50 protein-coding genes, 2 tRNA genes, 1 pseudogene and 1 riboswitch (1 of these 54 cut by a window edge) are annotated in these 56,326 nt (G+C 63.4%); of the genes and pseudogenes, 18 read left to right on the top strand and 35 right to left on the bottom strand.

Translation table 11 applies throughout. The features are described from left to right. Positions 1–1,878: the 3' portion of a mechanosensitive ion channel family protein gene (locus NPS58_RS00265; RefSeq protein WP_274112596.1), read on the top strand. It extends 279 nt beyond the left edge of the window; the window shows 1,878 of its 2,157 coding nt (coding positions 280–2,157); its start codon lies beyond the left edge, outside the window; the stop codon is at positions 1,876–1,878. Here NPS58_RS00265 and NPS58_RS00260 read toward each other — a convergent pair. Then, positions 1,875–2,588, bottom strand: coding sequence for a UTRA domain-containing protein (locus tag NPS58_RS00260; protein ID WP_274112594.1), 714 nt, complete (start codon positions 2,586–2,588; stop codon positions 1,875–1,877). The two genes, NPS58_RS00265 and NPS58_RS00260, sit on opposite strands and share 4 nt — an antisense overlap. A 292-nt stretch (positions 2,589–2,880) precedes the next feature. Between NPS58_RS00260 and NPS58_RS00255 the strand changes: the two genes are divergently transcribed. From NPS58_RS00255 to NPS58_RS00230, 6 genes are all read left to right on the top strand, one after another. Then, positions 2,881–3,945 (top strand): ABC transporter substrate-binding protein, encoded by a 1,065-nt coding sequence (locus NPS58_RS00255; protein WP_274112592.1) that lies wholly within the window; start codon positions 2,881–2,883, stop codon positions 3,943–3,945. A gap of 92 nt (positions 3,946–4,037) precedes the next feature. Further along, positions 4,038–4,844 (top strand): alkaline phosphatase family protein, encoded by an 807-nt coding sequence (locus NPS58_RS00250; RefSeq protein ID WP_274112590.1) that lies wholly within the window; start codon positions 4,038–4,040, stop codon positions 4,842–4,844. A 5-nt stretch (positions 4,845–4,849) separates the two neighbouring features. After that, a complete protein-coding gene (locus NPS58_RS00245) occupies positions 4,850–5,683 on the top strand; it encodes an ABC transporter permease (protein ID WP_274115329.1) in 834 nt (277 codons plus the stop codon). Continuing rightward, positions 5,670–6,467, top strand: a complete 798-nt coding sequence (locus NPS58_RS00240) for an ABC transporter permease (protein WP_274112588.1) — start codon at positions 5,670–5,672, stop codon at positions 6,465–6,467. Before NPS58_RS00245 ends, NPS58_RS00240 begins: the two co-directional genes overlap by 14 nt. Beyond that, positions 6,467–7,456, top strand: coding sequence for an ABC transporter ATP-binding protein (locus NPS58_RS00235; RefSeq protein WP_274112586.1), 990 nt, complete (start codon positions 6,467–6,469; stop codon positions 7,454–7,456). Before NPS58_RS00240 ends, NPS58_RS00235 begins: the two co-directional genes overlap by 1 nt. 25 nt (positions 7,457–7,481) lie before the next feature. Continuing rightward, a complete protein-coding gene (locus tag NPS58_RS00230) occupies positions 7,482–8,135 on the top strand; it encodes an HAD family hydrolase (protein WP_274112584.1) in 654 nt (217 codons plus the stop codon). A 71-nt stretch (positions 8,136–8,206) separates the two neighbouring features. Here NPS58_RS00230 and NPS58_RS00225 read toward each other — a convergent pair whose 3' ends face one another. Next, the gene (locus NPS58_RS00225) at positions 8,207–9,169 is read right to left on the bottom strand and encodes an NAD(P)H-quinone oxidoreductase (RefSeq protein WP_274112582.1); all 963 of its coding nucleotides are present in this window, start codon (positions 9,167–9,169) and stop codon (positions 8,207–8,209) included. A gap of 140 nt (positions 9,170–9,309) precedes the next feature. On the opposite strand from NPS58_RS00225, the gene NPS58_RS00220 reads away from it, so the two are divergent. Both NPS58_RS00220 and NPS58_RS00215 read left to right on the top strand, forming a co-directional pair. Next, positions 9,310–11,397 (top strand): carboxy terminal-processing peptidase, encoded by a 2,088-nt coding sequence (locus NPS58_RS00220; RefSeq protein WP_274112580.1) that lies wholly within the window; start codon positions 9,310–9,312, stop codon positions 11,395–11,397. Between the two features lie 123 nt (positions 11,398–11,520). Continuing rightward, positions 11,521–13,293 (top strand): bifunctional diguanylate cyclase/phosphodiesterase, encoded by a 1,773-nt coding sequence (locus NPS58_RS00215; protein ID WP_274112578.1) that lies wholly within the window; start codon positions 11,521–11,523, stop codon positions 13,291–13,293. Here the strand turns inward: NPS58_RS00215 and NPS58_RS00210 are convergent. From NPS58_RS00210 to NPS58_RS00165, 10 genes are all read right to left on the bottom strand, one after another. Beyond that, on the bottom strand, positions 13,275–13,658 hold the full coding sequence (locus tag NPS58_RS00210) for a hypothetical protein (protein WP_274112576.1): 384 nt from the start codon (positions 13,656–13,658) through the stop codon (positions 13,275–13,277). The two genes, NPS58_RS00215 and NPS58_RS00210, sit on opposite strands and share 19 nt — an antisense overlap. Continuing rightward, positions 13,640–13,978: a helix-turn-helix domain-containing protein gene (locus NPS58_RS00205; RefSeq protein ID WP_274112575.1), complete on the bottom strand. Its 339-nt coding sequence runs from the start codon at positions 13,976–13,978 to the stop codon at positions 13,640–13,642. Before NPS58_RS00205 ends, NPS58_RS00210 begins: the two co-directional genes overlap by 19 nt. A 99-nt stretch (positions 13,979–14,077) precedes the next feature. Next, positions 14,078–14,518, bottom strand: a complete 441-nt coding sequence (locus NPS58_RS00200) for a YkvA family protein (protein ID WP_274112573.1) — start codon at positions 14,516–14,518, stop codon at positions 14,078–14,080. 282 nt (positions 14,519–14,800) lie between these two features. Continuing rightward, on the bottom strand, positions 14,801–15,523 hold the full coding sequence (locus NPS58_RS00195) for an FKBP-type peptidyl-prolyl cis-trans isomerase (RefSeq protein WP_274112571.1): 723 nt from the start codon (positions 15,521–15,523) through the stop codon (positions 14,801–14,803). A 226-nt stretch (positions 15,524–15,749) separates the two neighbouring features. After that, a complete protein-coding gene (pcaQ, locus tag NPS58_RS00190) occupies positions 15,750–16,682 on the bottom strand; it encodes a pca operon transcription factor PcaQ (protein WP_274112569.1) in 933 nt (310 codons plus the stop codon). Positions 16,683–16,766: 84 nt separating this feature from the next. Continuing rightward, complete coding sequence (nirD, locus tag NPS58_RS00185) at positions 16,767–17,132, bottom strand: nitrite reductase small subunit NirD (RefSeq protein ID WP_274112567.1); 366 nt, start codon at positions 17,130–17,132, stop codon at positions 16,767–16,769. Further along, positions 17,132–19,690 (bottom strand): nitrite reductase large subunit NirB, encoded by a 2,559-nt coding sequence (nirB, locus tag NPS58_RS00180; protein WP_274112565.1) that lies wholly within the window; start codon positions 19,688–19,690, stop codon positions 17,132–17,134. The genes nirD and nirB overlap by 1 nt, the downstream gene beginning before the upstream one ends. Positions 19,691–19,965: 275 nt before the next feature. Then, the gene (locus NPS58_RS00175) at positions 19,966–23,754 is read right to left on the bottom strand and encodes a bifunctional nitrate reductase/sulfite reductase flavoprotein subunit alpha (protein WP_274112563.1); all 3,789 of its coding nucleotides are present in this window, start codon (positions 23,752–23,754) and stop codon (positions 19,966–19,968) included. Between the two features lie 334 nt (positions 23,755–24,088). Then, positions 24,089–24,165, bottom strand: a tRNA-Asp gene (locus NPS58_RS00170). Positions 24,166–24,181: 16 nt separating this feature from the next. After that, positions 24,182–24,257, bottom strand: a tRNA-Val gene (locus NPS58_RS00165). Positions 24,258–24,416: 159 nt separating this feature from the next. Between NPS58_RS00165 and rdgC the strand changes: the two genes are divergently transcribed. Both rdgC and sugE read left to right on the top strand, forming a co-directional pair. Next, a complete protein-coding gene (gene rdgC / locus NPS58_RS00160; protein WP_274112561.1) occupies positions 24,417–25,337 on the top strand; it encodes a recombination-associated protein RdgC in 921 nt (306 codons plus the stop codon). A 113-nt stretch (positions 25,338–25,450) separates the two neighbouring features. After that, complete coding sequence (gene sugE / locus NPS58_RS00155; protein ID WP_274112559.1) at positions 25,451–25,768, top strand: quaternary ammonium compound efflux SMR transporter SugE; 318 nt, start codon at positions 25,451–25,453, stop codon at positions 25,766–25,768. 15 nt (positions 25,769–25,783) lie between these two features. On the opposite strand, the gene NPS58_RS00150 is transcribed toward sugE, so the two are convergent. Next, complete coding sequence (locus NPS58_RS00150) at positions 25,784–27,658, bottom strand: MFS transporter (RefSeq protein ID WP_274112557.1); 1,875 nt, start codon at positions 27,656–27,658, stop codon at positions 25,784–25,786. A gap of 79 nt (positions 27,659–27,737) precedes the next feature. Beyond that, positions 27,738–28,886, bottom strand: coding sequence for a TDT family transporter (locus NPS58_RS00145; RefSeq protein WP_274112555.1), 1,149 nt, complete (start codon positions 28,884–28,886; stop codon positions 27,738–27,740). A gap of 182 nt (positions 28,887–29,068) precedes the next feature. On the opposite strand from NPS58_RS00145, the gene NPS58_RS00140 reads away from it, so the two are divergent. Together NPS58_RS00140 and NPS58_RS00135 are read left to right on the top strand one after the other, a co-directional pair. Beyond that, complete coding sequence (locus NPS58_RS00140) at positions 29,069–30,280, top strand: MFS transporter (protein WP_274112553.1); 1,212 nt, start codon at positions 29,069–29,071, stop codon at positions 30,278–30,280. Positions 30,281–30,451: 171 nt separating this feature from the next. Beyond that, positions 30,452–33,928, top strand: coding sequence for a PAS domain-containing hybrid sensor histidine kinase/response regulator (locus NPS58_RS00135; protein ID WP_274112551.1), 3,477 nt, complete (start codon positions 30,452–30,454; stop codon positions 33,926–33,928). On the opposite strand, the gene rmuC is transcribed toward NPS58_RS00135, so the two are convergent. Further along, complete coding sequence (gene rmuC, locus NPS58_RS00130) at positions 33,900–35,288, bottom strand: DNA recombination protein RmuC (protein ID WP_274115328.1); 1,389 nt, start codon at positions 35,286–35,288, stop codon at positions 33,900–33,902. The genes NPS58_RS00135 and rmuC overlap by 29 nt on opposite strands. A 179-nt stretch (positions 35,289–35,467) precedes the next feature. After that, on the bottom strand, positions 35,468–35,896 hold the full coding sequence (locus tag NPS58_RS00125) for a tetratricopeptide repeat protein (protein ID WP_274112549.1): 429 nt from the start codon (positions 35,894–35,896) through the stop codon (positions 35,468–35,470). Positions 35,897–36,855: 959 nt separating this feature from the next. On the opposite strand from NPS58_RS00125, the gene NPS58_RS00120 reads away from it, so the two are divergent. From NPS58_RS00120 to NPS58_RS00110, 3 genes are all read left to right on the top strand, one after another. Further along, positions 36,856–37,080, top strand: a complete 225-nt coding sequence (locus NPS58_RS00120; RefSeq protein WP_274112547.1) for a hypothetical protein — start codon at positions 36,856–36,858, stop codon at positions 37,078–37,080. Positions 37,081–37,405: 325 nt separating this feature from the next. Beyond that, positions 37,406–37,888 carry a hypothetical protein gene (locus tag NPS58_RS00115; protein WP_274112545.1) on the top strand — a complete coding sequence of 161 codons (483 nt, stop codon included), beginning with the start codon at positions 37,406–37,408 and terminating at the stop codon, positions 37,886–37,888. Positions 37,889–38,034: 146 nt separating this feature from the next. Continuing rightward, a complete protein-coding gene (locus NPS58_RS00110; RefSeq protein WP_274112544.1) occupies positions 38,035–39,294 on the top strand; it encodes an OmpP1/FadL family transporter in 1,260 nt (419 codons plus the stop codon). Positions 39,295–39,623: 329 nt separating this feature from the next. Here the strand turns inward: NPS58_RS00110 and NPS58_RS00105 are convergent. Beyond that, positions 39,624–39,772: pseudogene (locus NPS58_RS00105) on the bottom strand (IS110 family transposase); the annotation flags it as partial. A gap of 95 nt (positions 39,773–39,867) precedes the next feature. Next, the gene (locus NPS58_RS00100) at positions 39,868–40,800 is read right to left on the bottom strand and encodes a LysR family transcriptional regulator (RefSeq protein ID WP_274112543.1); all 933 of its coding nucleotides are present in this window, start codon (positions 40,798–40,800) and stop codon (positions 39,868–39,870) included. A 118-nt stretch (positions 40,801–40,918) separates the two neighbouring features. Between NPS58_RS00100 and NPS58_RS00095 the strand changes: the two genes are divergently transcribed. Further along, on the top strand, positions 40,919–41,182 hold the full coding sequence (locus NPS58_RS00095) for a DUF2798 domain-containing protein (RefSeq protein ID WP_274112541.1): 264 nt from the start codon (positions 40,919–40,921) through the stop codon (positions 41,180–41,182). 9 nt (positions 41,183–41,191) lie between these two features. Here NPS58_RS00095 and NPS58_RS00090 read toward each other — a convergent pair whose 3' ends face one another. From NPS58_RS00090 to cobO, 14 genes are all read right to left on the bottom strand, one after another. Then, positions 41,192–41,743, bottom strand: a complete 552-nt coding sequence (locus tag NPS58_RS00090; protein WP_274112539.1) for a glutathione peroxidase — start codon at positions 41,741–41,743, stop codon at positions 41,192–41,194. 43 nt (positions 41,744–41,786) lie between these two features. Continuing rightward, entirely contained in the window at positions 41,787–41,909 is a 123-nt protein-coding gene (locus NPS58_RS00085) for a hypothetical protein (protein WP_274112537.1), read from the bottom strand. Further along, a complete protein-coding gene (locus NPS58_RS00080; protein WP_274112535.1) occupies positions 41,906–43,108 on the bottom strand; it encodes an MFS transporter in 1,203 nt (400 codons plus the stop codon). Before NPS58_RS00080 ends, NPS58_RS00085 begins: the two co-directional genes overlap by 4 nt. 65 nt (positions 43,109–43,173) lie before the next feature. Continuing rightward, positions 43,174–43,578, bottom strand: a complete 405-nt coding sequence (locus NPS58_RS00075; RefSeq protein ID WP_274112533.1) for a MarR family winged helix-turn-helix transcriptional regulator — start codon at positions 43,576–43,578, stop codon at positions 43,174–43,176. A gap of 50 nt (positions 43,579–43,628) precedes the next feature. Further along, positions 43,629–44,357, bottom strand: a complete 729-nt coding sequence (locus NPS58_RS00070) for an adenosylcobinamide-GDP ribazoletransferase (protein WP_274112531.1) — start codon at positions 44,355–44,357, stop codon at positions 43,629–43,631. A gap of 1 nt (position 44,358) precedes the next feature. Continuing rightward, a complete protein-coding gene (gene cobC / locus NPS58_RS00065; RefSeq protein ID WP_274112530.1) occupies positions 44,359–44,928 on the bottom strand; it encodes an alpha-ribazole phosphatase family protein in 570 nt (189 codons plus the stop codon). Beyond that, the gene (cobT, locus tag NPS58_RS00060) at positions 44,925–45,980 is read right to left on the bottom strand and encodes a nicotinate-nucleotide--dimethylbenzimidazole phosphoribosyltransferase (RefSeq protein ID WP_274112528.1); all 1,056 of its coding nucleotides are present in this window, start codon (positions 45,978–45,980) and stop codon (positions 44,925–44,927) included. Before cobT ends, cobC begins: the two co-directional genes overlap by 4 nt. Next, complete coding sequence (gene cobU / locus NPS58_RS00055; protein WP_274112526.1) at positions 45,977–46,498, bottom strand: bifunctional adenosylcobinamide kinase/adenosylcobinamide-phosphate guanylyltransferase; 522 nt, start codon at positions 46,496–46,498, stop codon at positions 45,977–45,979. The genes cobT and cobU overlap by 4 nt, the downstream gene beginning before the upstream one ends. Position 46,499: 1 nt before the next feature. Further along, positions 46,500–47,954, bottom strand: a complete 1,455-nt coding sequence (locus NPS58_RS00050; protein ID WP_274112523.1) for a cobyric acid synthase — start codon at positions 47,952–47,954, stop codon at positions 46,500–46,502. Then, positions 47,951–48,943, bottom strand: coding sequence for a threonine-phosphate decarboxylase CobD (gene cobD / locus NPS58_RS00045; protein WP_274112521.1), 993 nt, complete (start codon positions 48,941–48,943; stop codon positions 47,951–47,953). Before cobD ends, NPS58_RS00050 begins: the two co-directional genes overlap by 4 nt. After that, the gene (gene cbiB / locus NPS58_RS00040; RefSeq protein WP_274112518.1) at positions 48,936–49,844 is read right to left on the bottom strand and encodes an adenosylcobinamide-phosphate synthase CbiB; all 909 of its coding nucleotides are present in this window, start codon (positions 49,842–49,844) and stop codon (positions 48,936–48,938) included. Before cbiB ends, cobD begins: the two co-directional genes overlap by 8 nt. Further along, complete coding sequence (gene bluB / locus NPS58_RS00035; RefSeq protein ID WP_274112516.1) at positions 49,844–50,491, bottom strand: 5,6-dimethylbenzimidazole synthase; 648 nt, start codon at positions 50,489–50,491, stop codon at positions 49,844–49,846. The genes cbiB and bluB overlap by 1 nt, the downstream gene beginning before the upstream one ends. Continuing rightward, positions 50,488–51,783, bottom strand: a complete 1,296-nt coding sequence (locus NPS58_RS00030; RefSeq protein WP_274112514.1) for a cobyrinate a,c-diamide synthase — start codon at positions 51,781–51,783, stop codon at positions 50,488–50,490. The genes bluB and NPS58_RS00030 overlap by 4 nt, the downstream gene beginning before the upstream one ends. After that, positions 51,780–52,391 (bottom strand): cob(I)yrinic acid a,c-diamide adenosyltransferase, encoded by a 612-nt coding sequence (gene cobO, locus NPS58_RS00025; RefSeq protein WP_274112512.1) that lies wholly within the window; start codon positions 52,389–52,391, stop codon positions 51,780–51,782. Before cobO ends, NPS58_RS00030 begins: the two co-directional genes overlap by 4 nt. Positions 52,392–52,556: 165 nt before the next feature. Then, a riboswitch (cobalamin riboswitch) is annotated at positions 52,557–52,781 on the bottom strand. Between the two features lie 101 nt (positions 52,782–52,882). Here cobO and NPS58_RS00020 point away from each other — a divergent pair. Then, complete coding sequence (locus NPS58_RS00020) at positions 52,883–54,199, top strand: PQQ-dependent sugar dehydrogenase (protein ID WP_274112510.1); 1,317 nt, start codon at positions 52,883–52,885, stop codon at positions 54,197–54,199. Between the two features lie 24 nt (positions 54,200–54,223). Here the strand turns inward: NPS58_RS00020 and NPS58_RS00015 are convergent, their stop codons facing one another. The 3 genes from NPS58_RS00015 to hda form a co-directional block, all read right to left on the bottom strand. Continuing rightward, on the bottom strand, positions 54,224–54,754 hold the full coding sequence (locus NPS58_RS00015; protein WP_274112507.1) for a C40 family peptidase: 531 nt from the start codon (positions 54,752–54,754) through the stop codon (positions 54,224–54,226). A gap of 134 nt (positions 54,755–54,888) precedes the next feature. Then, entirely contained in the window at positions 54,889–55,521 is a 633-nt protein-coding gene (locus NPS58_RS00010; protein WP_274115327.1) for a C40 family peptidase, read from the bottom strand. Positions 55,522–55,648: 127 nt separating this feature from the next. After that, the coding region (hda, locus tag NPS58_RS00005; RefSeq protein WP_274112505.1) for a DnaA regulatory inactivator Hda at positions 55,649–56,326 on the bottom strand (678 nt) is incomplete at its 5' end.

Genomic DNA, 56,326 nt, shown 5'->3' with positions numbered 1-56,326 from the left:
GAGCTCGAGAAGCAGTTCAGTGGCGAGGCGAGCCCTTTCAATCGCTGGACGCGAGAGCTTGAGCTGGCCCGGATCGAGCTCGACGCCCGGATGGTCCCGCTACAGGAATGGCCACCCATTCTGTTCGGCTTCGCCGCCATCATTGCCATCTGGAGCCTGGTGGCCTACGCCCTGAACTGGGTCAGCCATCAGGTGCGGCTGCGCTTTGGCCTCACCGAAGAACTGCCGCAACACCCCCGCACCTGGGACCTGGTACGTTTCGCCCTGCGCAAGCTCGGTCCGTGGCTGGTGGCGCTGGTCATCACCGTGTACCTGAGCTTTGCCCTGCCCTCGTCGCTGGGCAAGTCGATGGCCATGGTCCTGGCCTACGCACTGGTGGTGGGCACCTGCTTCTCGGCCATCTGCGTCATCGCCTTCTCGCTGCTCGACGGCCCCCATCGCCACCGCGCCCTGCATATTCTCCGCCACCAGGCGTTCCGCCCACTGTGGCTGATCGGCAGCTTCGCCGCCTTCGGCGAGGCGATGAACGACCCGCGCATGGCCAGCACCCTGGGCGATCACCTGGCCCATACCCTGGCGACTCTGGCCAATATCCTCGCCGGGCTGTCTTCGGGCCTGTTCATCCTGCGTTTCCGGCGCCCCATCGCCCACCTGATCCGCAACCAGCCCCTGTCCCGGCGGCTGACGCGCCGGGCCTTGAGTGACACCATCGAAATCCTCGGCACCTTCTGGTATTTGCCGGCCCTGGTGCTGGTGGGCATCTCGCTGATCGCCACCTTTGTCTCCGCCGGCGACACCAGCACCGCGCTGCGCCAGTCATTGATGTGTACGGTGCTGCTGATTCTGTGCATGGTCATCAACGGTCTGGTGCGCCGCCACGGGCTCAAGCCCCTGCGCGCCCATCGTCGTCACGCCGTGTATGGCGAGCGCTTGCGCAACTTCGGCTACACCCTGGTGCACATGACGATCTGGCTGGTGTTCATCGAGTTGGGGCTGCGGGTCTGGGGGCTTTCGCTGATCAGCTTTGCAGAAGGCGAAGGCCACGAGGTGGCGGTACGCCTCTTCGGCCTGGCCGGCACTCTGATCGCCGCCTGGCTGGTGTGGATCCTTGCCGACACGGCCGTGCACCATGCCCTGACCCGCTCGCGCAAGGGCCTGGCCAACACCCGCGCGCAAACCATGATGCCGCTGATCCGCAACGTGCTGTTCGTGACGATTTTCATCATTGCGGTGATTGTCGCCCTGGCCAACATGGGCATGAACGTCACCCCGTTGCTGGCCGGTGCCGGTGTGATCGGCCTGGCCATCGGTTTCGGCGCCCAGTCACTTGTCGCCGACCTGATCACCGGCCTGTTCATCATCATCGAAGACTCCCTGGCCATCGACGACTATGTCGATGTCGGCGGTCACCTGGGCACGGTCGAAGGCCTGACCATCCGCACGGTGCGCCTGCGGGACATCGACGGTATCGTCCACACCATCCCGTTCAGTGAAATCAAGAGCATAAAGAACTACTCCCGCGAGTTCGGCTACGCGATCTTCCGCGTGGCGATCCCCCACAGCATGAACATCGACCAGGCCATCACCTTGATCCGCGACGTCGCCCAGAAGCTGCGCAACGATCCGTTGATGCGCCGCATTATCTGGTCGCCGCTGGAGCTGCAGGGGGTGGAAAGTTTCGAGTCCGGCTCGGCCGTCCTGCGCGCGCGCTTCAAGACCGCGCCGATCCGGCAATGGGAAGTGTCGCGGGCATTCAACCTGGCGCTCAAGCGTCAGCTCGATGAAGCCGGGCTGGACCTGGCCACCCCACGCCTGAGCGTGCAAGTGATCACCGCCGGCGCAGGCACCCCGTTCAACGAGCCCGATGCCAAGGCCTAGCCCGCTTCGGCCTTGATACGAATCGCGTCGTGGCGCCAGTACTCCAGGTCGCAGTCGATCAGCCGGCCCTGCTGATCGCTGTTGACCCTGGAGATGTGCAGCCCCGGGCTTCCCGTTGAAACCTTCAGCACCGTGGCCGCGGCCAGCGGCAACGCCGTGGGCAGAATCTCGAAACGTACCCGGCCGTAGTGGATCGCGTAGTGCCGCTCATACAACTCGGTCAACGACTGGCTGAGGTCATGCTCGAGAATGCCGGGGAAATACTCGGGGTTCAGGTAGTGCTCGGCATAGAGCACCGCACGCCCGTCGATACGCCGCAGGCGGCAGATCTGGATCACGCTCGACAACGGTGACAACTGCAGGCGCGCGCACACAGACGCCGCCGCCGGTTGCAGGCGCGCCGAAACCAGCTCGGTACTGGCCTCTCGCCCCTGGGCGCGGACCATTGCATGGAAGTGGCTGCGCTCGTTCAGGTCGTACGTGAGGCGCTCCGGGGCCACGAACCAGCCGCGTCGTTCCTCCCGGTAAATCAGCCCGCGGGCCTCCAGTTGCACCAGTGCCTCCCGCAAGGTGATGCGCGTGGTGGCGAACACTTCGCTGAGCTTGCGCTCGGCGGGCAGCTTGCAGCCGGACGGCAGGAGGCCATGCTCGATCTGCTCCTGCAGGGCATGGCAAATAGCTGTTACTGCTCGCGGTGGCAGTGGCTGCATCAAAGGTTACCTATCTGGACTAGTCCAGCACCGGCAGCGCACCCAATTGGCGCTTTCAGGGCTATGAGAATAGAACAAGCCTAGGCAATACAGATGAATGCCAGATGACAGCCAGGGTGGTCTACGCTTGATTTTCAGGGGCGCAGGCCCTGGCCGAGCGCCGGCTTGGACATCAAATTGTCATGCACCCGGCCTACCTTGGCTCAGGTATTGCTGACCTAGACCAACCGAATCGCAATTACGTCCAACACCACAATTCGCGTTTTGCAAGGCACCCACCAAGGAGCTTCGGATGAAACAGCTTTTTCTGGCATCACTGCTAGGCTCGACCATCGCCCTGTGTACTTCGGCCATGGCTGCCGGCACCGACCTCAAGGCCCTGGAGGACGCCGCCCGTAAAGAGGGCGCCGTGAACAGCGTGGGCATGCCCGATGCCTGGGCCAACTGGAAAGGCACCTGGGAGGACCTGGCGAAGAAATACGGCCTCAAGCACATGGACACCGACATGAGTTCGGCCCAGGAAGTGGCCAAGTTCGACGCCGAGAAAGACAACGCCAGCGCCGACATCGGTGACGTGGGTGCCGCCTTCGGCCCGATTGCCGTGGCCAAGGGCGTGACCCAGCCCTACAAGCCCAGCACCTGGGAGCAGATACCGGCCTGGGCCAAGGACGAGGACGGTCATTGGGCCCTGGCCTATACCGGCAGCATCGCCTTCATCATCAACAAGCAGTTGGTGAAAGAAGCCGACATGCCCAAAACCTGGCATGACCTGGAAAAAGGCAAGTACAAGGTCGCCATCGGCGACGTCGGCACTGCCGCCCAGGCCGCCAACGGTGTACTTGCGGCCGCCATCGCCTACAAGGGCGACGAAAAGAACATCGAGCCGGGCCTCCAGCTGTTCACCAAACTTGCCCAGCAAAAACGCCTGTCGCTGGCCAACCCGACCATCCAGACCCTGGAAAAAGGTGAAATCGAGGTGGGCGTGGTGTGGGACTTCAACGGCCTGAGCTACCGCCAGCAGATCGACCCCAACCGCTTCGAAGTGCTGATTCCTTCCGATGGCTCGGTCATTTCCGGCTACACCACCATCATCAACAAGTATGCGAAGAACCCCAACGCCGCCAAGCTGACCCGCGAGTACATCTTCAGCGATGCCGGGCAGACCAACCTTGCCATCGGCCACGCCCGGCCGATCCGCGCCGAACACCTGAAGCTGCCGGCGGATGTACAGGCCAAGCTGCTGCCCAACGAGCAGTACAAGGCGGTGCAGCCGATCAAGGATGCCGCGGCCTGGGAAGCGACCTCCAAGAAATTGCCGCAGATGTGGCAGGAGCAAGTGATCATCGAGATGGAGTAAGCCTTTCCAGGCGCCGGCAACACCGGCACCCACAATCTATCGTGGGAGCCGGCGCTGCCGGCAACAAGGCCGCCGCTTAATCCGGAGAAACCATGAACCACAACGTCATCCTGGTCTTGCTCGATGGTCTCAACCATCAGGTCGCCCACCACGCCATGGGCCATCTGCACGCCTATGTCGAAGCCGACCGCGCCGCCCTGTATCGCCTTGAGTGCGAACTGCCGGCACTGTCGCGCCCCCTGTACGAATGCATCCTGACCGGCGTACCTCCGATCGACAGCGGCATCGTGCACAACAACGTGACCCGTCTGTCGACCCAGCGCAGTATCTTCCACTACGCCCGCGAAGCCGGCCTGGGCACAGCGGCGGCGGCCTATCACTGGGTCAGCGAGCTGTACAACCGCTCCCCCTTCGACCCGCTGCGCGACCGCCACACCCATGCCCCCAAGCTGCCAATCCAGCACGGCCTGTTCTACTACGCCGACCACTACCCCGACTCGCACCTGTTCGCCGACGCCGAGTACCTGCGCCGTCGCCATGCCCCGAACTTCCTGCTGGTGCACCCGATGAACATCGACGACGCCGGCCACCGCCATGGCCTGGACAGCAGCCAGTACCGCAATAGCGCCCGCAGCGCCGACATCCTCCTGGCCGACTACCTGCACACCTGGCTGCATGAGGGTTACCAGGTAATCGTCACGGCCGACCACGGCATGAACAACGACCGCTCGCACAATGGCTTGCTGGCGGAAGAACGCGAGGTACCGCTGTTCGTCTTCGGGGATGCCTTCAGCCTCGATCCGGCCGCCAAACCCCTGCAGACCGACCTGTGCGGGACGATCTGCGAGCTGCTCGGCGTACCCCACGACAAGCCGGTGTGCCGGGAGCTGCTCAAGTGAACTCGATCAAACGCACACGGTGGCTGGCGTCGCTGTTCTTGCTGCCATTTGCGCTGTTCTTCATCGTTTTCCAGATTGCCCCGCTGGCCTGGGTGGCGATTCACAGCCTGCAGGCCGAAAGCGGTTGGGGCCTGGAAAACTTCAGCAAGGTGTTCAGCTCCAGGTTCTATCGCCAGGCCATCCAGCACAGCCTTGAGATCAGTTTCTGGTCGAGCGTGTTCGGCATCCTGATCGCCATTCTCGGCAGCTATTCCCTGCGCAAGGTCGACTCACGCCTGCGCGACTTCGTCAACGCCTTCGCCAACATGACCAGCAACTTTGCCGGGGTTCCGCTGGCCTTCGCCTTCATCATCCTGCTCGGGTTCAACGGTGCGTTGACCTTGCTGCTGAAACAGGCCGGGATCATCGAAGACTTCAACCTCTATTCGAAAACCGGCCTGATCATTCTCTACACCTATTTCCAGATTCCCCTCGGGGTGCTGCTGCTCTACCCCGCCTTCGACGCCCTGCGCGAAGACTGGCGCGAGTCGGCCGAGCTGCTCGGCGCCAACGCCTGGCAATACTGGCGGCTTATCGGCCTGCCGGTGCTGGCCCCGGCCCTGCTGGGCACCTTCGTGATTCTTCTGGCCAATGCGCTGGGCGCCTACGCGACGGTCTATGCGCTGACCACAGGCAACTTCAACGTGCTGCCCATCCGTATTGCCGCGCTGGTGGCGGGGGACATCTCCCTTGACCCGAACCTGGCCAGCGCCCTGGCAATGATCCTGGTGGGGCTGATGACCCTGGTGACCGTCGTCCATCAATGGCTGTTGAAGAGGAGCTACCATGTCGCGCGCTGAAACGGGCACTGCCCGCCTCTACCACCGCCTGATGGTCTACCTGCTGTTCCTGATCCTGTTGTTGCCACTGGCCGGCACCCTGCTCTATTCCCTGGCCACCAGCTGGTCGGCGAGCCTGCTGCCCAGTGGCCTGACCTTCAAGTGGTACCTGGCGCTCTGGAGCGACCCTCGCTTTCTGGCGGCCTTCGGGCAGTCGCTGCTGGTGTGCGTCGGTGCGCTGTTGCTATCGGTGCTGCTGATCCTGCCGCTGTTGTTCGTGGTGCACTATCACTTCCCGCGGCTCGATGCGCTGATGAACATTCTCATCCTGCTGCCCTTCGCGGTACCGCCCGTGGTGTCGTCGGTAGGCCTGCTGCAACTGTATGGCTCAGGCCCGATGGCAATGGTCGGCACCCCGTGGATCCTGATCGGCTGCTACTTCACCGTGGCCCTGCCGTTCATGTACCGGGCCATTACCAACAACCTGCAGGCGATCAACCTGCGCGACCTCATGGACGCCGCCCAACTGCTGGGCGCCAGCACCTTCCAGGCCGCGTTCCTGGTCGTGCTGCCCAACCTGCGCAAGGGCCTGCTGGTGGCCTTGCTGTTGTCGTTCTCGTTCCTGTTCGGCGAATTCGTGTTCGCCAACCTGCTGGTGGGTACCCGCTACGAAACCCTGCAGGTTTACCTGAACAACATGCGCAATAGCAGTGGCCACTTCAACAGCGCCCTGGTGATTTCCTATTTCCTCTTTGTGCTGGTGCTGACCTGGGCAGCCAACCGCCTGAACAAGGACAAGTCCTGATGAGCTTTGTCAGCGTACAGAATCTGCAGAAAAGCTACGGCGCAAGCCCTGTGTTTACCGACATCAATTGCCAGATCGAGCGCGGTGAATTCGTCACCCTGCTGGGCCCCTCGGGCTGCGGCAAATCCACCTTGCTGCGCTGCATCGCCGGCTTGACGGCCGTGGACAGCGGCCAGATCCTCCTCGACGGTAACGATCTGGTACCCCTTAGCCCGCAAAAGCGCGGGATCGGCATGGTGTTCCAGAGCTACGCGCTATTCCCCAACATGACCGTGGAGCAGAACGTCGCCTTTGGCCTGCGCATGCAGAAGGTCAATGCCGACGACAGCCGCAGCCGGGTTCGCGAGGTATTGCAACTGGTCGAGCTGCAGGATTTTGCCAGCCGCTACCCGCACCAGCTGTCTGGCGGCCAGTGCCAGCGCGTGGCCCTGGCCCGCTCGCTGGTCACCCGCCCGCGCCTGCTGCTGCTCGACGAGCCGCTGTCGGCACTGGATGCCCGGATCCGCAAACACCTGCGCGAACAGATCCGCCAGATCCAGCGTGAACTGGGCCTGACCACTATCTTCGTCACCCACGACCAGGAAGAAGCGCTGACCATGTCCGACCGCATCTTCCTGATGAACCAGGGTCGCATCGTCCAGAGCGGCGATGCCGAAACCCTCTACACAGCCCCCGTGGATGTGTTCGCGGCAGGCTTCATCGGCAACTACAACCTGCTCGACGCCGACAGCGCCAGCCGCCTGCTGCAGCGCCCGGTCAGCAGCCGCCTGGCGATTCGCCCGGAAGCCATCGCCCTGAGCCTGACCGGAGAGCTGGAAGGCCTGGTGCGCAGCCACAGCCTGCTCGGCAATGTGATCCGCTACCGGATCGAAGCCCGCGGGGTAGAGTTGTTGGTCGATGTACTCAACCGCTCGTCTGCCGATCTGCACGCAGACGGCCAGCGGGTATCCTTGTCGATCGATCCCACCGCCCTCTGCGAAGTCGCCTGAGGGTTGCACAGGAGTTTTTCTGAACATGGCACTAGCGATTTTCGATCTGGACGAAACCCTGATCCACGGCGATTGCGCCTCCTTGTGGAGCGAACAGATGGCCCGCCTTGGATGGGTCGACGGTGAGTCCTTCCTGCGGCGCGACCGCGAACTGATGGATGCCTACGGCAAGGGACACCTGGCGATGGAAGACTACATGGCCTTCAGCCTGGAGCCGGTGGCCGGACGCACCCTGGAAGAAGTCGAGCACCTGGTGGAACCCTGGGTCGAGGACTTCATCGAGCCGATCATCTTCAGCGACGCCTGCCGGTGCATTGCCGAGCATCGCAAGAAAGGCGACCGAATCCTGGTGATCTCCGCCTCCGGCACCCACCTGGTGGGGCCGATCGCAGCGCGCCTGGGCATCGACGAATACCTGGGCATCAACCTGGAGGTCGACAATGGCGTGTATACCGGCAAGACCAGCGGCGTGCTGACCTACCGCGAAGGCAAGATCACCCGCCTGCTGGAGTGGCTGGACCAGGAAGAAGAAAACCTGGAAGGGGCGAGTTTCTACTCCGATTCACGCAACGACCTGCCCCTGCTGGTGAAGGTGGATCACCCGCATGTGGTCAATCCTGATCCGGTTTTGCGCGAACATGCCGAGAAGAACGGCTGGCCGATTCATGCTTGGACTTGAGGAAAACGCATCGCGGGGCAAGCCCGCTCCTACACAGCGGCAGGAGCGGGCTTGCCCCGCGAGTAGCCTGGCTACACCAGGCTTTCGTCGATCAGCAGTACCAGCTTGCCCGACACCTGGTTGCTCGCCAGTTCGGCAAACGCTGCCTCGGCATCCTTGACCGGATAGGCCTTGGCCAATTGCGGCTTGAGCCGGCCTTCGGTGAACAACGGCCACACCTGTTGCCCCAGATCGCTGAGCAAATCGGCCTTGAACTGATCGTCGCGGGTGCGCAGGGTCGAGCCCACCACCTGCACGCGCTTGACCAGCAATTGCGCCATGTCCAGCTCCGCCTTGCGCCCGCCCATCAAGCCAATGATCACCCAGCGCCCGTCACGGGCCAGCAGCTTGAGGTTGAGCTCGGCATAACTGGCACCGACCGGGTCGAGGATCACATCGAATGGGCCGAAGTCATTCAGGCTGTCGAGGTCGTCACCGCGCACCACCCCCGCGCTGGCACCGAGCGACTCGCAGTAGGCCAGACGTTCGGCCGAGCCGACACTCACCCAGCACGGATTGCCAAACGCCTTGCACAGCTGGATCGCCGCCGACCCCACGCCGCTGGCGCCGGCGTGCAACAGCACCTTTTCACCCGGCTTGAGCCCGGCCAGCTGGAACAGGTTGAGCCAGGCGGTGGCATACACTTCCGGGATCGCGGCGGCCTCTACCAGGCTCAGGCCCTCGGGTACCGGCAGCACGTGGCGCGCATCGACCACCACTTCCTCGGCCATGCCGCCACCGGCCAAAAGGGCACAGACGCGATCCCCCACCTGCCAGGACGACCCTGCGCCAACTTCGCTGATCACACCGGAGCATTCCAGGCCCAGGAACTCGCTGGCCCCCGGAGGCGGTGGATAGTGCCCGGCACGTTGCAGCAGGTCGGCGCGATTGAGGCCGGCTGCGGCCACGCGAATTCGTACTTGACCGATATCGCAGGCTGGACTTGTCGTCGCAACCCACTCCACATGTCCGTCAACGCCTTGCAATGCTTTCACAGTGCCTCCATAGTTGAGTCATGACTGAGCCCGGGAGCTGTAGCCCCGGGCTTTTTGCATTATGCGTCCGGTTTTCATGGAACCGGCGAATCCAAAGACGGCCTAATATGCGTGATCAATTGTCCCTACGTCGAATCAGCATGAAGCATTTTCTGCCAAGCACCACCCTCGCCCTGTTGATCGGTCTGGGCAGTCTGCCGTTGGCGGGCAGTGCATGGGCCAGCAACAGCTGGGACAAACTCCAGCCCGGGCGTGACGAAGTGGTCGCCAGCCTCAACGTGGTCGAGCTGCTCAAGCGCCACCACTACAGCAAGCCACCACTCAACGACGCGCGCTCGGTCATCATCTACGACAGCTACATCAAGCTGCTCGACCCGGCCCGCAGCTACTTCCTGGCCAGCGACATCGCCGAGTTCGACAAGTGGAAGACCCAGTTCGACGACTTCCTCAAGAGCGGCAACCTCGACCCCGGCTTCACCATCTACAAGCGTTACCTGGATCGGGTCAAATCGCGCCTGGACTTCGCCCTGGCCGAATTGAACAAAGGTGTCGAGAACTTCGACTTCAGCACCAAGGAAACCCTGCTGATCGACCGCAAGGACGCCCCGTGGCTGAAGAACCAGGCCGAACTCGACGACCTGTGGCGCAAACGCGTCAAGGACGAAGTGCTGCGCCTGAAGATCGCCGGCAAAGAGCCCAAGGCCATCCAGGAGTTGCTGACCAAGCGCTACAAGAACCAGCTCACCCGCCTGGACCAGACTCGCGCCGAAGACATCTTCCAGGCCTATATCAACACCTTCGCCCAGTCCTACGACCCGCACACCAACTACCTGTCGCCTGACAACGCGGAAAACTTCGATATCAACATGAGCCTGTCGCTCGAAGGTATCGGCGCCGTGCTGCAAAGCGACAACGACCTGGTCAAGATCGTGCGCCTGGTGCCGGCCGGCCCTGCCGCCAAGACCAAGCAAGTGGCCCCTGCCGACAAGATCATCGGCGTGGCCCAGGGCGACAAGGAAATGGTCGATGTCATCGGCTGGCGCCTGGATGAAGTGGTCAAGCTGATCCGCGGCCCGAAAGGCTCGGTGGTTCGCCTTGAAGTCATTCCGGCGAGCAACGCGCCGAACGACCAGACCAGCAAGATCGTACCGATCACCCGCGAGGCCGTTAAGCTCGAGGAGCAGGCCGCGAAGAAATCCGTGCTCAAGCTCAAGCAGGACGGGCGCGACTACAAGCTTGGCATCATCGAGATCCCAGCCTTCTACCTGGACTTCAAGGCCTTCCGTGCCGGCGATCCGGAGTACAAGAGCACCACCCGCGACGTGAAAAAACTGCTCACCGAGCTGCAGAAGGAAAAAGTCGACGGCGTGGTCATCGACCTGCGCAACAACGGCGGCGGTTCCCTGCAGGAAGCCACGGAGCTGACCAGCCTGTTCATCGACAAGGGCCCGACCGTACTGGTACGCAACAGCGACGGCCGCGTCGACGTGCTTGAAGACGAAAACAACGGCGCATTCTACAAAGGCCCGCTGGCGCTGGTGGTCAACCGCCTTTCGGCCTCGGCCTCGGAGATTTTCGCCGGTGCCATGCAGGACTACCACCGCGCATTGATTCTCGGCGGCCAGACCTTCGGCAAGGGCACCGTGCAGACTATCCAGCCACTCAACCATGGCGAGCTGAAGCTGACCCTGGCCAAGTTCTACCGGGTTTCCGGGCAGAGCACCCAGCACCAGGGCGTGTTGCCGGACATCGACTACCCGTCGATCATCGACACCAAGGAAATCGGTGAGAGCGCCCTGCCCGAAGCCATGCCATGGGACACCATCCGCCCGGCCATCAAGCCTGCGGTCGATCCGTTCAAACCGTTCCTGGCGCAGCTCAAGGCCCGTCACGACAGCCGTACGGCCAAGGATCCGGAGTTCGTCTACATCCGCGATCGCCTGGCGCTGACCCAGAAGCTGATGAACGAAAAAACCGTGAGCCTCAACGAAGCCGAGCGTCGCGCCCAGCATGCCGATATCGAAAGCAAGCAATTGGCCCTGGAGAACACCCGTCGCAAGGCCAAGGGCGAAGAGCCGCTCAAGGAACTGAAGAAGGAAGACGAAGACGCCCTGCCCGTCGAGCCGGACGATACCAAGCCCGAAGACGACGCCTACCTGACGGAGTCCGGGCGTATTCTGCTCGACTACCTGGGGTTGAACTCGGCGGTGGCCAAGAACAACCGCTGAAACGGTAGTGGCAAAATAATGTGATCGTGCCGCTATTGCGTCATTAAATAGTCACGAATCTGTCGTGAAATAAAGGGACTGAAGCCGTTGGCTCCAGTCCCTTTTTTTCAAGGTAGTGCTGCCATGACCGTGACCGAACAGCTCAGCGCGTTGAGCACCATTCTTGCTCAAAGCGGCTTGCACAGCCTGTTCCAGCCCATTGTCTGCCTGTCGCAGCGGCGTATCCTCGGCTACGAGGCCTTGAGCCGCGGTCCCTCCAACAGCCCCTTGCACTCGCCGATCAACCTGTTTGCCGTCGCCCGCCAGGCCGGCCGCCTGACCGAGCTGGAAGTGGCCTGTCGGGAAAGCGCCTGCCGACGCTTCAGCCAGCAGCAACTGGAAGGCAAGCTGTTTCTCAACGTCTCTCCCGAGTCGCTGCTGGAGCCTCAGTATCAGTCCGGGCGCACGCTGAAAATGCTCCACGACCTCGGGCTTTCGCCCAGCAGGGTGGTGATCGAGCTGACCGAACAGACCCCCACCGACGACTTCCAGCTGCTGTTCAATGCCCTGCACCACTATCGCGACATGGGATTCTCCATTGCCCTGGATGACCTGGGCGCAGGTTACTCTAGCCTGCGCCTCTGGTCGGAGCTGCGTCCGGACTACGTCAAGATCGACCGCCACTTCATCGACGGCATCCACCAGGATGCGGTCAAGCGCGAGTTTGTCGGCTCCATCCTGCAGATTGCCCGCGCCTCGCGGGCCCAGGTGATCGCCGAAGGCATCGAGCTTGCCGAGGAGCTGCAGGTACTGACCGACATGGGCGTCGACCTGGTCCAGGGCTACCTGCTCGGCCGCCCCCAGGAGCAGGCGTCACGGGACATCCAGCAGATGCTGGGCAGCTCGCGCCGTGACGTGCAGGTGCCGAACGACGACTGCGGTAACCTGGCCGCGCTGCTCAATGAGCAACCGGCGGTGGCGCAAGGTACGCCCACGGCGCAAGTGCTGGAGCTGTTCCGGCGCCAGGCCAATCTCAACTCGCTGGCAGTGCTCAACGAGCGTCGCCAGCCCTGCGGTATCGTCCATCGCCATTCGTTGTCCGATGCACTGCTCAAGCCGTTTGCCACCGACCTGTTCGCACGCAAGCCGATCAGTCGCTTGATGAGCGATGATTTCCTCGCCGTGGAGCTGGTCCAGTCGCTGCAGAAGGTCAGTCGCCTGCTGACCAGTCGCGCCCGCCAGCGGATCGAAGAAGATTTCATCATCACCCACAATGGCCGCTACCTGGGCCTGGGCCGGGTCATCGATGTACTCAAGTTGATCACCGAACAGAAGATCCAGCAGGCGCGCTATGCCAACCCCCTGACCCTGCTGCCCGGCAACGTGCCGATCCAGCAGTGCCTGACCCGCCTGTTGCAGCAGCAGCGCGAGGCGGCGATCTGCTATGTGGATATCGACAGTTTCAAGCCGTTCAACGACATCTACGGCTACGCCCGTGGCGATGAAGTGCTGCTGTGCCTGGCCCAATGCCTGAACGAGCGCGTCGACCCCAACCACGATTTCGTCGGCCACATTGGCGGCGATGATTTCATGCTGGTGCTGGGCTCCGCCGACTGGGAGCGCCGGCTGCAGTTGCTGCTGGAAGACTTTCAGAAACAGTGTCGGCGCTTCTACCGAGCCGAGCACTTGCAGGCGGGCTGCTTCATTGCCCCCAACCGCCAGGGCCAGCGTCAGGAGTTCGCGCTACTGTCGTTGTCGATTGGCGTGGTGCAACTGCACCCGCAAGCCTGCGCCGACCTGGATGCCGGGCAACTGGCCGAGCTGGCCTCGCAGGCCAAGCACCAGGCCAAGGACCTGTCCGGGCACAGTGTCTACCGGATCGATACCGCCCCTGGCGCTCAGGCTTCCTCGGGGTAGCTGTACTCGAACACCCGGACCACTTCGGAAGCGTGCCAGGACGCGGCAGCCATGCCGTCGGAAGGCCCCGAGAAGCGCCCCAGACGCTCTACGCACTCAAAGAAACCGGTGCGCGGCAAACGGCTCGCCCCCTGACTGATCACCAGCGAACTGCGCAAGGGTTGCTCGGCGCGGGCATCCAGCGCCGCCAGGTGCTCAAGGGCGGCGGTGAGTGTCTGCATCGCGGGGCTTGGTAGTTGCAGGCGTTCGAGCAAGGCGCGGTAGGTCAACAAGTGCCGTTGACGACGGGCCAGGTCCAGCTCGCCAAGCAGGCCATCCCAGTGTTGGCGACTGATACGTACGCTGCTCACGACGGCTCGCTCCATCCGGCCACCCCCAGCTCCCAGGCCAGGCTGCGGCGAATGGCGGCATCCGGCTGGCGTTCACCGCTCTCGATCAGGGCCAGATACACCGGGCTGATACCGACGCTGCGCGCCAATTGCTCCGGCGCCAGGCCCTTGCCTTCACGCAAACGCGCCAGCTCGCTGAAACTCGGCAAGCTGGCGCTGTGTGCAGGGGTGGAATCTGCGTGCTCGACGGCAACCTGCTCGGCCTGGCCGGCCGCCTTGAGCAGTGCCTGGTATTGCTCCCAGGGTACAACCGCGTACTCGGGTTGACCGTCTCGGCTGATGACCTGAATACTCATTACAACCCCCTTGTAGGACTACGACATGTAATCCGTAGGCATAACCCTTATGCCAATTATATTACCAGCCACAAGGGTGTGCAGGGGAGCGCGTCGTGATCAGTGCTTTTCCTGTTCAAGACGCAGGGATTCGGCCGTATCTGGCAGGCGTTCGACCACCCGCAGCTTTTCCGGCGACTGCCGCGTGCGCCAGGCGTTGAAGGCGGCCAGTTCATCGGAGACGGCCTTCATCACCCAGGCCAGTACAGCGATGTCATCGAGAAAGCCCACGCCCAGCAGCCAGTCGGGAATCGCGTCCAGGGGGCTGACGAAATACAACAGCCCGGCCACTACGGTAATCAGGGCCTTGGGGCTGATCGCGCGGTACTCGCCACGCCACCAGGCCAGGCACAGGGCCTGCATCAGGCGCACGTCCTCGCGCAGTTTGCCAAGCCGCGGACCTTTGCGCGCCACGGCAAAAATCAGTGCCGGCAGACGGCCACGGCTGAGCAGGCGCTCGGCCAGGGGCAGAAAGCGGGCGAAATTCCACGGTGCTTTCATACGGCCTCCAGGGACCAGCCAGGGAAAGGTTATCCACAATTATTGTGGATAACCTTGTGAACAGAGCGAGATTTGCACCTCGAGGCGCCCGCCAGGCAAGGGCCGGGCTCAAATCGGGCGTTTTTTACACACCTGTTTCAATGGCGCAAACGTTTTGCCCATCGTGCGCCTTTTCTCCATTCGTTGCAGCATTTCAGACCCTGGTGTACTGCCAGGGTTCGATGCAATCACCACAAACGACAACGCCCCGTCGAGACGGGGCGTTGTCGGTACCGCGGCAGCTTACTCGGCTGCGGCGTCGGCTTCAGGCTTGGCCTGATCCTTGATGCCCAGCAGTTCCAGTTCGAAAACCAGGACCGAGTTGGCCGGGATCATCGGGCTTGGGCTCTGGGCGCCGTAAGCGAGGTCAGCCGGGATGAACAGCTTGTACTTCTCGCCAACGTGCATCAGTTGCAGGCCTTCGACCCAACCCGGGATCACGCCGCTGACCGGCAGGTCGATCGGGCTGCCACGCTCGACGGAGCTGTCGAACACCTTGCCATCGATCAGCTTGCCTTCGTAGTGGACGGTAACCACGTCAGTCGGCTTCGGCTGGGCGCCGTCGGCCTTCTTGATCACTTCGTACTGCAGGCCGGAAGCGGTGGTGACGACACCAGTCTTCTTGCCGTTTTCTTCAAGGAATTTCTTGCCAGCGGCCGCCGACTCTTCGCTCATCTTGACCAGACGCTCTTCAGCGCGCTTTTGCAAGGCAGCAAAGGCTTCGACCAGCTCCTCATCCTTGATCTTCTGTTCCTTGTTGCCCACAGCATCTTCGATGCCTTGAGCTACTGCTTTCGAATCAAGGTCGTCCATGCCTTCCTGAGCCAGGCTCTTGCCCATGTTCAGGCCAATACCGTAGGAGGCTTTCTGTGCCGGAGTCTTGAGCTCGACGCTGGTCTGCGAATCGCAACCCGCCAGGACCAGACCAACCAGGGCAACCGCAGCCGCCAACCGATGCTGTTTCATGCTATTTCCTTGTTCATGCGCCAATAGGGCAATCGAGTAAAGCCGCGAGCTTATCAGGCGGCCACGACCAATGGCTACCGGCATGAGAGCAACAAAAGCCGGATAAGTTCAGCCAGTTAAATCCTTCTTCATGTAAAGCTGCAGCCAGTGGCCAGTATTGACGGGACATGACGCTTGAGCAAATTTGCGCGCAGTTTTTGTAGCAGTTTGTAATAAGGACAACATTTCAGGGGTAGCTGCCATCGCGGTATTGCGCGGCCACTTCCCGCAGCACTTCGCACAACCAGCGGGCCGGCAGACTCAGCGGCAAGGCGGCGTTGCTGCAGATACCCACCGAGCCCCCGGGTTCCTTCACTCCCAGGTCCAGCTCGCACAACTCGCCCCGCCCCAGGTCGACCCGTACCGCATCGCGCGGCGCTACCCACACGGCATCGCTGCCTTGCACATAACGCCGGCTCAGGGCCGGGGAAAGGGTTTCCAGACGCTGCAGCGGCTGCTCGATGGCGCACTGCACAAACAGGCTGTCGGCGTGCTTGCGGATGGTGGTACCGGCCAGGGGCAGCACCAAAGGATAACGGCCCACCTGGTTGCGTTCGATCGGCTGGCGGGCCAGCAGCGGATGACCCGGACGCACCACCAGCGACATCGACTCGCTGTACAGGTGCTCGAACAGCAGGCCCTGGATCTGTGGACTGTCGGTCATGCGCCCGATCACCAGGTCGAGTTCACCCACATGCAGTTGCCCCAGCAAGTGCGCGCTGGGGCCGGTGGCCACGCTGACCACCAGTGCGTCATGGCGCTGGTGCAGGCGACAGAGCACCTCGGGCATCAGCAGGCTTTCTACCGTCGACAGCACACCGACTCGCACCTGCGGCGGGGAATGTTCCTCACCGCGCAAGGTACTCACGCCCTCACGCAGGGCCTGCACGCTGGGCCCGGCATAGCGCATGAAACGCACCCCGGCCGGGGTCAGTTCGACACCTTGCTTGCCGCGCTCGAACAGGCGTGTCTGCAACAGGTCTTCAAGCTCCTTGAGGGTCTTGGAGATGGCCGGCTGACTGATCGCCATGGCATCGGCGGCCTTGGCGAAACTGCCCTGGCGGGCGATTTCCAGAAAGCACAGGAGGTGGCGGAATTTGATGCGGGTGTCGAGGTTCATCCGCGGAGTGTATCGGGCCGTTCTTTCGCGGGGCAAGCCCGCTCCTACGGGTGCCGCAGGAGCGGGCTTGCCCCGCGAAAAGCGTCAACCCAGACCAATCTCGACCTGCTCACCGCGCAACCGCACCGGCCACACCTGCAACGCCTGTTGCGCATCCTCCAGGCAGCGGCCATCGCTCAGGCAGAAGTGCTGCTTGTACAACGGCGCCGCCACCACCAGTTCGCCCTTGAGGTGCCCTACCAGTCCGCGACCGATCACATTGGCACCCGACTTGGGGTCGACGTTATCAACGGCATACACCGGCGTGCTCTGCTCCGGCAGGTAGAACAACGCCACCTGCCGCCCCTCGAACCACACCACCACGCCCGATTGCGCCACCAGGTCATCACGGCTACAGACCGCATGCCAGTGTCGGGTTTGCAGGTTTACAGCCGCATTGGACAGGCTCATCACAACACCTCTTCAGTGGTCGGGATCAAATGAAGTTCAGCGGCGCCGATGGGACGGCGCTGGCCACGCTCGCGAACAAAATGCACACCGGGGTCCGGGCGCTGGTCGTTGACGAAGGTCCGGAAGCGCTTGAGCTTTTCAGGGTCCTTCAGGGCATTGGCCCATTCGCACTCGTAACGGTCGACCACCAGCTGCATCTGCGCTTCCAGCTCGGCGCCAAGGCCCAGGCTGTCGTCGAGGATGACCTGCTTGAGGTAGTCCAGCCCGCCTTCAAGGCTCTCGCGCCACACCGAGGTGCGCTGCAGTTTGTCGGCGGTGCGGATGTAGAACATCAGAACCCGGTCGATGGTCCGGATCAGCGCCGCATCGTCGAGGTCGGTAGCGAACAATTCGGCATGCCGCGGGCGCATGCCGCCGTTGCCGCACACATACAGGTTCCAACCCTTCTCGGTGGCGATCACACCGATGTCCTTGCTCTGCGCCTCGGCACATTCACGGGTACAGCCCGACACCGCGAATTTGAGCTTGTGTGGCGAGCGCAGGCCCTTGTAGCGGTCTTCCAGGGTCAGGGCCATCTGCACACTGTCCTGCACCCCATAGCGGCACCAGGTACTGCCGACGCAGGATTTGACCGTGCGCGTGGACTTTCCATAGGCATGGCCGGTCTCGAAGCCGGCTTCGATCAGCTCGCCCCAGATGGCCGGCAACTCGTGGAGCTGGGCGCCGAACAGGTCGATGCGCTGGCCGCCGGTGATCTTGGTGTAGAGGTCGTACTTCTTGGCCACCTGGCCGATGACGATGAGCTTGTCGGGGGTGATTTCGCCACCCGGGATACGTGGTACCACCGAATAGGTGCCGTTCTTCTGCATGTTGGCCATGAAGGTGTCGTTGGTGTCCTGCAGGGGCACCAGCGACGGGTCCATGATCGGCTGGTTCCAGCAGGAGGCCAGGATCGAGCCGACCGTGGGCTTGCAGATGTCGCAGCCGACGTGACCGCGACCATGTTTGGCGAGCATTTCATCGAAGCTCAGGATGCCTTCGACACGCACCAGGGCGTAGAGCTCCTGGCGCGTGTAGGCAAAATGCTCGCACAGGCTCTTGTCGACGCTGACACCGCGGGCGATCAACTCATGCTCGAACACCTGCTTGAGCAGCGCCGCGCAACCGCCACAACCGGTGCAGGCCTTGGTCTGTTGCTTGAGCGCGCCCAGCTCGCCGCAGCCGTTGTCGATGGCGCTGCAGATCGCCCCCTTGCTGACGTTGTGGCAAGAACAGATAGTTGCGCTGTCGGGCAAGGCATCGGCGCCCAGGGTTGGCGCACCGCTCGATTGCGGCAGAATCAGGGCAGACGGATCGGCAGGCAATGCAATGGCGTTTTGTGCGTACTGCAGCAGCGTGTCGTAGTAGCTGTTGTCGCCAACCAGCACCGCGCCCAGCACCCGCTTGCCGCTGGCATCGACCACCAGGCGACGGTAGGCCGAGTTGGCTTCGTCGATAAAGCGATAGCTGCGCGACCCGGGTGTCGCGCCATGGGCGTCACCGATGGAGCCGACATCGACGCCCAGCAACTTGAGCTTGGTCGACATGTCGGCACCGGTGAAGCTGGCGGCCTCGTCACCGGCCAGTGCCGCCGCCACGTTGCGCGCCATGGTGTAGCCAGGCGCGACCAGGCCGAACACGCTGCCATTCCACGAGGCGCATTCACCAATGGCGAAGATCTGCGCGTCGCTGGTGCGACAGCCGCTGTCGATGACCACGCCTCCCCGGGCGGCGATCTGTAGGCCACTGCTGCGGCCTAGGGCGTCCTGGGGGCGAATACCGGCGGAAAACACGATCAGGTCGGTCTCGAGGTAATCACCACCATCGAAGTTCATCCGATAGCGGTAGTCTGCGCCGGCAACCACCGACTGGGTCGCCCGCGACAGGTGCACGCCCACACCCAGCGCCTCAATCTGCGCTCGCAGGGCCGCGCCGCCTTCGGCGTCGAGCTGTACCGGCATCAGGCGCGGGGCAAACTCCACCACATGGGCTTCCAGCCCCAGGGACTTGAGGGCGTTGGCCGCCTCCAGGCCCAGCAGCCCGCCACCGACCACCACACCGCGCCGGGCATCGGTGGCCGCCGCGCGAATGGCATCGAGATCGTCCAGGGTGCGGTACACCAGGCGCGAAGCACCGTCGCATCCGTCAATGGGCGGCACGAAGGGATAGGAACCGGTGGCCAGGATCAACTGGTCATAGGCATAGCGGCCAAGCGGGGTAAGCACTTCACGGCGCTCGCGATCAATCGCTACCACGGCCTCGTCCAGGTGCAGGCGAATGCCGTTTTTGGCGTACACGTCCGCTGCGCCCAGGGCCAGGGTCTCGGCATCGCTGCCGCTGAAATACTCCGACAGGTGTACCCGGTCGTACGCCCGCTGGCGTTCCTCACCGAACACCCGCACCTCGAAGCGGCCCAAGGCCCCTCGCTCGATCAGTTGCTCGACGCAGTGGTGCCCCACCATGCCGTTGCCGACGATGATCAGTTGCTCCCGCACGGCGATGGTCGTTGCTGCATTCATACCCGATCCTCACTCAAGGCCATTCACGGTGGCTGTGCTGCCGGGGCGAGCCCCGAAAAACAAAAAAAAGGCGCCTGGAGCCGAAGCTCCAGGCGCCTTTGCCTGGTCGTTTTTTGTAGTTCCGGTGCAGATCGCCATTGACCCGCAGAACGTTGTATTTCGATAAAAGCAGGGAGCGTGCCAACAGTCGCAAGCCCCGAAACCCCGGGCTTTGGCCGCTCAACCGGGCGCCGTTGGCGAACCAGGCTGGTGCAGCGCTCCCCCTAATGGGGCACTCAATACACGTCGCGCAGGTAGCGCTTGTTGCGGCTCAGTTCGCTGACGTAGGCATCGGCTTGATCCGCACTCAGCGCACCGTGTTCGCGGACCACCTGCTTGAGCGCCGCGTCGACATCCTTGGCCATGCGCTCGGCATCGCCACACACATAGAAGTGGCCGCCCTCCTCCAGCCAGCGCCACAGTTCGGCGCCTTGCTCGATCATGCGTTGCTGTACATAGATCTTCGCCGCCTGATCCCGGGAGAAAGCGGTATCCAGGCGCGTGAGATGGCCGTCGCGTTGCCAGGCCAACAGTTCGTCGCGGTAGTAGAAGTCGGTGGCCGCCTTCTGCTCGCCAAAGAACAACCAGTTGCGCCCCGTGGCGCCCTGGACCTGGCGCTCCTGAAGGAAGGCGCGAAACGGCGCGACACCCGTGCCGGGCCCTACCATGATCACCGGAGCGTGGTGGTCGGCAGGCAGAAGAAAGTGTTGCGTCGGCTGGGTAAAGATCCGGGCATTGCCTTGCCCGACACGGTCGGCCAGGTAGGTCGAACACACGCCTTTGCGCTGGCCGTAGCGGACCGTGGACATCGTCAAGTGAACCTGCCCGGGATGAAACCCTGGGCTCGAACTGATCGAGTAGAGCCGCGGTTGCAACGGCTTGAGCAGGCCGAGCCAGGTGTCGAGGTCAAGGCGCACGGGGTACGCCTGAAGCAGATCGACCAGTTGCCTGCCCCACAGCCAGTTCTTGAGCGCTGCCTTGTTCTGCACCGCCAGCAACGACTGCACCTGTGCGTTGTCACCGTGATGAGCAACGGCCTCCAGTATCGCTGGCGTGATACGAGTGATTTCCAGGTGGTCGCTCAATGCTTCGAACAACGGCATTTCGCGGTGCCCCTTGAGGCTGACACTGCGATTGCCGTCCAGGCCGCTGGCTGCCAGCAGCTCCTCTACCAGCTCCGGGCAGTTGCGCGGCCACACCCCCAAGGCATCGCCGGCCTGGTAGCTGAAACCGCTGTCCGCCAGATCGAACACCACTTGCCGGGTTTCTTTGTTGGCACCCGGGCTGTTGAGCAACTGATTGCCCAGCAACCGGGCCGGCAAGGGTCGCTGCTTGCTGAAACCCGATGTTTCGGCCGACGCCAGGCTGGCAACGGACGCCGAGCCCTGGTGACCGAACTTGACGAGCAACGCCTGCAACCATTGCCCGGCAGGCTCCAGCGGATCGCCTTCGCAATCCACCCGCTCCAGCAGACGCTGGCCACCCAGGTCCTGCAAGCGCTGGTCGAGCTTGCGACCGAAGCCGCAGAACTGCTCGTAGCTGGAATCTCCCAGGGCCAGCACGGCATAGGGCAGGCCTGCACAACGCCGGGAATGCTCGCCATGCAGGCCTTGCCAGAACGCCGTGCCACTGTCCGGAGCATCGCCATCGCCAAAGGTGCTGGCGATCAGCAGCAGGCTGGCGGGGCTGTCCAGTTGCTCCAGTTGCACATCTTCCATGCAGCTGAGCTGCACCGGCAGCCCGACCTGGCGCAAATGCTCGGCGCAGCGCTCGGCAAGCGCCTGGCCATTGCCAGTCTGCGATGCCCAGAGCAACAGGTGCTGGTCGCGGACCGAGGTCACCGGCGCAACCTGCACAGCCTCGATGCGCTCGCCCGCAACCCGGCTCAAGGTTACCGCGCAATACTTGTAGGCCGGTTGCAGCGACAGCGGGTCGACGGCATCGCTGGTCACCGCGTTGACCGCCAGGTGGTCGCCGAAGGCATCGTTCCAATGAAACGGCGCAAAGCAGTTGCCGGGCAGTACACGGGTGGTGATTCGCGCAGGCAGCACCGCCTGCCCGCGTCGGGAACGCACCTGCACCTGGTCTTTTTCGCTGATGCCCAATTGCGCGGCATCTTCGGGGTGAATCTCCACGAAGGGCCCGGGATCGAGTTTGTTCAGGGCCGCGACCTTGCCGGTCTTGGTCAGGGTGTGCCACTGGTGCTGGACCCGTCCGGTATTGAGCACCAGCGGAAACGTCTCACTGGGCAACTCGGCGGGCGGCAAATACGGCCGGGCGAAAAACCGTGCCCTGCCGCTGGCCGTGGCGAAGGCAATGGCGGGCACCTGGCCCTGCTCGTCGCGCAACAGCAGCTGGCTCACGCCGTCGTTGCGGTAGCGCAGCGGGCTGCGCGAGCTCTCGCGCTGCGGTTCGCACGGCCACTGCTGCGGTGCTACGCGCAAGCTGGGGTAGCTGGCACCGCGCAGGTCATAGCCGGTAGCCGGGTTCCAGGCCTGGCGGATTTCGTCGAACACCGCTTCCGCACTGGCGTAGCTGAAGGCGTCGGCATAGCCCATCGCACAGGCGATGCGGGCGATCAGTTGCCAGTCGGGCAGGCTCTGGCCCGGGGGCTCGACAGCCTTGCTCATCAAGGTCAGATTGCGTTCGGAATTGACCATTACCCCTTCGCCCTCGGCCCAGAGGGCGGCGGGCAGAAGAATATCTGCATAGCGGTTGGTTTCGGTGTCGATGAAGGCATCCTGGGTGATCACCAGCTCTGCCGCCTGCAAGCCGTCGATCACCTGCTGGCGATTGGCGACGCTGGCCACCGGGTTGCTGCAGATGATCCAGCAGGCCTTGATCGACCCCGTCGCCATGCTCTCGAACAGCGCCACCGTACCGTCACCGGCTTCAACCCGCAGACTGCCTGGCGGGATGTTCCACAGCTGCTCGACAAAGGCGCGGTCAGCATCAACCAGGGCTGAGCGCTGCCCGGGCAGGCCCGGGCCCATGTAGCCCATCTCGCGTCCACCCATGGCGTTGGGCTGGCCGGTCAGCGAAAAGGGGCCGCTGCCCGGCCGACAGATGGCCCCGGTGGCCAGGTGCAGGTTGCACAACGCATTGGTTTGCCAGGTGCCGTGGATGCTCTGGTTCAGGCCCATGGTCCAGCAGCTCATCCACTCAGGGGCCTGGCCGATCCACTGGGCGGCCTTGCGGATGTCGTCCTCGGCAAGGCCGGTGATGGCGGCGACCCGCTCGGGGGTGTAATCGTCGAGAAAGGCCGGCATCGCTTCCCAGCCTTCGGTGTAGCGGGCAATGAACTCGGCGTCGGTTTGGCCATTGTTATGCAGCAAATACAGCAGGCCATTGAGCAAGGCCAGGTCGGTACCGGGCTTGATCTGCAGGAACAGGTCGGCCTTGTCGGCGGTGGCGCTGCGCCGTGGGTCGACGACGATCAGTCGAGCTGCGGCCTTGAGCCGGTCAAGCAGGCGCAGGAACAGGATCGGGTGACAATCGGCCATGTTCGCGCCGATCACCAGGAACACCTCGGCGCGGTCGAAATCCTGGTAGCTGCCCGGCGGGCCATCGGCGCCCAGCGACAACTTGTAGCCGCTGCTGGCGCTGGCCATGCACAGGCGCGAGTTCGACTCGATGTGCCGGCTGCGCACAAACCCCTTGGCCAGTTTGTTGACCAGGTATTGGGCCTCCAGCGACATCTGCCCGGAGACATAGAACGCCAGTGCGTCGGGCCCGTGCGTGTCGATGATCGCGCGCAGCCGCCGGGCGGCCTGCTCGACGGCGGCATCGACGTCCGTCTGCACCGGATCACGCTCGCGCAGTTCCCGCACATAGGCATGCTCCATGCGCCCCGAGTCGCGCAGCGGCTGGTGCGACGTCAGGCCCTTGGTGCATAGCCGGCCAAAATTGCTCGGGTGCTGCTTGTCTCCACTGACTTTGGTCACCTGGTTGCCTTCAACCGTCATGACGATGCCACACCCCACCCCACAATACGGGCAAACGCTGCGCACGCTGGTGCTGCTCATCTGCCTACCTCCTGCTTGCGCAAACAAAAAGGCGCCCTGCTGTCCCGGCTTGTGGAAACAAGCCAGGGCAACACGGCGCCTTTGTCGTGAACGGGGCAATCTGCGTTGATTGCCGGATAGCCAGGCAGTAGCAAAGGTCGCGCCAGCTCGCGCAGCCCTTCAATGGCGGGGTTTTGAACGTATTTGAATGCGCAAGGCGCACCGCCTTGGGGAGGCGCGCACCATGCAGAGGCACGGACAGGGTGGCGATTGGAATCGCAGAAACAAAAAAAGCGACCCTAAGGTCGCTTTCTTTGTGGCTTCCGGGTGTTCAGTGGGCCCTGGAAGCTAAATATGGCGCAGCGGACGGGACTCGAACCCGCGACCCCCGGCGTGACAGGCCGGTATTCTAACCGACTGAACTACCGCTGCGCGATACACTGAGAAGTGGTGGGTGATGACGGGATCGAACCGCCGACCCTCTGCTTGTAAGGCAGATGCTCTCCCGGCTGAGCTAATCACCCTTCGTCTCGGTGTGGCGCGCATTCTACGGAGCACCGAACACTCTGGCAAGCACTTTTTTAAAAAAATTTTTCAGGCGTTCCAAAGACTTAGCGGACTTGGCCTGAAGCGCCTGCTCGGAGAATAATGCCCTCCTTATGTGTTGAGGAGAGATTCACCCCATGTGGTTCAAAAACCTGCTGACCTATCGCCTGACCCAGGATGTCCCGTTCGATCCCGAAGCACTGGAAACCGCTCTGGCCAGCAAGCCGGCGCGCCCTTGCGCCAGCCAGGAGTTGACCACTTACGGTTTCGTCGCGCCATTCGGCAAAGGCGAGGATGCTCCATTGGTACATGTCAGCGGTGACTTCCTGCTGATCGCTGCACGTAAAGAAGAACGCATCCTGCCGGGCAGTGTGGTGCGCGATGCCGTCAAGGAGAAGATCGACGAGATCGAAGCCGAGCAGATGCGCAAGGTCTATAAGAAGGAGCGCGACCAGATCAAGGACGAGATCATCCAGGCCTTCCTGCCGCGTGCCTTTATTCGTCGCTCGATGATCTTCGCTGCCATCGCCCCCAAGCAAGGCCTGATCCTGGTCAACTCGGCCAGCGCCAAGCGCGCCGAAGACCTGCTCTCGACCCTGCGTGAAGTCATGGGCTCGCTGCCGGTACGCCCGGTCACCGTGAAGATCGCCCCAAGCGCCACCATGACCGACTGGGTGAAGACCCAGCAAGCCGCCCCGGACTTCTATGTACTGGACGAGTGCGAGCTGCGCGACACTCACGAAGATGGCGGTATCGTCCGCTGCAAGCGCCAGGACCTGACCAGCGACGAGATCCAGCTGCACCTGGGGACCGGCAAAGTGGTGACCCAGCTGTCCCTGGCCTGGCAAGACAAACTGTCGTTCGTGCTCGACAACAAGATGGTCATCAAGCGCCTGCGCTTTGAAGAGCTGTTGCAGGATCAGGCCGAAGAAGACGGTGGCGACGAGGCACTGGGACAACTGGATGCCAGCTTCACCCTGATGATGCTGACCTTCGGCGAATTCCTCCCGGCGCTGTTCGAAGCACTGGGCGGTGAAGAGATCCCACAAGGGGTCTGAGGAACAGGTAGGAGCGGGCTTGCCCCGCGATTTCGAGCTGGTTGTCAGGTCGCTATCGCGGGGCAAGCCTGCTCCTGCAGGGACGGCCCCCATCCACTGATGAAGATTACCCCATGTCCTGGATCATTCTGTTTTTCGCCGGTCTGTTCGAAGTCGGCTGGGCCGTCGGCCTAAAATACACCGACGGTTTCACTCGCCCCCTGCCTACGGTCCTGACTATCGCCGCCATGGCCATCAGCCTCGGCCTGCTGGGCCTGGCCATGAAGGAGCTGCCCCTGGGCACCGCGTACGCCATCTGGACCGGTGTGGGCGCCGTCGGCACCGTGATCGCCGGCATCATCCTGTTCGGTGAGTCCATGGCGCTGGTGCGCCTGCTCAGTGTTGCCCTGATCGTCGCCGGCCTGGTCGGCCTCAAGGTCAGCGCCAGCTGACCTTGACCTGGGTCGTCAGCGCAGTTCGCCTCGCAACTGGCTGACGCGCTCTCGCAGCAGTGCCGGCTGCGCTACCTCCACCGGGACTGCTGCACCGGCCACCAGGGTCACCCTCGACCACAGGCGCCGAAAGAAGCCCTTTGCCGGATCGCGGCTGAAGAAGCTACCCCACAAGCCTTGCAAGGCCAGCGGAATCACCGGCACGGGCGTCTGCTCGATGATCCGGCTCACACCGCCCTTGAACTCGTCGATCTCGCCATCGGACGTCAACTTGCCTTCCGGGAAGATACACACCAGTTCGCCATCGGCCAGGCAAGCGGCAATGCGCTTGAACGCCCGTTCGTAGGTCTCGAGGTCTTCATGGCGCCCGGCTATGGGAATTGCACCAGCAGTACGGAAGACAAAGTTGAGCACCGGTAGCTGGTAGATCTTGTAGTACATGACAAATCGGATGGGCCGGCGCACCGCCCCGCCGATCAGCAAGGCATCGACAAACGACACGTGGTTGCACACCAGCAGCGCTGCGCCCTCCTCTGGAATCTGCTGCAGGTCGCGATGCTCGACCCGGTACATCAAATGGCTGAGCAGCCAGATCATGAAGCGCATGGTGAACTCGGGGACGATCCTGAAGATGTAGGCATTGACGCCGATGTTAAGCAACGACACCACCAGGAACAGCTGGGGAATGGTCAACTCGGCCAGGCTCAACAACACGATGGTGACAATGGCCGACACCACCATGAACAGCGCATTGAGAATGTTGTTGGCCGCGATCACCCGCGAACGCTCGTTGACCGCGGTGCGCGACTGGATCAACGCATACAGCGGCACGATATAGAAGCCGCCGAAAATCCCCAGGCCAACAATCGCCAGCAGGATCCACCAGGCCTCGCTCATGCCCAGCAGGGCCAGCCAGTCATGGGGCGTTGCCGCCGCCTGCACATCGCCCGAATGCCACCACCACAGCAAACCGAACAGGGTCAGGCCAAAGGAGCCGAACGGCACCAGGCCGATCTCCACCTTGTGCCCACTCAAGCGCTCGCACAACAGCGAACCCAGGGCGATCCCCACCGAAAACAGGGTCAGCACCAGGGTGACCACGGTCTCGTCGCCGTGCAGCCAGTCCTTGGCATAGGCCGGGATCTGCGTCAGGTAGATCGCACCTACGAACCAGAACCACGAGTTGCCGACAATCGAGCGCGACACCGCCGGGGTCTGGCCCAGCCCCAGGCGCAGGGTGGCCCATGACTGGGTGAAGATGTTCCAGTCCAGCTTCATGTCCGGGGAGGCGGCACTTGCCCGGGGAATCCACCGGCTCGACAGGTAGCCCAGGGTGGCCACCAGCACCACGGCGCACGCCACCACGGGCGCATAGTGCGTGCTGGACATCATGATCCCGGCACCAATGGTACCGGCCAGGATGGCCAGGAACGTGCCCATCTCCACCAGGCCGTTACCACCGACCAGCTCCTGCTCGTGCAAGGCCTGGGGCAGGATCGAGTACTTCACCGGCCCGAACAGCGCCGAATGCGTCCCCATGGCGAACAGCGCCAGCAGCATCAAGCTCAGGTGGTTGGTCAGAAAGCCGATGGCGCCGATGGCCATGATGCCGATTTCCGCCAGTTTGATCAGGCGGATCAGCGCATCCTTGGCGTACTTTTCGCCGAACTGCCCGGCCAGGGCAGAAAACAGGAAGAACGGCAGGATAAACAGCAAGGCGCAGAGGTTGATCCAGATCGAGCGGTCACCGTCGATCGCCAGCTTGTAGAGAATGGCGAGGATCAACGACTGCTTGAACAGGTTGTCGTTGAAGGCACCCAGCGACTGGGTAATAAAGAAGGGCAAAAATCGCCGCTTGCCAAGTAGGCTGAATTGCGAGGTTTGACTCATCGTCCGTGTACCTGAGTGGGGCTTTGTCATTGGAGGCGCGCAGGCCGAACAAAGCCACAATCACCCAGGTAAATGCAATCTACTTGTTCAGCCCGGCGATACAGGGCGACACGAACAGCTCACCCCGCCAGGCACCGCGCAGGGTCAGGCTGCCGACCAGCAGCCACAGGCCGGCCAGGGCCACTACCAGCACCAGGCCCATGTTCTGGAAGAACGCCAGCCCCAGCCAGGCACCCAGCTTGAGCGTCGCCAGGGTGTAGACCCCAAGCGGGAAGGTAAAGCCCCACCAGCCCAGGTTGAACGGCATGCCGTGGCGGATGTAGCGCAGGGTGATCAGCACGGCGGTGAGCAACCACCACAGTCCGGCGCCCCACAACACGATACCGGCGACCAGCCCCAGGCCACGGGCGATCTCGCCCAGGCTACCCAGGCCGTTGGCAGCGAACACCGCCGGCGCATCGGCGCCCAGCACCAGCATGCCCAACGCCCCGGTTCCGATCGGGCCCAATGCCAGCCAGCTCGAGGCGGCCATGTTGGCGTGGGGCAACTTGTGCAGGGCCATGCGCAGCATGAGGATGGTCAGGATGCTGAAGGCCACCGGCAGCGACACCGCCCACATGACATAGCTGGTGATCACCACCAGGAACTGGCTGTGCGCATCGGCCAGGTGCGGTGCCAACAGGCCACCGCTGGCAGCCGCCACCTCCGCGGCGACCACAGGCAGCAGCCAGACGGCGGTCATCTGGTCAATGCTGTGCTCCTGGCGGGTGAACATCAGGTAGGGAATGGCCACGCCACACAACAGCGCCAGGCCTACGTCGAACCACCACAACGCCTCGACCCACGGCACGATACCCTCGCCCCAGCGGTTGATACCGAACAGCAAGGCGCCGTTGAGAATGGTGGCCAGGCCCATGGGGATGGTGCCGAAGAACATCGACACGGTGGAGTGGGCGAAAATCCGCCGCGCTTCGTCGAAAAACAGCACCCAACGCGCGGTGTACAGCACGCTGAACAGCACGAACAGGGCAATGGTCAGCCACCACAGCGCCTCGGCCAGGCCGTACAGACGTTCCACCCCTGCCTGCATCAGCGCCAGCGCGAGCACCCCGGTGCCCATGGTGGCGGCGAACCAGTTGGGGGTGAATTGGCGGATCACTTCACGCGGATGAGCCAGATGGCTCAACGGGCGCAAGGGCGAAGTCGCGTGTTGTTGCAGGCAAGTCATGGTCGGTTCTCCTGTCCCCTGATGAGGTAGGACCCATGTTATGCCTCAAAAGAATATCCATATAACGGGTATTTTCTCTATCTGTTATCTATTTCATAGATATAGATCGCTCTGTTACACCTATCTGCGTCGAGGTATCCTGCGCCCTGACGGCTCCACGCAATACCAACAAGGACGTGATAATGCTCGACGCCATCAGACGCTATACACCCCAGGTTCGCCTGTTGCTGGCGACCACCTTCACCCTCACCCTGGCGCGGGCGATCACCCTGCCCTACCTGGTGGTATACCTCTCGGAAAATTTTGCCCTGGATGTCAGCGGCATCGGCCTGATGATCGGTGGTGCGCTGATTGTCGCGTCACTGCTGAGCCTGTACGGCGGCTACCTGATCGACACCCTGCGCAGCTACACGGTGATCATCGCCTCGACCCTGACCTTTACCCTGGCGTTCATCAGTGCAGTGCTCAGCCGTGAGTTGAGTCTGTTTTTCATCAGCCTGGTGCTGATCAACCTGGCCCTTGCGGTGGTCACCATTGCCGCCAAGGCCGGGTTCTGCGCACTGCTGCCCCTGGAGCAACGCGGCGAAGTGTTCGCGATCAAGTACACCCTGAACAACGTGGCCTATGCGGTGGGGCCGTTCATCGGGGTGGCGCTGGTGATGTTCGACTACCACTGGCCCTTTTTGCTCTCGGCCCTGCTGGGCCTGGCGATGTGCCTGATGTACCGACGCTGGGGCGAACGCTCGGCGCGCGCGCAGCTCGAGGGCAGCCCGCAGGCCGGTTTTCTCAGCGTGGGCGGGCAGTTGCTCAAGGATCGACGGCTGATCTGCTTCACCCTGGGCGGTGCGCTGAGCGCGGTGGTGTTCGGCCAGTTCACCGCCTATCTGTCGCAGTACCTGGTGGTGACCAGCAACGCAAGCGAAGCGGCGCGCTACATCAGTTACCTGGTGGCCACCAACGCGCTGACGGTGATTGCCCTGCAGTACGTCATCGGCCGGCGCATCAATGCCCGTCGGCTGATCCCCTGGCTGATGGCCGGCATGGCGCTGTTCGTGGTCGGGCTGCTGGGGTTTTCCCTGGCCCAGTCACTGCTGGTCTGGTGCCTGGCGATGCTGGTCTTCACGCTAGGCGAGATCATCGTGATCCCGGCCGAGTACATGTTCATCGACAGCATTGCCCCGGAACACCTGCGCGGGGTGTATTACGGCGCGCAAAACCTGTCCAACCTCGGCGCGGCCCTGGGCCCGGTGATCTGCGGGTTCGCCCTGGCCCACCTGGTGCCGGTGGCCACCTTCTACCTGTTGATCGGCGCGGTGCTGCTGGCGGCGTTGTTCTATTACCTGGGCGCGCGCAGCAGCCCCTGCCAGGTAGAACAGGTCGCCAGCGAAGGCTGACCAAAGGGCCAGCCCCTGCGACGCTCTGCCACTGCGACCATCGTCGGCGCTGACGAAGCGCCAGCGGCGTGCCAGACTGATTGATCAAGGTTCGCCGTTGCGCCTGCGTTGTGGCTACGTTGTAGCGACATTGCGCAGACGGCTGTTCCACCTTTTCGCTTCGGAGTAGTCATGTCGCTGTCCAGTGGGCTGATCGCCGTGGTCGCCCTGGCCTATATGGCCATCATGTTCGCTATCGCATTCTATGGCGACCGCCGCAGCACCCCGCTGCCCCCGCGCCTGCGCGCCTGGGTATACAGCCTGTCGTTGGCGGTGTACTGCACCAGCTGGACCTTCTTTGGCGCCGTCGGCCAGGCCGCCGAACAACTCTGGGCGTTCCTGCCGATCTACCTGGGCCCTGTGCTGTTGCTGCTGTTCGCCCCTTGGGTGCTGCAGAAGATGGTGCTGATCAGCAAGCAGGAAAACATCACCTCGATCGCCGACTTCATCGCCGCCCGCTACGGCAAGTCCCAGACGCTGGCCGTGGTGGTGGCGCTGATCTGCCTGGTCGGGGTGTTGCCCTATATCGCCTTGCAGCTCAAGGGCATCGTCCTGGGCGTTAACCTGCTGATCGGTGCCAGCGCCGATGCCACCGGCAGCCGGGTGCAGGACACCGCGCTGGTGATCTCGCTGGTACTGGCGTTGTTCACCATCGTTTTCGGTACCCGCAGCCTGGACGTGACCGAGCACCACCGCGGCATGGTCCTGGCCATCGCCTTCGAATCGCTGGTCAAGCTGCTGGCCTTCCTGGCCGTCGGCGCCTTCGTGACCTTCAACCTGTATGACGGTTTCGACGATCTGTTCACCCAGGCCAGGCTCGCGCCGCGCCTGGAAACCTACTGGCAGGAAACCATCAACTGGCCGTCCATGGTGGTACAGACCGGGGTGGCGATGATGGCGATCATCTGCCTGCCGCGACAGTTTCACGTCACCGTGGTCGAGAACATCGAGCCCCAGGACCTGCGCCTGGCCCGCTGGGTGTTCCCCGCCTACCTGATTCTCGCCGCACTGTTCGTGGTGCCGATCGCCCTGGCCGGGCAGATGCTGCTGCCGGCTTCGGTCATTCCCGACTCCTTCGTCATCAGCCTGCCGCTGGCCGAAGCCCACCCGGCGCTGGCGTTGCTGGCCTTCATCGGCGGCGCCTCGGCGGCCACCGGCATGGTGATCGTGGCCAGCGTGGCGTTGTCGACCATGGTGTCCAACGACATGCTGCTGCCCTGGCTGTTGCGTCGCAACAACGCCGAGCGGCCGTTCGAAGTGTTCCGCCACTGGATGCTCTCGGTACGCCGGGTAACCATTGTCGCCATCCTCCTGCTGGCCTACGTGAGCTACCGCCTGCTGGGCTCCACCGCAAGCCTGGCCACCATCGGCCAGATCGCCTTTGCCGCGGTGACCCAACTGACACCGGCCATGCTCGGCGCCCTCTACTGGAAACAGGCCAACCGTCGTGGCGTGTTCGCCGGCCTCGCAGCCGGGATCTTCCTGTGGTTCTACACCCTGGTGCTGCCGATTGCCGCCCACAGTGTCGGCTGGTCGCTGGACCTGTTCCCGGGCCTTGCCTGGCTGCACGGCAACCCGCTGGGCCTGCCGATCACCCCGCTGACCCAAGGCGTGGTGCTGTCGCTGGCCGGCAACTTCACCCTGTTCGCCTGGGTTTCGATCCTGTCGCGCACACGGGTATCCGAGCACTGGCAGGCCGGTCGCTTCATCGGCCAGCAAACCAGCGCCCGGCCCAACAGCCGCTCGTTGCTGGCGGTGCAGATCGACGACCTGCTGCACCTCGCGGCACGCTTTGTCGGCGAAGAAAGGGCACGCCAGAGCTTCATTCGCTTCGCCTATCGCCAGGGCAAGGGCTTCAACCCCAATCAGAACGCAGACGGTGACTGGATCGAGCACACCGAGCGCCTACTTGCCGGTGTGCTGGGGGCCTCCTCGACCCGCGCCGTGGTCAAGGCGGCCATCGAAGGCCGCGACATGCAGCTTGAGGATGTGGTGCGCATCGCCGACGAAGCCTCGGAGGTGCTGCAGTTCAACCGCGCCCTGTTGCAAGGCGCGATCGAGAACATCAGCCAGGGCATCAGCGTGGTCGACCAGAACCTGCGCCTGGTCGCCTGGAACCGCCGCTACCTGGAGCTGTTCAACTACCCCGACGGCCTGATCAGCGTGGGCCGGCCGATCGCCGACATCATTCGCTACAACGCCGAGCGCGGCCTGTGCGGCCCGGGCGAGGCCCAGGTCCACGTGGCCCGGCGCCTGCACTGGATGCGCCAGGGCCGCGCGCACACCTCCGAGCGCCTGTTCCCCAATGGCCGAGTCATCGAACTGATCGGCAACCCCATGCCCGGCGGCGGTTTCGTCATGAGCTTCACCGACATCACCCCGTTTCGCGAAGCCGAACAAGCGCTCAAGGAGGCCAACGAAGGCCTGGAACAACGGGTGACCGAACGTACCCACGAGCTCTCGCAACTGAACCAGGCGCTGACCGAAGCCAAGAGCCACGCCGAGGCTGCCAACCAGTCCAAGACCCGCTTCCTGGCCGCCGTCAGCCATGACCTGATGCAACCGCTGAACGCCGCGCGGCTGTTCTCCGCCGCCCTCTCCCACCAGGGCGAAGGGTTGTCGGCAGACGCCCAGCAACTGGTCCAGCACATGGACAGCTCGCTGCGTTCGGCCGAAGAGCTGATCAGTGATCTGCTGGATATCTCGCGCCTGGAAAACGGCAAGATAACCCCCGATCCCAAGCCGTTCGCCCTCAACGAGCTGTTCGACACCCTGGGCGCGGAGTTCAAGGTATTGGCCCAGCAGCAGGGCCTGGACTTCCGCGTGCGTGGCAGCCGGCTGCGGGTACAGAGCGACATGAAACTGCTGCGACGGATTTTGCAGAACTTCCTGACCAATGCCTTCCGCTACGGCAAAAGCCCGATTCTGCTGGGCGTGCGTCGCCAGGGCGACAAGCTCTGGCTGGAGGTCTGGGACCGTGGCCCGGGCATCGCCGATGACAAGCTGCAGGTGATCTTCGAGGAGTTCAAGCGCCTGGACAGCCACCAGACCCGTGCCGAGAAAGGCCTGGGCCTGGGCCTGGCGATTGCCGATGGTTTATGCCGGGTGCTCGGCCATCCACTGGAAGTACGCTCCTGGCCGGGCAAGGGCAGCGTATTCCGGGTCAGCGTACCGCTGGCCACGGCGCCCGCCGCAGCGGTGGCGACTGCGACCGAACAGGCCGGCCAGCCGTTGGCCGGCTTGCAGGTGCTGTGCATCGACAACGAAGACAGCATCCTCATCGGTATGAGCAGCCTGCTCAGCCGCTGGGGCTGCCAGGTGCACACCGCCCGCAACCGCCAGGAATGCGACGCCCTGCTCGCGGAAGGGTTGCGCCCGCACCTGGCGCTGGTCGACTACCACCTGGATGACGGTGACACCGGTACCGAACTGATGGCCTGGCTACGCACCCGCCTGGGCGAACCGGTACCGGGCGTGGTGATCAGCGCCGACGGGCGCCGCGAGACCATTGCCCAGGTCCACGCTGCCGGCCTCGACTACCTGGCCAAGCCGGTCAAGCCGGCCGCCTTGCGCGCCCTGCTCAATCGGCATTTGAGCCTGGTCCAGTAAGGGCGCTGGCGGCCATCGGGTCGCCTTCGCTCATGGCCCGCTCCAGCAGGTCGGCCGGCAGGCTCTTGCTGGCCCGGGCGCCCAGTAGCTTGAGCTGCTCGCTACGGCTGATCAGGTTGCCGCGCCCTTCGCAGAGCTTGTTGCGCGCGGCGCTATAGGCCTTGTCGACCTGTTGCAGGCGATTGCCCAGCTCGTCCAGGTCCTGGATGAACAACACGAATTTGTCGTACAGCCAGCCGGCACGTTCGGCGATTTCCCGGGCATTCTGGCTCTGGCGCTCCTGCTTCCACAGGCTGTCGATCACCCGCAGGGTGGCCAGCAACGTGGTGGGGCTGACGATCACGATCTGCCGGTCGAAGGCTTCCTGGAACAGGTTCGGTTCGGCTTGCAGCGCTGCGGAAAACGCCGCTTCGATCGGCACGAAAAGCAGCACGAAATCCAGGCTGTGCAGCCCTTCCAGGCGGTTGTAATCCTTGCCCGACAATCCTTTGACATGATTGCGCAACGACAGCACGTGCTGCTTGAGGGCCGCCTGGGCAAGCTCGCTGTCGTCGGCGGCCACATACTGCTGGTAGGCGGTCAGGCTGACCTTGGAGTCGACCACCACCTGCTTGTCACCCGGCAGCATGATCAGCACATCGGGCTGGAAGCGTTCGCCATCGGCGCTCTTGAGGCTGACCTGGGTCTGGTACTCGCGGCCCTTTTCGAGGCCTGCGTGTTCCAGCACCCGTTCCAGGATCAGCTCGCCCCAGTTGCCCTGGGTCTTCTGGCCCTTGAGGGCCTGGGTCAAGTTGGTGGCTTCATCGCTCAGGCGCAGGTTGAGTTGCTGCAGGCGCTCCAGCTCCTTGGCCAGGGAAAAGCGTTCGCGGGCTTCTTGCTGGTAGCTTTCTTCAACGCGCTTTTCGAAGGACTGGATGCGCTCCTTGAGCGGGTCGAGCAGTTGGCCCAGGTGCTGCTGGCTGGTCTGGGCAAAGCGTTGCTCACGCTCATCGAAAATCTTGGTGGCCATTTCGGCGAACTGCGCGCGCAACTCATCGCGTGAACCTTGCAGGTCGGCCAGGCGCTGCTGGTGGCTGTCGTGCTGTTCGCGCAACTCGGCGCTCAGGGCCGCGCTGTGGGCATCCAGGCGCCGCAATTCGGCTTCACGGGCGGCGCGTTCGATCTGCCAGGCGTGGGCGGCATCGCGGGCGTTGTCACGATCGATCTGCAGCAGCTCCAGTTCACGGGCCTGGGCAGCGAGGGTCGCTTGCTTGGCGGCGTTGGCCTGGCTCAGGTCGCTGATTTCGTCGCGACTGGCGTCGAGCTGGGCGAGCAAGCCTTCCTGGGCCATCTGGGCGCTGCTCAAGCGCTCCTCCAGCAAGGCCGCCTGCGCTTCACGGGCGGCGAACCGGCGCTGCTGCTGAAACACCCACCCCAGGCACGGCACGGCGGCCGCTACGATACCCAGCACGATACTGGTCAGATCCAACGCCATTGCCACCTGTACACCCCCACCTGAAATCAACGGTTGAGCTTATCAGCCTTGCCGCTCACCTGCAGTCAGGCGTCGGGCAACTGTTTGAGCAGGCGCCGTGCTTCCTGGGAGCCCTGCGATGCTGCCAGCTCCAGCCAGTAGCGCGCCTGCTCGGGTTCGTTGACCTGGGGCTGGGCGCACAGCCGGCCATATTCAAGCTGGGCACGCCGGTCGCCGGCGCGGGCAGCCTGGCGCAGCAGGTCATGGCCGATACGCCGGTCGCGGGCATTGCCGCAGTCGCGGCAGAGCATCTGCCCCAATCGGCTTTGCGCTACCACCACGCCTTGGCGCGCCGGCTGCTTGAGCAGGCGACCGGCAAAATGCTTGACGTTGGGGTTGTCTCCCAGGCGCGGGTTGTCGAGCAGCCACAGGGCGACCTTCAAGGAAAAGCGCTTGGGCTCTGGCAAAGGCGGCTGAACAGAAGAAATTGCAGGGATTTTGGCGCGAAACTTCATGACAAACAGCGAAGGCAACTCGAGAGGCGCGCCACTCTACTCCATTTTTTCGACAATGGCCCCAGCGTTACCAAAACTTTTTTCAAAATATTTCTGTGTTTATTTATTGACGCTAAAAGAGGAATTTTCACCCGGGCAGAAACCTTCATGAGTATTGTCGGACACGTCGGAAAAAGCTGGCACGCCCGTCCTAGAGCAAGCGCTCGGGACAATCCACAGAAGCTGTGGATAACTCGGTGGACAACCCCCTTATGGACCCCGCAAACCCCTATGGAATGGGGCTTTGGCTCAGACTGATGATTTTTTCACCAGCTAAAATAAGTGTTTTTTTTCATTGACTTAAGTTCCCGGCCAAGTCATTGGCAGCCCCAGGCGATGTTGTTGCAAGGCTGTAACATCGATTGCTCCACGTGTGTACAAGCGCCCCAAAGAAAGGCAGTTCGCTGCACGAATTTGGCACGTTCCCTACGCCAACCCCCGGAAACCAGCTCTTCACAGACGGCTTGAAACGCGACATACTGGCCGGCTCCCCGAAACAAAAGCCCCCTCGGCTTGCCAAGATACGGTCCTTGCTGTAGTCTTGCCGCCGTTAGTACCAAGCTGAAAGTCAATTCTGGCCAAAGCAGTCCTTGCAGTGCCCTACCCACCCCGGGATAGCGCCTGTTGAAACCAGGACCGGCCCACTTGATGGTTCCCAGGTAAATCACTTCTTACTCTGACCGAACCAACCTGCAGATTGATCAGGATCTTCACCCGCGGATTCAGAACCTCAACCCCGGTGTGTTGCCTGCCCTCTGACGTACCTACCAGTCAGCCCCAGCGCCACATGATAAATGCGCCCAAAACTGGCTGCCCTGTTCCAGACAGGTTCATCGCCCAGGCCTAAATGCCGGCGTTACTGGAACGTTTTAAGTGTGCACGGATCGAAACCGTGTCTATTGCAGGAACATCTAATAACTATGACTCATACAATCCATACTCAGGCTGCGATTCGCACCCTTTCCCAGGCATTTGCCCCACTGAACTGCTTGATCCTGGCGTCGCGCAAAGGCGGCTTCAGCTTCACCCTGGTCAATGAGCACGGCATTGCCCGTCACAGCGAGCGCCTGTACCCCGAGCAGTACAGCGAAGCCGAGCCGCTTCAAGCAGTCATCGAGCGCACCCGCCAGGCCCTGGTTGCCTGATTCGCGCTTCGCTGCAACAGCTCAAGCCCCGCCCTCTCGCGGGGCTTTTTTATGCCTGCCGATAGGAGCGGGCTTGCCCCGCGAGCGTTGCTGGCTTTGAGAACGCAATCGCGGGGCAAGCCCGCTCCTACGCGCGTTTTCTTAATTGCTGCAGGGCATATGATTTATAACTAAAAGCCGTAAATGTTTTTAAAACAGACCTTTACAGCGCGAATATGACACTACACTTCAACTCAAGCGGCATAGGCCGCTTCCGGCGGGCCTGACCGACTCACCAGCTGCCAAGCTCCAGCGTCCGCCGGCCAAATTCCAGTTCGAGGGCATTATGGGTATCGCCGCGAGCGAGTTGAGCCAGTTTGTGATCCGCCCGACCCTGATCTACCTGGGCCGTCACTGCGCAAGCGCTGAAGCATTGTTACTCGGTGTTGCCGCCAGCCAGTCCGCACTCGGCTCGGCCCTGCATGATCGACGCGGCCATGGCCTGTACCGCATCGGCGAGCTTCGCCACCAGTCGCTCTGGGACCAGTTCCTGGCCCGCGACCCGGATTTGGCAAGCCTGGTCCGGGGCCTGGCCAGCCAGCATGCATTCCTCAGCGGCCCGCACCTCGAACTCACGGTAAACCTGCGCTACGCCACCGCCATCGCCTGGATGCTGATCGAAGAACAGGCGCCAGAACTTCCTCCTGCAGACGACCTGCTCGGCCTTGCGCGCATCTGGCGCCAGACCTTTCACCCTCAGGGCCGCCTGCGTGATTTCACCTGCGCATGGCAAACCTGCATCGCCCCTGTGACTCTTCAAGCCTGCTGACAGTCACTGCACTCCTTAATCGGAAAATATCCGTCATTTTGGTCGGATTGTCCTACAAAACCGCTCTATCTCCTGCGATACAGCCTATAGCGCTGCGGGCGAAATGTTGGTAATTTCCGCCCCGGAGATCCCAAGGAGTTCTAATAATGAAAAAAGTAATGCTCAAAACCTCTCTCAGCCTCGCCGTCACACTCGCCTCGACTCAACTGTTCGCCAGCGGCTTTGCCCTCAACGAACAGAGCGTCAGCGGCATGGGCACAGGTTTCGCGGGTCGTTCTTCCTCTGCCGATGATGCCAGCACCGTATTCGGCAACCCTGCCGGTATGTCGCGCCTGAAACGTGAACAAGTGACGGTCGGCGCCGCCGCCGTGATCGCCAAGTCCGATATCTCGGGCAGCGGCACCTTCGCGGGCAGCAACGATGGCGACATGGTGCCGTTCGTTGGCGTGCCCATGGGCTACTACGTCAAGCCCATCGATGACAATTGGACCGTCGGTTTCGGCGTCTACGCCCCCTTCGGCCTGATGACCGAATACGAAGACGAAGCGCAGAGCCGCTACTGGGCCAAGAAAAGCTACGTCGAAGTCATCACCTTCCAGCCTACCGTCAGCTATGCCTTCAACGACAAGGTCTCGATCGGTTTCGGTCCGACCTTCAACCGTATCAAGGGCGAGCTGAGCTCGAACATCCTCAACCCACGCACGCCAGGCTTCAACGATGGCGAAGTGAAGATCAAGGGTGACGACACTGCCGTCGGCTACAACATCGGTGTCCTGGTACAAGCGACCGACAGCACTCGCCTGGGTCTGACCTATCACTCGATGGTCGACTACAAGCTCGAGGGCAACACCAAGGTCAACTCGGCCCTGATCGGCCCGTTCAGCGGCAGCAAGTTCGACGCCGAACTGAAGATCAAGACCCCGGAATCGGTGGACTTCTCGGTTACCCACGAGCTGGATGACCAGTGGACCCTCTACGCGGGCAGCACCTGGACCCGTTGGAGCCGCCTGGAAGCCATCACCGTCAGCAACGAAGTTCCTGCGCCACTGGCCGGCCAGTTCGGCACCATCAGCGAAGAGCAGAACTGGCACGACACCTGGGCTCACGCTATCGGTGCTTCGTACAAGCTGAACAAAGAGTGGGTACTGCGCACCGGCTTCACCGTCGACCAGTCGCCGACCAACAACCACGACCGCTCGCCGCGCATCCCGACTGGCGACCGCCGTGTGTTCAGCCTGGGTGCCGGCTACAGCCCGACCGAAGACATGACTATCGACCTGGCCTACTCCTACCTGTGGGAAGAAGACACCAAGGTCGACCTGGCCAGCCCTAGCAAGGGTGCCTACAAGGCCAAGTACGAGAACAGCGCCCACGGTATCGGTGCATCGCTCACCTACCGCTTCTGATCCGACGCTGGCAACACAAAAAACCTATGGTCACCCCATTTTTGCAATACTGATTAACGGATGAAGTGGTTGGCTTGCTTGAATCTATCCGGCGTCCAATTGGGGGCTTGCCCCGCGCCACGATGAGAGTCGCGCCTGGCGATCCTTAGAAACCGCTCGGCTTCGAGAGCCGATTTTTATGTCAGGATCCTCGCCAGGCCGGTAGGCCGCTCACATCATCTGTTGTTCAGCTATCGCAAAACCTGAAAGGTGAATCGTGGTACAGCAACAGCCGCAGGGTCAGGCGTTCATCGCGCCCGGCCCTGCTTCGTATTGAGTGTCGCCGCATCCACCACCGTGCACCCTGGCAGGTTGGCGAAGAACCACATCATTTGCTGTCGTGAGAGCTTCTTGCGAAACAGCTCTCGGCCGGGCTTATCCTGGCCGTACAGATGAAAGGTGTGCCGAGGTCGATACCGACCAGTGCCAAATCGCTCATGGTGATGGACTTCAGAATTAAAACACCCTGCGAAAGCGTAGCCCTCGCAGGGTGTCGGGGTGACCATCTCATTAACCGCGCATTGCGCGGTTTTTTCATGCCTGCTCACAGGGCCAGGTATGCGAGAGGTTGCTGTGCAGATAGTCCATGAACACACGCACCTTGGGGGTCATGGCAAAACGGTCGGCCACGCACAGGTAGATGTCCATCGGTTCGGTATGCGCGTAGGGTCGCGCAGGCTGGGAATACTCGAACAACGGCACCAGTTGCCCGCGCTCGATAAAGGGACGGGCGACGAACTCGGCCAGCCGCGCGATACCGCCATGATTGACCGCCATCTGGGTCAACACATCAATGTCGTCACTGATCAATACATTGTCGAACTCGGCATCAAAGCGCAGCCCGTCGCGCACGAAACCCCAGCGCAAGAAGCGTCCATCGACCGGATAGCGGAACACCAGGCAGCGATGTTCCGCCAACTGCTCGGGCGCTGCCGGCCATCCCGCTTGCGCGAGGTATTCGTGCGAGGCGCAACAGATGAAGGGCACCCGGGCAATGCGTCGTGCCAGCAGCCCATCTTCAAGCTGGGGCTTGATACGAATGCTGGCGTCCACGCCCTCCTGAACATGATTGACCCGCCGATCATTCGTAATCAGTTCAATCGAAAGCTGCGGGTAGCGGGCGCTGAACGCGGGTATCAGCGGCGCCAGCACATGGCGTCCGAAGGCCGACGACGAAGCGATGCACAAGCGCCCCTTGGGCTCGCTATCAGGCGTGGTGACGGCCAGTTGCGCCAGCTCCAGGTCACGCTCGATATGCTTGACCTTCTCGTAGTACAGCGTACCACTGGGGGTCAGCGCCATGCTGCGGGTGGTGCGCGACAGCAGCCGGACATCCAGATGAGCTTCGAGGCGGGCGATGTTCTGGCTCACGGCGGCGGCACTCAAGCCCAGGCTGCGGGCACCACCGGCAATGCTGCCGGCTTCCACCACCTTGATGAAACTCTTGATCGAGCCGAGCAGATTCATGCAGAGCGGTCCGGTATTCGTAAGAATTCCTTTATAAAGACCTAAGTCCCGACCGTCTACCTGTGCGGCTTGCAGGCTTGCTAGGCTGCGCTGCCCAACTGAACGCAAGGACCTTCGCATGACAACACGGAATGCCAGCCGCAGCCGCCGCAAACTGGGCGTTCGCGCCACCCCTTATGTATTTGCCCTGTACATGTCGGCGATCATGGCCTTATTGATGTGCTTCGTGATCACCGCCGCCAATGGCGGCATCGACGATCACTACCTGGGCAATGTGCTCAAGGCCTATCAACTGGCCATGCCGGTCGCCTTTGCCTGTGTACTGGTGGTGCGCCCGATCGTGCTCAAGCTGGTAGCCTGGACCGTTCACCCGCACCACTGACACCACGCCTCACGGCTGCGACGCGATGGCTTTCTCGATAGCGGCCGTGAACGCCGGATCGTCCGGCTTGGTCAGGCTTGAGAAGTTGGCGATCACCTTGCCCTGGCGGTCGACCACGTACTTGTAGAAATTCCACTTCGGCGCAACGCTCTGCCTGGCCAACTCCTCGAACAATGGCGTGACGTCTTTGCCGCGTACTGGCTGGGCCTTGGTCATGGTGAAGGTAACGCCGTAGTTGGCATAGCAGACCTTGGCGGTCTTCTCGGCGTCGGCGTCCTCCTGCTTGAAGTCGTTGGACGGCACCCCGAGCATTTCCAGGCCCTGTGCGTGGTAGGTCTTGTAGACCCCTTCCAGGCCTTCGAATTGAGGGGCGAAACCACAGTAGCTGGCCGTATTGACCACCACCAGGGGCTTGCCGGCAAAGCGTTGGCACAGGTCGATCTGCTCTTTGCCGCGCAGCTCCGGCAGGCTGCCCTGGAGCAGCGCCGGGCAGTCGGCGGCCTGGGCAGAGGCTGCCGCCATCAGAGTGAACAGTGGAACCAACATCCAGCGTGTGCGCATCGTCATCTCTCCCTTGAACCGGCGTGGAAACTTCAGATTACTCCTAGCACACGCCCATGCCCAACTGCATCAATGCCAGCCCACCCTCATGCCAGCCCCACCAGACCAGCGCCAACAGCGCCAGTGCAGCCAGGGCGAGCAACCCGCGCAGGGCAAAACGGCTCATGCCGCTTGCGCCTGCAGGCGTGCGACCGGGCGCTCACGCACCGGCCAGTTGAGCGCTGCCGCCAGCAGGCTGAGCAGGATCGAGATCTGCCAGACCAGGTCGTAGTTGCCGGTCTTGTCGTACACCACACCACCCAGCCATCCGCCCAGGAAGGCCCCCAATTGGTGAAAAAGGAACACAATGCCACCCAGCATCGACAGGTTGCGCACACCGAACAGGGTCGCCACCGTGCCGTTGGTCAACGGCACCGTCGACAGCCACAGCAGGCCCATGGCGATACCGAACAGGTAGGCGCTGAACTGGGTCACCGGCGCCCACAGGAACAGCACGATCACCACCGCGCGCAGCAGGTACAGCGCTGTCAGCAACCGCGGCTTGGACATGCGCCCACCCAGCCAGCCGGCGGTGTAGGTACCGACGATGTTGAACAAGCCGACCAGCGCCAGCACGGTAGTGCCGATGGTGGCCGGCAGGTGCTGGTCGACCAGGTAGGCCGGCAGGTGCACACCAATGAACACCACCTGGAAACCGCAGACAAAAAAGCCCAGGGCGAGCAGCCAGAAGCCCGAATGCGAGCACGCCTCGCGCAGGGCCTGGCCAAGGGTTTGTTCGGCTCCATGGCTGGGCAGCGGCCGGTCCTTCAACAATCCCACCAACGGCACGATGAACGCCACCAGCAGCCCCAGCACCAGCAATGCCGCCGACCATCCCAACCAGCCGATCAGGCCGAGGGTCCCTGGCAGCATGGCGAACTGGCCGAAGGAGCCGGCCGCACTGGCGATACCCATGGCCATGCTGCGTTTCTCAGCGGGCACGGCACGACCGACCACACCGAGAATCACCGAGAACGAAGTCCCGGACAGGCCGATACCGATCAGCAGGCCCGCACTCAGCGACAGGGTCAGCGCCGAATCGGACATGCCCATCAACACCAGGCCCGCGGCATAGAGGATACCGCCGACGATCACCACCTTGGCCGCCCCCAGGCGATCGGCCAGGGCACCGGCAAAAGGCTGGGCCAGGCCCCAGATCAAGTTCTGCAAGGCAATGGCAAAGGCGAATACCTCACGGCCCCAGCCAAAGTCGGCGCTCATCGGCGCCAGGAACAGGCCGAAGCCATGTCGCACCCCGAGCGACAGCGCCAGGATCAACGCCGCCCCCAGGAGAATCCAACCACTGGTTCGCCATACCGATGTCATTATTGTTTTCTCCAGAAAGCCGCAAGGGTTATGCGGGTATATACCCGCTTACAGTCGTAAAAAGCTCAGGACAACAGCTCCAGCAGGCGCACCAGTTCATCGCGCTGGCCTTCACCGAGGGTCGCGACCAGGCATTCCTGCGCTTGCTCCCAGGCAGGTTCCGCCGCCTGCAATCGCGCTGCGCCCTGCTCGGTCAGCAGCACCAGGCGGTTGCGCAAGTCGCGCCCTTCGGCGAGCGCCACCAGCCCTTCGGCTTCCAGCACCTTGAGGTTGCGACCCAGGGTGCTGCGATCCAGGCCCATGGCCTCGGCCAGGGTCGAGATGCTCGGTTGATCGAGCCGGCGCAGGTGCCGCAGCAGGGAAAACTGCGCGACATTGATCCCGAAGCCTTCGAGGGCCTCGTCATAGTGTCGGCTGACCCCACGGGCCGCACGACGCAAATGGGTGCAGATGCATTCACTGGTTAACATAATGCGTGTATATACCCGCAATGAGCGGAGGGCAAGCGTTTCCTGCCGAACTACAGCGCCAATGCAACCAGCACCACCAGCTCAAGCAGCTCCACCAGCGCGCCGGCGGTATCGCCGGTGGCCCCCCCCAGGCGACGGATCATCAACTGGCGCAAGCCGGCAAAGGCCAGCGCCGCCACCAGCAACGCCCACACCCCATTGAGCCCCGCCAGCAGCACGCAAGCGCCTGCACTGGCGAGCAACACCCACTGCGCATTGCGCCGTGGCAGATGATCGGCCAACGCCTGCCCCAGGCCGCCGGGACGCACATAAGGGGTAGTGAGGAACAAGCCGAGCAGCGCCGCCCTGCCGACCAGCGGGGCCAGCAACAGCACGATCCCCTGCCCGCTTTCGATCACCGCCAGCAGGGCACAGAACTTGAGCAGCAGCACCAGCACCAGGGTCACCACGGCTATCGGTCCGCTTCGTGGGTCCTTCATGATCAGCAAGGTTCGCTCGCGATCACCAAAGCCCCCCAGCCAGGCGTCGGCGCTGTCGGCCAGGCCATCCAGGTGCAGCGCGCCGCTGAGCAACACCCAGGCTGCGAGCAACAAGGCGGCATGCAGCAGCAACGGGCTGGTGTCGAGCAAGACGTTCAGGCCCCACAGCAGCCCTCCGAAGAGCACGCCCACCAGTGGGTAGCAGAGCACGGAGCGGCCCAGTTGCTCAGGCGCTGGCATCCCCGGCAGGCGCACTGGCAGGCTGCTGAGAAACTGCAAGGCAATCCAGAAGGGCAACATTTCAGTACGCCTCGTGCAGGGTGCCGTCGGCGTGCACCTGCAATCGGCACAATGCGCCATGACCGACTTCGACCTGCAACAACTGCTCGCGCGGCAGGCCACGGGCCTGGGCCAGCAACAGGCGCATCACTCCGCCATGGGTGACCAGCAATACCTGCTTGCCGGCGAACTCATGGCGCAACTGGGCAACGGCTGCTCGTACGCGCAGGGCAAACTCGCTGACCGGCTCGCCTCCCGGTGGTGTGTAGCTGTAGGGATCTGCCCAGAACAGCCCCAGTTGTTGCTCATGGGTAAGCATCAGGTCTGCAGCGCTGTGCCCCTCCCACTCGCCAAAATGCAGCTCTTGCAGGCCCGGTACCAAGTGCACAGGCAGCGCCATTTGCCCGCCCAGGGTGTCGGCAAACCGCGCGCAGCGCTGCAACGGCGAGCTGACCAGGACATCCCACGGCCCTCTGCCGGCAACCGCGGCCTGCATCTGCTCCCAGCCCTTGGCTGTCAGTGCGTCGTCCAGGCTGCCGCGCAGGCCGCCACCCTGTTCGGTTTCGCCGTGACGCAACAGGTCGAGAATCATGTCGGGCGGTCCGCCACGGCGGCTTCGGCAAAAGTTGCCATCTGCCCGTGCAGGTCGCAGGCAAGACGCAACACCGGCACCGCCAGTGCCGCGCCGCTGCCTTCACCCAAGCGCAGGCCCAGTTCCAGCACAGGCTCGGCGTCGAATTCGGCGAGCACCCGCCGATGACCGGGCTCGGCGCCGCGGTGACCGAACAGCAGCCAGTCCCGGCACCCCGGATTGAGCCGTACCGCCACCAGCGCGGCAACGGTGCAGATAAAACCATCGACCAGCACCACGACGCCCGCCTGGGCACAGCCCAGGTAGGCACCGACCAGCGCGGCGATTTCATAGCCGCCCACACACAGCAATGCCTTGAACGGATCGTCCGCCAGCCTGCCATGCAGCGACAGCGCCTTTTCGATGACCTCGGCCTTGTGCCGCACGCCTGCGGCATCCAGCCCGGTACCCGGCCCACTCAGCTCGATGGCCGGGCAGCCGAGCAAGGCACAGGCCAGGGCGCTGGCCGCCGTGGTGTTGCCGATACCCATCTCGCCGCCGATGAACAGTTTCGCGCCAGCGGCTGCCGCGCGCAGCGCACTCTCGCGCCCGCCCTGCAACGCTTGCATGCCTTGCGCACGGGTCATGGCCGGGGCCTTGGCGAAATTCGCCGTCCCCGGCCCGACCCGCAAATGCAGCACGCCTGGCAGTGCCAGCGCCGGGTCGATGGTACCCAGGTCCACCACCTCCAGGTGCGCATCGAGCTGGCGCGCCAACACGCTGATTGCCGCGCCACCGCCGACGAAGTTCTGCAGCATCTGCCCGGTCACCGCCTGGGGATAGGCCGAGATACCTTCGGCCACTACGCCATGATCGCCAGCGAAAATCGCGATATGCACCTTGTCCAGGCTCGGTTTGAGCCGGCCCTGCAGGCCGGCCAGTTGTACCGCGATCTGCTCCAGCCGGCCCAGGGAGCCTGCCGGTTTGGTCAGTTGCTGCTGACGCGCCAGCGCCTGCACCCGGACGGTTTGATCGACAGGACGGCAGGCTTCAAGCCACCAGGTCTGACTCATGGTGCGTTTCCTTTGAGAGTAAGGGGCAGGCCGGCGACGGTGAGCACGACACGCTCGCAGCGCTCGGCGATGGCCTGGTGCAACCAGCCGGCTTCATCGACGTAGCGGCGGGTCAGTTCGCCCATCGGCACAACCCCCAGGCCGCTCTCGTTACTGACCAGAATGATCTCGCCCGGCAGCTCGGCCAGGCAATCGAGCAGCGCTGCACGCTCGCTGGCCAGGCGCTCGGTGTTGTTCAGCATCAACAGGTTGGTCAGCCACAAGGTCAGGCAGTCCACCAGCAGGCAGCGGTCGTCTCGAGCATTGGCACGCAGCACCCCTGCCAGGGCCAGGGGTTCCTCGACCAGGCTCCAACTGGCCGGCCGTCGCTCGCGGTGCAGCTGTACCCGGGCGTTCATTTCGCCATCCAGAGGTTCGCTGGTGGCGATGTAGGTCACCGGCAGGCCGCTGCGCTCGGCCAGCTGTTCGGCCAAGCGACTCTTGCCCGAGCGGGCGCCACCGAGGATCAGGTTGAGCATGTCAGTTCAGTCCGCACAGTTGACGTAGGCGCGTGGTATCCAGGTGCTGCTCCACCAGGTCGGCCAGGCGTTCGATATCGCGTTCGCGCAGGGCCTGGTAGTCGACGTGCTCGACCTCGTGCAGCCCCGCCCAGCGCAGCAGCGCCGCGCACGACTGGGGGCCTTCGAACAGGCCGTGCAGGTAAGTCGCCAGAATCTGCCCGTCGGCGCTGATGGCGCCATCGCTGCGCCCGTCGGCCAGTTGCACCGCCGCGTGCTCGAGCGCCGGCCCCTGGCTGACCCCGGCATGAATCTCATAGCCACCGATGGGCACCTGCTCCAGTTGCAGGGTGCCGGTGACATTGCGCAGCTGCTTTTCGGCTTCCAGTTCCGTCACGAAGTCGAGCAGGCCCAGGCCATCGCTGCTGCCTGCCGGCCCTTCGAGACCCAGCGGATCGTCCACGCGCATGCCCAGCATCTGCAGGCCGCCACAAATGCCCAGCAGCTTGCCGCCGTAGCGCAGGTGACGGCTGATGGCCTGGTCCCAGCCACGGGCGCGCAATTGGGCCAGATCGCCACGTACGCTCTTGGAACCGGGCAGGATGATCAGGTCGGCAGGCGGGATCGGATCACCCGGGCCGATGAACTGCAGGTCCACTTGCGGGTGCAGGCGCAGCGGGTCGAAATCGGTATGGTTGCTGATGCGCGGCAGCACCGGCACGATCACCTTGAGCGCACGCGCCGCCTTGCTACCCTGGCGTTGGTCGATACCGTCCTCGGCTTCCAGATGCAGGTCCATCACGTAGGGCAACACGCCCAGCACAGGCTTGCCCGTGCGCGCCTCGAGCCAGTCCAGCCCCGGTTGCAGCAAGGCGATATCGCCGCGAAAGCGATTGATGACAACCCCCTTGACCCGCGCCTGCTCACTGGCCGAAAGCAGCTCCAGGGTGCCCACCAGATGAGCGAAGACGCCGCCCCGATTGATGTCGGCGATCAGGATCACCGGGCAGTCCACCGCCTCGGCAAACCCCATGTTGGCGATATCGCCTGCGCGCAGGTTGATCTCTGCCGGCGAACCTGCGCCTTCGACCATCACCACCGGGTACTGGGCGCTCAAGCGTTGATGGGAGTCGAGCACCGCCTGCATGGCGATGACCTTGTAGTCGTGGTAGGCCACCGCATTCATGCTGGTGACCGCCCGGCCGTGGACGATTACCTGGGCACCGGTGTCGCTGTTGGGCTTGAGCAGTACCGGGTTCATGTCGGTGTGCGGTGCGAGCCTCGCAGCCTGGGCCTGCACGGCCTGGGCCCGGCCGATCTCGCCACCGTCGGCGGTCACCGCACTGTTAAGCGCCATGTTCTGGGGTTTGAACGGCACCACTGCCACGCCCTTGCGCGACAGCCAGCGGCACAGCGCGGTCACCAGGGTGCTTTTGCCGGCATCGGAGGTGGTGCCTTGCACCATCAGGGTACTCATGGCTGTTCCTTGCTGTAGTCGTTGAAGGCCTGCGCCAGCCGCTGAAAGTCCGCGTCGCTGGCCGGCAGGCCGAAGCGCAGGCTCGCCGGGGCCGCGAACAGGCGCAGCAGAATGCCGCGCCGGGCCATGAATTCATGCAACCGGGCCGCCTGTTCGGTGACCCGGTACTGGAACAGGTCGCAACCGCCGGTGGGGGCAAAACCTGCCGCGCTCATCACCCTCGCCAGACGCTGGCTGGCCTCGGCACATCGGGTTATCTGCTGTTGGTGCGCCGCGCTGTCGAGCAGGCAGGTCTGGCCGAGGATGCGGGTCGGCCCGCTGACGGTCCAGGGGCCGAGCAGATCGGCAAGGCGCAGCAGCAACGGCTGCTCGGCCAGCACGAACCCGAGGCGCACTCCGGCCAGACCAAAGAACTTGCCGAACGAGCGCAATACGATCAGCCCGGGGCGCCCGGCGTGGGCGCCGATGCTGTGCTGCGGGGTGTTGTCCATGAAAGCTTCATCCACCAGCAGCCAGCCGCCCCGCCGGGCCAGGCGCGCATGCCAGGCCAGCAACTGCTCGGCAGGCAACCGCCGGCCGGTGGGGTTGTTCGGGTTGACCACCACCAGCACATCGAGGGTGTCGAGCGCCTCCTCGATGTGCGCTTCCTGCAGTTCCAGCAGTCGATGGCCGGCACGACGCCAGCCTTCGGCGTGTTCGGCATAACAAGGCGACAACACCCCGACCGTGCCCGGCGCACGCAACTGCGGCAATGCCTGGATCGCAGCCTGGGAGCCGGCGACCGGCAACACCGGCGCCGCGCCGTAGTACGCCGCTGCGGCCTGCTCCAGGCCGTCATCGGTTTCAGGCAGGCGCGCCCAGGCGCACAGCGCAATCTCGGGAATGGCGAACGCCCAGGGCGCGATACCGCTGGAAAGGTCCAGCCAGTCTTCGCGGGCGATGCCGTAGTGCTGGATGGCGCGCTGCAGGCGCCCACCGTGCTCAAGCATAGAATTCAGCCCCCAGGCACAACAGCAGCAACCATAGCCAGACGCCCTGGCACACCAGGCGCCAGCCGCGCTCGATGGCGTCGGCGTCGGCCACCGGGCCTTCACCCAGTTGCGGGCGCTCGTGCAACTCGCCGTGGTAAACCGCCGGGCCGCCCAGTTCCACGCCCAGCGCCCCTGCCCCGGCCGCCATCACCGGCCCCGCATTGGGGCTGTCCCACAGAGGTGCCTGGCGCCGCCAACAGCTGAGGGCCAGGCGGGTCTTGCCCAACAGCGCATAGGTCAGCGCCACCAGTCGTGCCGGCACATAGTTGAGCACGTCATCGATCCGCGCCGCGGCCCAGCCAAAGCGCTCGAACCGTTCGTTGCGATAGCCCCACATGGCATCCAGGGTATTGCTCAGGCGATACAGCACCACGCCCGGCGCGCCAGCCACCACGAACCAGAACAGGGCGGCGAACACCGCGTCGCTGCCGTTCTCCAGCACCGACTCGGTGGCCGCGCGGGCCACGGCGGGCTCATCCAGCTCGCGTGTTTCGCGACTGACCAGAAAGCCCACGCATCGCCGCGCTTCATCCAGGTCGCCACGACGCAGGGCATCGGCCACCGGCGTCACGTGCTCACCCAGGCTGCGCAGACCCAACGCGCAATACAGCGCCAACACCTCCACCAGCCAGCCGACATAGGGCAGCCAGGACAGCAAGGTGGCCAGCAGGGTCAGCGGAATCACCGCCAGGAACCACGCCGTGACGCCATGACTGCGCCAGCCACGGCCGCCGGCATTGAAGCGCTGCTCCAGGCGCCCGGCCAAGCGACCGAAGGCAACCAGCGGGTGTCGACGCTTCGGCTCCCCCAACAGCGCATCCAGCGCCACGCCGGCAACGGTCAGCAACGCCACACTCATCAATTCTCTCCCCACTGGTTTTCAAACAACATGTCGCTCAATGGCCGCGCCGTGGTCCAGCCCTCGAGCACCAGCATCGGCGCCGGATAGAACGCCTCGACGGGCCCCAGGCACAGAATCGCCAGCGGCTTGGCGCCGCTCGGCATACCCAGCAGGTCGGCCAGCGCCTGCGGCTCGAACAGCGATACCCAGCCCATGCCCAGGCCTTCGGCACGCGCGGCCAGCCAGAGGTTCTGGATGGCGCACGACAACGAAGCCAGGTCCATCTCCGGCAATGTCCGACGACCGAAGATGTGTTTCTCGCGATCATCCATCAACGCCGCCACCAGCACTTCGGCGCAGTCGTTGATGCCTTCGACCTTGAGTTTCATGAAGTCGTCGGAACGCTCACCGAGTGCCTGGGCGGTACGCACCCGCTCCGCTTCCACCTGAGCCTGGATACGCTGGCGCAGGCTGCGGTCGGTGATACGGATGAAGCGCCACGGCTGCATCAGCCCGACACTCGGGGCCTGGTGCGCTGCCTCGAGCAGGCGCGCCAGCAGCTCGGGGGCCACTTCACCCTCGATGAAGTGGCGCATGTCGCGACGCTCGCCGATGGCGCGATACACCGCGGCGCGTTCGGCGTCGGTAAAGGCGTGCTCGCTCATGGTGCCAACAGCGCCGCCGACGCCTGGGGATTGGAGGCAAAGTAGAAGTGCACGTAGGAGGCCGTCAGCCGCCCACAGCGGTACACCGCCTCGGCGCCGCGCCCACCGTTGGGGCTCTGGCCCCGGGCAATCGGCTCAAGCTCGGTGCTGGTCAGGGAATGGTGGTAGGTATGCCCGCGCAACGTGCCTTCAGGCAACTCGACCGCCTGCAGGGCTAGCGCTGCCAGGCGCTTTTGCATTACCGCCTCGCCTGCGAGCAGGCCCAGCAGCTCGGCGCGCTCGCCGGCCACATCGGTCAAGGCATCGAGCAGGTAGAGCATGCCCCCGCATTCGGCGAGCAAGGGCTTGCCGGCCTGATGATGGGCGCGAAGGGTCGACAGCATCGAGGTGTTGGCGGCCAGGGCCTGATGGTGCAGTTCCGGGTAGCCGCCTGGCAGGTACAGGCTGTCGGCGGGCGGCAACTCACGATCATGCAGCGGCGAAAAGAACACCAGTTCCGCACCCATGGCCTGCAGCAGGTCGAGGTTGGCGCCGTATGTGAAGGCAAAGGCTTCGTCCCGGGCCACGGCAATGGTCACACCGTCGAGCAAAGGCTCGATCACCTGCTCGGTCGGCCCGGCAAAGGCCACCTCTGGCGGCAACGCCGACTCGCAACTGGCGGCCAGGGCGGCCGCGGCGGCGTCGAGGCGAACATCCAAGTCATTGAGCTCGCTGGCCTGGACCAGGCCAAGGTGGCGGCTCGGCAACTCGATGCCGGTCTCGCGCGACAGGCCGCCATACCAGCGCAGCCCTTCGGTAAGGCTGCCTTCCAGCAACTGGGCATGGCGCAAGGTGCCGACCCGGTTGGCCAGCACGCCGGCAAAGGGCAGGTCCGGTTGGTAGCGCGCCAGCCCCAGGGCCAGGGCGCCGAAGGTCTGGGCCATTGCCGTACCGTCAATCACCGCCAGCACCGGTACGCCAAAATGGCGCGCCAGGTCGGCGCTCGAAGGCGTACCGTCGAACAGGCCCATGACCCCTTCGATCAGGATCAGGTCGGCTTCACCGGCAGCTTCCCACAGCAGGCGCCTGCTTTCCTGTTCGCCGACCATCCACAGGTCGAGCTGGTACACCGGCGCACCGCTGGCGCGTTCCAGAATCATCGGATCGAGAAAATCCGGACCACACTTGAACACCCGCACCTTGCGGCCCTGGTTGCGGTGCAAGCGCGCCAGGGCGGCGGTCACGGTGGTCTTGCCCTGCCCCGAGGCGGGTGCTGCGATCAGGACCGCCGGGCAGTGCCGGGTGTCGGTCATAGTTCGACGCCCTTCTGGGCACGGATGCCGGACTGGAAGGCGTGCTTGATCATGCCCATCTCGGTCACGGTGTCGGCCAGTTCGATCATTTCATCCTTGGCGCCACGACCGGTGACGATCACGTGCTGCATCGGCGGGCGGGCCTGCAGGTCGCTGAGCACCTGGTCCAGGTCCAGATAGCCATGCTTGAGAGCGATGTTCAGTTCATCGAGCACAACGAAGGCAACGCTCGGGTCCTGCAGCAACTGGCGAGAGACTGCCCAGGCCGCTTCGGCGGCGGCGATGTCGCGCTGGCGGTCCTGGGTCTCCCAGGTAAAGCCCTCGCCCATGACGTGATAGCGCACCTGCTCGGGAAAACGCCGGAAGAACAGTTCTTCGCCGGTGCTGTTGCGGCCCTTGATGAACTGCACCACGCCGCACTGCATGCCGTGGCCCATGGCCCGGGCGAGCATGCCGAAGGCCGAACTGCTCTTGCCCTTGCCGTTGCCGGTCAGCACCAGCAGCAAGCCGCATTCATTGGGGGCGTTGGCAATACGCTCGTCGATTACCGCCTTCTTGCGCAGCATGCGTGCCAGGTGGCGTTCGTCACGCTCGGTGGATTCAGTCATCGAAGTCTCCGCAAACCACTGTCGGCCAGTTCGCAACGAGCGTAGCAGCACGTGGCTGCACAGGGTTCGCGGCAAACAGGGGGCGACAAATGTATGGAAATGGCAGACGAAGAAAGGCGCAGGGCTGCGGCGCAAGCCGAAGGAACCGCGCATCACCCTCCGTGATGCCGTTGACTGTGACAGGCCGGTCTCCGGGCTTGTGAGTGGGGCCATGGACACCCGGGGTCGCGCGCCTTCCCGGGCGTGTTCACCCAGTGGCTGTGCGCAGCCTTGACTCACCTACCGTTGCGGGGGCAGCGCCGGACTCGCACGCTTTCGCATGCCCACCGGCTTCCCTGTTTCACCCTGCCAGGCCGTAGCCCGCAGAGCACCTGAAACAAGTCGCGAAGGTTAGAGGGTTGCACCCGGAGCGTCAATCAAACGCGCCGGGGAACCTCCATCGCCTGACTGCCTCTACCTACAACAGAGGTCAACTTTACGAGGGACACGACATGGGCACGACCCGGATTGCATGGCTGCTGGCAGTAAGCGCCGCCTTGACCGGCTGTGGCGAGACCGCCCGGCTGGACGTCAGTGACGGGGTCGGCCCGTCGCCGCAATTGCCTGAACCGAACAAAACTCTGATCCCCACCGTAAACGTGGCACCTGCCATCGGCTGGCCCGAGGGCGCGAAGCCTGCCAGCGCACCGGGAACCCAGGTAGCGGCCTTCGCCGAAGGCCTGGACCATCCGCGCTGGCTTTATGTGCTGCCCAACGGCGATGTACTGGTGGCCGAAACCAATGCCCCGCCCAAGCCTGAAGACGGCAAGGGCATTCGTGGCTGGGTGATGGGCAAGGCAATGAGCCGCGCCGGTGCCGGTGTGCCCAGCGCCAACCGCATCACCCTGCTGCGCGACAGCGACCACGACGGCGTGGCAGAAACCCGCACCCCATTCATCGAGAACCTCAACTCACCGTTCGGCATGACCCTGGTCGGCAGCGATTTTTACGTGGCAGCCACCGACCGCCTGCTGCGCTTTCACTATGAACCCGGCGCCACCTCGATCAAGGGCCCGGGAACCCCGGTGACGGATTTACCCGGCGGCCCGCTGAACCACCATTGGACCAAGAACGTGATTGCCAGCCCCGACGGCAAGAAGCTGTACGTGACCGTGGGCTCCAATAGCAACGTCGGCGAGAACGGCATGGATCAGGAACAAGGCCGCGCCGCCATCTGGGAAGTCGATCCGGCCAGTGGCCACAAGCGCATTTTCGCTTCCGGCCTGCGCAACCCCAACGGCATGGCCTGGGAGCCACACAGCGGGCAACTGTGGACGGCGGTCAACGAGCGGGACGAGATCGGTAGCGACCTGGTGCCCGACTACATTACCTCGGTCAAGGACGGCGGCTTTTATGGTTGGCCCTACAGTTACTACGGCCAGCACGTCGATCAGCGGGTCACCCCGCAGGATCCGCAATTGGTTGCCAAGGCCATTGCCCCCGACTACGCCGTGGGGCCGCACACCGCCTCACTGGGCCTGACCTTCGCCGAACCCGGCGTACTGCCGCCGCCATTCGAGCAGGGCGCATTCATCGGCCAGCACGGTTCCTGGAACCGTAAGCCGCACAGTGGCTACAAGGTGGTATTCGTGCCGTTCAGCACGGCGGGCAAACCTGCGGGCAAGCCGATAGATCTGCTGACCGGGTTTCTGAACAATGAAGGCAAGGCCATGGGGCGGCCGGTGGGGGTGATCAATGACCAGCGTGGCGGGTTGTTGGTGGCCGATGATGTGGGGAACAAGATCTGGCGGGTGAGCAAGGCCCGCTAGGAGCGGCCTTGCCCTGCGCTGCATTCAGGGGTTACGCGCCAATGCCTGCGGCAACACCCGCTTGGCATTGAGGTAGGCCTTCTGCCAATAACTGTTGGACAGGTAGTCCAGCCGTACCGTGCCCCCCGCAGAGGGGGCATGAACGAAGCGACCCTCGCCGACATAGATGCCGGCATGGCTGACCTGCGAGCCGCCGCTGGTGGCGAAGAACACCAGGTCACCCGACTGCAGCGCATTGCGCTCGACCGAGGGTGCGCGGATGCCGATCATTTCGCGAGTGGAGCGCGGCAAGGAAATGCCGGCCGCATCGCGATAGACGTATCCGATCAGGCCACTGCAATCAAAGCCCGAATCCGGCGTATTGCCGCCCCAGCGATAGGGCGTGCCCACCAGGCCCAGGGCGCGGAACAGTACGTCTTCAGCCACTGGAGAGAAGTAGACCTGAGGTGCCATGACGACGGGCTCGACCACTTTGGGCGGGGTCGGGGCATGGCTTGAGCAGGCACCGAGCAGTGCCAGCAGGGAAAATAAAGCGAAGCGCGCCTTCATCGCCATGGTCAGAACATCCTGTCTGAAGCCGTCCGGCGGGAGGGCCGGAAATAGTTGAGAATTTAGATTAGACGCTTTCTGTAAACACGCACGGCGACGCGCTTTTCAGCTACGTCGCCGTGAGGACTGCATACGTTTGATCAGTTGCGCGAAATGGTGGTCGCGGTCGGTGCCATCGCCAGTGCGCGTTTTGCTTCGATGAAGGTCTTGCTCCAGTAGCGATCACCGAGCTTGTCGATGCGCACGCCACCGCTGCGGCGGCTGCTGGAGTGGATGAACTGGTCATCGCCCAGGTAGATGCCGGCGTGGCTGACACGGCCACGGCCGTTGGTGCTGAAGAACAGCAGGTCACCTGGCTTGAGGTTGTTGCGGGCGACCAGCGGGGCCTTGACGTTGATCATTTCGCGGGTGGAGCGCGGCAGGTTCAGGCCAGCCTCTTCGCGAAACAGGTAGCCGATAAAGCCGCTGCAATCGAAGCCGGTGTTCTCCGAGGTGCCGCCGAAACGGTAGCGGGTACCGATCAGGGACATGCCGCGCTCGAGAATGTTGTCAGCCAGGGCTGGCAACTGATAAGGCTTGCTGCTGGCGAAATCCTGGAGTTCTTCTTCGGTGGCCAGCTCTTCCTCGAACACCGATGCGGTGGAGGATTGGGTGGAAACCTGAGTGGATACCGGGTGTTGAACCTGCTGCTGCGATACCGGACCTTGGGTCGCGCAGCCAAATAGCAGGGTCACGAGTGCGAGGGGCACGAGGGGTGCGAAGCGATTTAGCATGGGCACGACCGTGTCTTGGATTGGATAGAGGGGGAAACTATGCCTTCTATCGGGTCGATTTGCAAATTCAATCGAAAAAAATGTGACTTTTATGTGCCGAGGCTCTGGGGCGCCCTTCCCCACCCGACTACCAGCCCAAAGTTTCCTTCAAAAACGGGATAGTCAGCTTGCGTTGCGCCTGCAAGGAGGCCTGGTCGAGACGCTCGAGCAGGTCGAACAGTGCGCTCATGCTGCGGGTACCGCGGGTGAGGATGAAATGCCCGACTTCGTCGGTGAGATGCAGGCCACGGCGCGAGGCACGCAGTTGCAGGGCGCGCAGTTTGTCTTCATCCGACAATGCACGCATCTGGAAGATCAGCGCCATGGTCAGGCGCGACTTGAGGTCTGCCAGCTTGATCGGTAGCTCACGCGGTGAACTGGAGGCCGCCAGCAACAAGCGTCGACCGCTGTCGCGCAGGCGATTGAACAGGTGGAACATGGCCTCTTCCCACTCTGGCTTGCCGGCAATCACATGCAGGTCGTCCAGGCAGACCAATTCGTACTGTTCCAGGTTATCCAGGAGTTCGACACCGCGATCGAGCAGTTGCGCCAGCGGCAGGTAGACAGCGGGCTCGCCCAATTGCTCGAAACGCAGGCAAGCCGCTTGCAGCAAGTGCGTACGTCCGACACCTTGCTTGCCCCAGAGGTAGATCAGGCTTTCGGTCCAGCCGGCGTCGGCTTCGCAGAGTCGCTCGACGTAGCCCAATGCGGCGGCGTTGGCACCCGGGTAGTAGTTGATGAAGGTGGCGTCATCTCGCAGACGCAC

The organism is Pseudomonas putida, from assembly GCF_028682455.1.
GTDB classification, from domain to species: domain Bacteria; phylum Pseudomonadota; class Gammaproteobacteria; order Pseudomonadales; family Pseudomonadaceae; genus Aquipseudomonas; species Aquipseudomonas putida_AA.
The sequence above is the reverse complement of the archived record's forward strand: the minus strand, read 5'-3'. Positions and strand labels throughout refer to the sequence as shown.

Excerpts from the sequence above, each read along its gene's own strand:
- NPS58_RS00220 (WP_274112580.1), top strand. The coding sequence starts at position 9,310 with ATGAAGCATTTTCTGCCAAGCACCACCCTCGCCCTGTTGATCGGTCTG.
- NPS58_RS00140 (WP_274112553.1), top strand. The coding sequence starts at position 29,069 with ATGCTCGACGCCATCAGACGCTATACACCCCAGGTTCGCCTGTTGCTG.
- NPS58_RS00015 (WP_274112507.1), bottom strand. The coding sequence starts at position 54,754 with ATGGCGATGAAGGCGCGCTTCGCTTTATTTTCCCTGCTGGCACTGCTC.
- NPS58_RS00110 (WP_274112544.1), top strand. The coding sequence starts at position 38,035 with ATGAAAAAAGTAATGCTCAAAACCTCTCTCAGCCTCGCCGTCACACTC.
- NPS58_RS00070 (WP_274112531.1), bottom strand. The coding sequence starts at position 44,357 with ATGTTGCCCTTCTGGATTGCCTTGCAGTTTCTCAGCAGCCTGCCAGTG.
- NPS58_RS00080 (WP_274112535.1), bottom strand. The coding sequence starts at position 43,108 with ATGACATCGGTATGGCGAACCAGTGGTTGGATTCTCCTGGGGGCGGCG.
- NPS58_RS00260 (WP_274112594.1), bottom strand. The coding sequence starts at position 2,588 with ATGCAGCCACTGCCACCGCGAGCAGTAACAGCTATTTGCCATGCCCTG.
- NPS58_RS00075 (WP_274112533.1), bottom strand. The coding sequence starts at position 43,578 with ATGTTAACCAGTGAATGCATCTGCACCCATTTGCGTCGTGCGGCCCGT.
- cobC (WP_274112530.1), bottom strand. The coding sequence starts at position 44,928 with ATGATTCTCGACCTGTTGCGTCACGGCGAAACCGAACAGGGTGGCGGC.
- nirD (WP_274112567.1), bottom strand. The coding sequence starts at position 17,132 with ATGAGCCTGTCCAATGCGGCTGTAAACCTGCAAACCCGACACTGGCAT.
- NPS58_RS00020 (WP_274112510.1), top strand. The coding sequence starts at position 52,883 with ATGGGCACGACCCGGATTGCATGGCTGCTGGCAGTAAGCGCCGCCTTG.
- nirB (WP_274112565.1), bottom strand. The coding sequence starts at position 19,690 with ATGAATGCAGCAACGACCATCGCCGTGCGGGAGCAACTGATCATCGTC.
- NPS58_RS00205 (WP_274112575.1), bottom strand. The coding sequence starts at position 13,978 with ATGAGTATTCAGGTCATCAGCCGAGACGGTCAACCCGAGTACGCGGTT.
- NPS58_RS00090 (WP_274112539.1), bottom strand. The coding sequence starts at position 41,743 with ATGCGCACACGCTGGATGTTGGTTCCACTGTTCACTCTGATGGCGGCA.
- NPS58_RS00125 (WP_274112549.1), bottom strand. The coding sequence starts at position 35,896 with ATGAAGTTTCGCGCCAAAATCCCTGCAATTTCTTCTGTTCAGCCGCCT.
- cobT (WP_274112528.1), bottom strand. The coding sequence starts at position 45,980 with ATGAGTCAGACCTGGTGGCTTGAAGCCTGCCGTCCTGTCGATCAAACC.
- NPS58_RS00175 (WP_274112563.1), bottom strand. The coding sequence starts at position 23,754 with ATGAGCAGCACCAGCGTGCGCAGCGTTTGCCCGTATTGTGGGGTGGGG.
- cobO (WP_274112512.1), bottom strand. The coding sequence starts at position 52,391 with ATGACTGAATCCACCGAGCGTGACGAACGCCACCTGGCACGCATGCTG.
- sugE (WP_274112559.1), top strand. The coding sequence starts at position 25,451 with ATGTCCTGGATCATTCTGTTTTTCGCCGGTCTGTTCGAAGTCGGCTGG.
- NPS58_RS00095 (WP_274112541.1), top strand. The coding sequence starts at position 40,919 with ATGACAACACGGAATGCCAGCCGCAGCCGCCGCAAACTGGGCGTTCGC.
- NPS58_RS00085 (WP_274112537.1), bottom strand. The coding sequence starts at position 41,909 with ATGAGCCGTTTTGCCCTGCGCGGGTTGCTCGCCCTGGCTGCACTGGCG.
- NPS58_RS00120 (WP_274112547.1), top strand. The coding sequence starts at position 36,856 with ATGACTCATACAATCCATACTCAGGCTGCGATTCGCACCCTTTCCCAG.
- NPS58_RS00115 (WP_274112545.1), top strand. The coding sequence starts at position 37,406 with ATGGGTATCGCCGCGAGCGAGTTGAGCCAGTTTGTGATCCGCCCGACC.
- NPS58_RS00150 (WP_274112557.1), bottom strand. The coding sequence starts at position 27,658 with ATGAGTCAAACCTCGCAATTCAGCCTACTTGGCAAGCGGCGATTTTTG.
- NPS58_RS00195 (WP_274112571.1), bottom strand. The coding sequence starts at position 15,523 with ATGAAACAGCATCGGTTGGCGGCTGCGGTTGCCCTGGTTGGTCTGGTC.
- NPS58_RS00145 (WP_274112555.1), bottom strand. The coding sequence starts at position 28,886 with ATGACTTGCCTGCAACAACACGCGACTTCGCCCTTGCGCCCGTTGAGC.
- NPS58_RS00235 (WP_274112586.1), top strand. The coding sequence starts at position 6,467 with ATGAGCTTTGTCAGCGTACAGAATCTGCAGAAAAGCTACGGCGCAAGC.
- NPS58_RS00240 (WP_274112588.1), top strand. The coding sequence starts at position 5,670 with ATGTCGCGCGCTGAAACGGGCACTGCCCGCCTCTACCACCGCCTGATG.
- NPS58_RS00135 (WP_274112551.1), top strand. The coding sequence starts at position 30,452 with ATGTCGCTGTCCAGTGGGCTGATCGCCGTGGTCGCCCTGGCCTATATG.
- rdgC (WP_274112561.1), top strand. The coding sequence starts at position 24,417 with ATGTGGTTCAAAAACCTGCTGACCTATCGCCTGACCCAGGATGTCCCG.
- cobD (WP_274112521.1), bottom strand. The coding sequence starts at position 48,943 with ATGCTTGAGCACGGTGGGCGCCTGCAGCGCGCCATCCAGCACTACGGC.
- NPS58_RS00210 (WP_274112576.1), bottom strand. The coding sequence starts at position 13,658 with ATGGAGCGAGCCGTCGTGAGCAGCGTACGTATCAGTCGCCAACACTGG.
- NPS58_RS00100 (WP_274112543.1), bottom strand. The coding sequence starts at position 40,800 with ATGAATCTGCTCGGCTCGATCAAGAGTTTCATCAAGGTGGTGGAAGCC.
- NPS58_RS00250 (WP_274112590.1), top strand. The coding sequence starts at position 4,038 with ATGAACCACAACGTCATCCTGGTCTTGCTCGATGGTCTCAACCATCAG.
- bluB (WP_274112516.1), bottom strand. The coding sequence starts at position 50,491 with ATGAGCGAGCACGCCTTTACCGACGCCGAACGCGCCGCGGTGTATCGC.
- cbiB (WP_274112518.1), bottom strand. The coding sequence starts at position 49,844 with ATGAGTGTGGCGTTGCTGACCGTTGCCGGCGTGGCGCTGGATGCGCTG.
- NPS58_RS00255 (WP_274112592.1), top strand. The coding sequence starts at position 2,881 with ATGAAACAGCTTTTTCTGGCATCACTGCTAGGCTCGACCATCGCCCTG.
- cobU (WP_274112526.1), bottom strand. The coding sequence starts at position 46,498 with ATGCTCAACCTGATCCTCGGTGGCGCCCGCTCGGGCAAGAGTCGCTTG.
- NPS58_RS00050 (WP_274112523.1), bottom strand. The coding sequence starts at position 47,954 with ATGAGTACCCTGATGGTGCAAGGCACCACCTCCGATGCCGGCAAAAGC.
- NPS58_RS00230 (WP_274112584.1), top strand. The coding sequence starts at position 7,482 with ATGGCACTAGCGATTTTCGATCTGGACGAAACCCTGATCCACGGCGAT.
- NPS58_RS00010 (WP_274115327.1), bottom strand. The coding sequence starts at position 55,521 with ATGCTAAATCGCTTCGCACCCCTCGTGCCCCTCGCACTCGTGACCCTG.
- NPS58_RS00215 (WP_274112578.1), top strand. The coding sequence starts at position 11,521 with ATGACCGTGACCGAACAGCTCAGCGCGTTGAGCACCATTCTTGCTCAA.
- NPS58_RS00200 (WP_274112573.1), bottom strand. The coding sequence starts at position 14,518 with ATGAAAGCACCGTGGAATTTCGCCCGCTTTCTGCCCCTGGCCGAGCGC.
- NPS58_RS00030 (WP_274112514.1), bottom strand. The coding sequence starts at position 51,783 with ATGACCGACACCCGGCACTGCCCGGCGGTCCTGATCGCAGCACCCGCC.
- pcaQ (WP_274112569.1), bottom strand. The coding sequence starts at position 16,682 with ATGAACCTCGACACCCGCATCAAATTCCGCCACCTCCTGTGCTTTCTG.